Origin of the sequence: Cohnella thailandensis (genome assembly GCF_014212135.1) — a bacterium.
GTDB lineage: Bacteria > Bacillota > Bacilli > Paenibacillales > Paenibacillaceae > Cohnella > Cohnella thailandensis.
On sequence record NZ_JACJVQ010000013.1, the window covers coordinates 227035 to 283846 of the forward strand.

The window sequence follows — 56812 nt, forward strand, 5'->3', positions numbered from 1 at the left end:
CTGCCAATACACGTCGAGCCTGTCCGCGAGATCCTGCTGCTGATCCAACGTCAAGGCGCCCACGAGCACGACTCCGAACACGGTGCCGGACAGCAGGAGCACTCCCATGAAAATGTACATATTGCGATTATCGCGAGCAGACAGGTTCCACAGCCGCAGGTTCACCGGACTTCGCCTCCTCGTCCATCAGCATCCTTTACCCGGTGCCTATGTGTATGATGGACGAGCCGCGATTATGCGTCGGCCGCTCACGGATTCCGGCGAATGCGTCCGTAGGTTCCCCCGCTGCCGGGCACGAGCTCAAGCTTCTCTTCTCTCGCCTCCAGGATGAGGTTCGCCAGCTTTTCTCCCGCGACGGCGGCGATTCGCTCGAACGGCAAGCGATGAAGAATCTCCATCTCCGTCCCGACTTCCGTAAGCAGTCTATGCCTCATTCGCGGTCCCGCTCCCGGGAAAAAGGAAAGAGGGATCTGACGGATATACGGAGGACGCGACTCCATTCCTTCTCCCGGTTCCCGGTCCGCGAGCTCTTCGATCCTGCCCGCTACTCCCCTTACCAGCTTGCGGCTGCCGCAGCCCGGACAAACCGCCGTCTTGCCGCCATCCTCGCGAAACGGCTGCTTGCAGGAGGCGCAGTAGGCGGTATGGTACTTGCCAAGAAGCGGATGAAGCCCCAGATTGGAGACGATCCGCCGCCCCTTCTCCCCCCGAAGCGCCATGATCCACTCTTCGAAGGTAAGCTCCCGCAAGAGCAGCTCGTTGCACTCCCGGCCGATCATTCCGGTCGAATGGGCGTCCGAGTTCGTGACGTACGGGTAGCGATCCAGCTCGGACAGGCGGGATGCCATCCGGGTATCGGCGCTTAGCCCGAGTTCGACGGCGGCGATGCCTTCCGGATCCAGGCGATCGGAGAGTCGATCCGCCGAACAGCCCAGCAAGCCGCGATGCGGCGTAAACGCGTGCGCGGGAATGACGATGCCGCCTCTGGCGATCGCTTCCGCCTGCAGCTCCCTTGCGGTCGCGCGGATTCTCTGGGAGCTCAGCCTCACGTTCTTCATCCTGGGCTCCATCCAGCCCGTCCATCCCTTTATCGCCTCGAGCGTCGGAAAATAGACGAGCAGATGGAACGGCCCGCCGCCTTCCTCCTTGACCTCGACCTCGCAGCCCGGCAGGATGACGGTATTGCGGAAGCGAATGCCTCCTCCGCGAACCTCTTCCATCTCCCCGGACTCCAGGCAATCCTCGATATCCCGCTGGACAGGCGGAGAGTGGCAATCGATCACGCCGACAAGGCCGACGCCTTTGCGCTCGGACGCCTCCTCCGCGATCGAACGGAACGTGAGGGCGTTGCTCGCGCTGATCTTCACCGCTTCGTTGCCGCTCGTGCGGCCGATATGAACGTGGAGATCGGCGAAGATCCTCGCGCCTTCTTCCAAGCCGCTAAGCTCGCGGTCCTTCATTTATTCGTTCCCCGCGAGCTGTCCAAGCCGCCAGTAGGCGACGGCCAGCAGCGTCTTGGCATCGTAAATCCGTCCTTCGCGGATGTAGGCATCCGCCTGCTCCAGCGTGATCGCTTCGCAGGTAAGGAACTCCTCTTCGTCCAAGTTGACTTCTCCCGCTTCGAGATCGTCCGCATAGTAGAGGTGAATGACTTCCTCCGCGAACCCGGGCGACGTGGAGAACGTCTGCAGATGCCGGATCGTCTTCGCGCGGTAGCCCGTCTCCTCCTCCAGCTCCCTAAGCGCCGCTTCCCGAGGGTCCTCTCCCGGCTCCAGCTTGCCCGCCGGAATCTCGACCTGCGCCCGCTCCAGCGCCTTGCGGAATTGCTCGACGACGAGCAGCTTGCCGTCCAGCAGCGCGATGACGGCGACGGCGCCCGGATGGCGCACCAGCTCGCGGGTGGAGGTCTCGCCGTTAGGCAGCCGCACGGTATCCACTTGAACCTTGATTATTCTTCCGTCGTAGATCGGCTTCGACTCTATCGTTTGCTCGTAGAAAGCATGCTTCTTTATATCCGGTTGGCTCATGATTAGGTCCTCCAGTCATGTTTTCGCCCAAGGGGTCATAGGTTCAAGATATAGGCTTGTCCGCGAGAATGCAAGCGGCAACGCCTTTAGAGACCGCGATCTTCGAAGGGGGAAAAGGCCATGTTGAAGCGTTATGCCGACGAGAGCCGGGTGCAGTGGGTGGGCAAGGCTTGGGAGATCCGCAGCGCGATCCGCCGCCTGAAACAAGAACAAGGCGGGAGCGCCCGCCTTGCCGAAGTGTTGAATCCTTCCCCGCGCAACAAGCCCGTTCGCTGAGAGTTATCGTTCCATTACGGTCTCTCGACCAGACGAACGGCGACCGTCTCCGGCGTTGTCGGCGCAAGGCTCCCGCCTTTCGGCTCCAGCGTCAGCGCCAGCGACTCCCAGCCCTCCGGCCATACGTTGCGGGAATACAAATGCGCCAGGTTGTCGTTGAATTGCAGCAGTCCCAGATTGGACGCGCGGCCGTCCGCGAACGCCCAAGCCTGTACGTCCAGATCGCCGGAGGGAACCATTCCTTCCAGAAGAACGAAGATCTCATGGGTTCTTTCGTTGATCCAGACGGTTTCTTTCGCGAGCGGAAGAAGCGAGCCCGCGGGAAGCGGCCCGTTCGCGCCAAGCGAATAGACGACCGTGTCCGGACGGCTCAGAACCAGGGCGGCGTCCGGTTCGTGGCGCTGCGCGTAATCCTGGGGATCGACCGCCTTCGTCTCCGTCCCGATGCTGTCGTAAGCGTATGCGGCCAAGGCGATCGCGACGGCCGCGAGCGTCGTCGCAACCGCCGCTCGGCGTTTGGCGGATACCGACGCATGCCGGCGAGCTCGATTCGCGGCGCCGCGCAGCCTTGCCAGCGCTCTTAGCTTAAGGGGCGCACGAGCCGGCGCCGCGCTCTGCCGCAGATCGGAAGGCGTTACAAGCAGCGACTCCCACTCCCGGCTGGCGGCGGAGCATGCCGCGCACGAGTCGCGATGGCGCGTTAAGGCTGCCGCTTCCGCAGCGGGAAGCTTGCCCAGATGATAATCGACCCAGGCCGTCTCCGGAATGTAGCAGTTCCGATTATCCACGCTCCTCCGCCTCCTCTCCGTTCGCCCAGCCCATTCGCTCCAGCGTCTTTTTCAGATGATTCAGCCCGTACCGCATCCTCGACTTGATCGTGCCGAGCGGCAGCCGCCACTCCTCCGCCAGCTCCCGCTGGCTTCTGGACGAGTAGAAAGCCGCCGCCAGCGTCTGCCGTTGAAGGCCCGGAAGCTCCTCGAGCGCCCGCCGGACCGCCTCGCCCTGCAGCTTGGCCATCACCGTCTCCTCCGGCTGCGGAAGCGATCCCGCCAGCGGCCGTTCCTCCGTCTCCGCCTCCCGCAGGACCAGCTTCTTCCGCTTCCGAAGCCCGTCCAGGCAGCGGCTCTTCGTCTGGATCGCGAGCCACGCCTCGACCGAGCCGCGCGACGGATCGTACCGCCGCGGATTGGAGATCACCGCTAGCAGCACGTCGTGGCAGGCGTCCTCCGCCTCCATTCGATCCCCCAGCAGTTGAACGGCGATCGGAAGCATGAACGGCATCGCCTTCTCGTAGAACCGGTCGAACGCCGAGCCCGAGCCTTCCGCCATGCCGCGCAGCAGCTCCGACAAGCTCTCGTTCCGGTTGTGCGCCGTCGTGCGCATATCGTATCCCCCGCTTTTCCCGTGAATGTGCTTTGTTGCCGACGAATTTATTTAAGTCATAAATAGCAGAAATCGCCCCGGCTGAAAACGGCCTCTTCCGCGTTTTTATCTGTTTTTAAGGTTCTATTAAGCGAATTTTTATCCGCCGATTCGGCCGCGAAGTAAATCCGCTCCCCCTTCTCAAACGTAGGTCACATGAAACCAACTTATTGCCTCGGGAGGGGTCTAACGTCATGTTCAAAACCGTTCGCAACAAAATGGCCGCGCTTGCCCTCGCGCTATGTCTCGGCACTCTGGCCGTCTCGGCTTCGGCTTTCGCCGCCGGCGGAGTCAAGCTGTACACGCCGTACACGAGCCTGTCCGCCGCTCCGGGCGAGACGCTGTCCTACGACGTCGAATTGATCAACGACGGCGATTCGATCCAGACCGCCGATCTTAGCTACGAACCGATCGGAACCAATTGGACGACCGATCTCTCGGCCGGAGGCCATCCGATCCGGCAGGTGTCGGTGAAGCCGGGCGAGTCGCAAAACGTCAATCTGACCATTCAGGTGCCGTATGAAGTGAATAAAGGGGACTATGCGTTCCGGCTGAACGCGGGGACGTTCGGGGCGCTGAACCTCAAGATCAACGTCACCGAGCAAGGGACGTACAAGACGGAGCTCACGGCCGAGCAGCCGAACATGCAAGGGAATTCCGATTCCACCTTCACGTACAACCTGACCTTAAGCAACCGGACCGCGAGCAAGCAGCAATATGCTCTCTCCGCGGATGCTCCCGACGGTTGGACCGCCCAATTCGCCGTGAGCGGCAGCAACGTAACGTCCGTCGATATCGATCCGAACGGTTCGCAAGCGATCACGCTGACGCTCACGCCGTCCGACAAGGCGACGGCCCAAACGTACGATATTCCGATCCAGGCGTCCAACAGCAGCACGAACGCCAAAGCGACGATGCAAGCCGTCATTACCGGCACGTACGGCCTGAACCTGACGACGAGCGACCAGCGGCTTAGCGCCGACGTGACCGCGGGAGGCAAGAAGAACCTGGAGATGGTCGTGCAGAACACGGGCAGCTCGGAGCTGTCGAACGTCAGCCTCACGAGCACGGCTCCGACCGATTGGGAAGTCACGTTCGAGCCGAAGACGATCGCTTCGATCAAGCCGGGAGAATCCGTGCCCGTCACCGCGACGATCCAATCGAGCGGCAAGTCGCTCTCCGGAGATTACGTCGTCGGCATGACCGCGCAATCGTCCGAGAAGTCCGCCGATGCCGCGATTCGCGTCACCGTGAAGACTTCGGTCTTCTGGGGCTGGATCGGCGTCGTGATTATCGCGGCGGTGCTTGCGGGAATTTACGGCCTCTTCCGCAAGTACGGGAGGCGGTAAGCGATGGAAGCGGGAGTTATCGAGCTTAAGCAGCTGACCAAGAAATACGGGGAATTCACGGCGGTCGACCGGCTGGATTTGACCATTCGGCAAGGGGAGATCTTCGGCTTGCTCGGACCGAACGGCGCGGGCAAAACGACGACGATCCTCATGATGCTCGGCTTGACCGAACCGACCTCCGGCAGCGCGACCGTCTGCGGCCTCGACGCGACGCGCCAGCCGATGCTCGTCAAACGCCGGGTCGGCTACATGCCGGACGATATCGGCTTCTACGACGACCGGTCGGGGCTCGACAATCTGGTCTATACCGCAAGGCTGAACGGCGTGCCCGAGAAGGACGCGCGCGAGAGGGCCATGCTGCTTCTGGAGAAGGTCGGCCTAGCGGACGCGGCCCGCAAGAAAACGGGTGCTTACTCGCGCGGGATGCGGCAGAGGCTCGGCCTTGCCGACGTGCTGATCAAGCGGCCGGACGTCATCATTCTCGACGAGCCGACGCTCGGAATCGACCCGGAGGGGGTGCGCGAGCTGCTTGTGCTGATCCGCGAGATGAGCCGGACCGAAGGGCTGACCGTCCTGCTGTCCTCTCACCATCTCCATCAGGTGCAGCAGATTTGCGACCGGGTCGGCCTGTTCGTCAAGGGACGGCTTATCGCCGCGGGCGATCTCGACACGCTGTCGCGCGAGCTGGACGGCGGTCCGACCCACCTTGTCGAGATCGACGTGGGCGGCTGGGACTCCGCTCTCGAAGAGACGCTTCTGTCGCTGGAAGGAGTTCTTGCCGTCAACCGGTGCGAGACGGATGCGCTCTCCGGCAGCGGAGCGGGCGACGCTTCGTCGGACCTCGCGACGATCCGGGTCGCCAGCGGCGTCGACGTGACGGCTTCGCTCGCTTCCGCCGTCGTCTCCTCCGGCGCTTCGCTGCTCGGCCTGAGGCCGACCCGATACGGGCTGGACGATATTTATCACCGTTACTTCGAAGGAGGGGATTCCCATGAGCGGACTTCTTGAGCGGCTGCGCTTGCCGTTGGCGAGGCTGCGGTCCGGCGACGGACCGGCCGCGAGGACAAGCGGCTTCGCGGACAGGGAACGCGGCCCCGGCGGCTCGGCATTCTGGGTCATGGTGCAGAAGGAGTTCGGCGATCACATTCGCAGCTGGCGATTCATTATCCTGCTCGCCATCGTAACGCTCGCCTGCATCGGTTCGATCTACGCGTCGATCACCGCTCTGAAGGACGCGCAGGAGGCGGCGACCGGGAGCGGGACGGAGATCGACTCGTCGTTCCTGTTCCTCAAGATGTTCACGGTGTCCGACGGATCGCTGCCGAACTTCCTGACGTTCCTGTCGTTCCTGGCTCCTCTCATCGGCATCGCCATCGGCTTCGACTCGATCAATTCCGAGCGGAACAAGGGAACGCTCAGCCGAGTCATGTCGCAGCCGGTGTACCGGGACGACTTCCTGAACGCCAAATTCGTCGCCGGCCTGCTGCTGATCGCGGTCGTCGTTTTCTCCCTGGGCTTCCTCGTCATGGGGATGGGCTTGCTCACGATCGGCTATCCGCCGACGCCCGAGGAATTCTGGCGCGTCGTCGTCGCGCTCGTCATCACGACCGTCTACGTCGGTCTATGGCTTAACCTGTCCCTGCTCTTCTCGGTAAGGTTCAAGCAGGCGGCCACTTCGGCGCTAAGCGGCATCGCGGTGTGGATCTTTTTTCTCGTCTTCTACGGGATGATCGTTAACCTCGTCTCGAACGCGACGGCGCCGGGAGATGCCGCAGACGCGGCCGCTTACGTCAGCCAGCAGAACTGGATGATGCTGCTGCAGCGCCTTTCGCCGGCCTACCTGTTCCAGGAGGCGGCGTCCACGCTTCTCTTGCCGGACGTTCGGACGCTGAATCCGTTCGTGACGCAGGACCAGGCGTATCTCGCGCTCAACGCTCCGCTGTCGTTCGGGCAGAGCCTGCTGCTCGTTTGGCCGCAGGTCGTCGCGATCGTCGCGGAGACGGCCGTCTCGTTCGCCGCTTCCTACGTGGCGTTCATGCGGCAGGAGATCCGGTCTCGGTCTTAAGCCGAGCGGCACGGCGAGTCCATGCTAAGACGATGACTTCTAACGGAAGCAGGAGACCTTATTTAGCCGATAATTCGAGTTTTTGAAATCTAACGGAACTAAGCGACGTTAGTTGGATAAAAACTCCGTCATCCATGTTTATTCTCAATAAATAAGGGCTTGTATTTCCGTTAGATCGGAAAAGCGGCGTTTTGAACCTATATAGAGGCTGTCCGTTCCGTTAAAAATGAAGGTAGTCGCTCGGAGCGTATGTATCATAGCGAGTAGTCTTGCGAAGGAGCTGTCCCGACAGTCATGAAATGACTAGGGACAGCTTCTTATTGGGGTTAAACGTGTCTGAAAGTCTCCCCGGACCATACTCGGGCCAGAAGAATCAAAACAAGGCCGCAAATGCACTTCGTACAACTCCGAAAGCCAGAAGCTTCCCCTCCTACGTGCGTAGTATGGTTACCTTCTTTAGACTTCCGGCGTCTCTTCCCCTTCTATTCTGCTTCTCTTCCTCATCAACGTGCGTAGTTAGTTTACCTTCTTTGGATCCGGCGCTCTTTCCCCTCAGTGATGGAGCTAGGCGGACGACCCTACCCCTCGAACATCCCGCCCGCCTCTTTGACCTTGGCGATGGCCTCGGCTCGTCCGGTAACCTGTAGCTTGTTGAAAATATTAGTCAGGTAATTCGAAACCGTCTTCTGGCTCAGCTCCAGGCGCGAGGAGATCTCGGCATTGGAGACGCCGTCCGCGACCATGCCCAGAACCTCCCGTTCCCGATAGGTTAGCTCGGCGAACGCGTCCAGACGATGCATCGGCTTCGTGACGAGGTCGACCATGCGGTCGGCGACGTCGCCGCTGAAGATGGCTTCTCCGGACGCCGTGGCCCAGATCGCCCGAAGGATGTCGTCCTTGTCCGAATCCTTCAGAATGTATCCGCGGGCACCTGCCTTCATGGCCGTAATGACGGAGACGTCGTCCTTGAACATCGTGCAGATCAGAATGCCGATCGCCGGGGCGGCCTCGCGGATTCTCGCGGTCGCTTCGATCCCGTTGAGGCCCGGCATGCGAATGTCCATCAGCACGACATGAGGCTTCAGCTCCAAGGCGAGCCGCACCGCTTCCTCTCCCGTCTTCGCTTCGCCTATGACGGTTAAGCCCTCTGTATTTTCCAAGATGCTTCTCACCCCTTCCCGGAACATCGGGTGGTCGTCGGCAAGCAAAATACGCAGCATGTTTAATCGATTCCTCCTCCGAATAGTTGCGTCCGCAGCGGCAGCGCGGCGGACACTCGCGTTCCACCCGATTCGCCGCTCGTCACCGTGCAGCCGCCTCCCAACTCCTCGGCCCGTTCCTTCAAGGAGAACAGCCCGAGACCGCCGTCCGACGGCTTAGGACCGGAGCCGAGTCCGATCCCGTCGTCGACCACGTCGATTTGCATCTCGCCCGCATCCGGCCGAAGGGCGATTCGGACTCGGCAACGGCTCGCCTTCGCGTGTTTGACGACGTTCAGCAGCGCCTCCGTCACGATCCGGTAAGCGCCGACCTCGACCGCGGCCGGCAGCGGGGGAAGCTGCTCCGGCAGCTCCAAGTCGACCGATAAGCGTACCGCGGTCTCGAAATCCTTCATTTTCTGAAGCTCCAACAGCTGCCCCACCCGCTGCCGGATCGCGCCGCTCAATCCCAGCTCGTCAAGCGCCTGCGGCCTTAAATCGTAAACGATTCCTCTTATTTCGTTAACGGTGTCGCCGATATCCTGCTTGAACTTGTTCATGATGCCGATCGCCCGGTTCGGATCCTTCCGGATCCAATCCTCGACGAGGGAAGCGGTCAAGCGCATGGCCGCCAGCCTCGGAGCGATATCGTCATGAAGATTCTTGCGCATCGATCGGCGTTCCTCCTCCCGGGCAAAGACGAGCTTCTCCCGGGTATCCTGCAGATCGTCCAGCAGCATCCGAATGTCCATCGCCTGCTTCACGGCCTGAACGACGGTGCCCGCTTGCCGCGCCAGCACGCGAAGCAGCTTCCAATCGGCTTCTTGGAAGCTCTCGTCCGGTCCGCGCGTGCTCACGAATAAAGTCCCGAATTCTTCCCCGCCGGCGATCAAAGGCAGCCTCTTCACGTCGCCCCCTTCCTCGTTCCCCGCCGAGGCGACCCGAAGAGCTTCCCCTTGATGAGTCACCTGAATCGCCGCGTAAGGAAGCCGAAGCGAGTCCTTTACCGTCCGAACGACGATGTCGAGCACCTCCTCCGGCGAGCTTGGCTCCTTCAGCCTGGTGCCGAGCTTCTCCAGAACGGAGAAGGGATCGGATTGAACCCCGTAAACGACCCGGTTGATGCCCCGCTGAAGCTTCTCCTTGAGAGGGGCGAACACGACGGCGACGAAGCCTGCTCCGATAATGGAGAAAACCATGTTCGGACCCGAACGGAAGAGAATGGAGAGGTACCACACGGTCAACGAATACAGCGTAATGACGACGGCGCTTAAGCAGCCGTACACAAGCGTTCGGGTAACGATCGGGTCGATATCCCACAGTCGCCTTCTCAGCATCGAGATTCCTAAAGTCGCCGGAATCGGGAGCATGACGAGAAGGACCGCTACGTCCAGCGCGAACATCGCTTCGGGTGACGCCGTATAGTAGAATTGCCGATCGTAGAGCAGCGGCGCGGCCGATAGGGCAAGCAAGCCCGAGACGGACAGAAGAAGGCCGTACACCACCCATTTGGTCTGCTGCTTCTCCGAAACCTCCGCATAGCGCCGATATCGAATAAATTGATTCCAGATGATCGTTCCGTACAGCAGAAGCATCCAGAGCAAGGTCGCCCAGATCGGCCATTGCGCCGCTCCCCACGGCTGCTCGGGAAAATACCAGGCGACGCTTCGGACCAAGCTCAGCGCGACGATGGCCCCGAACATCGGCTTGATGACGACTTTGCCGTTCGGGAACAAGGTCAGAAACAGCACGAAGATCAGCGACGACAAATCGCTCATGAGATCGGCCAGCCAGCCCAGCCGGGTCCATTGAACGACTATGAAGCTGGAACTATGGAAGGAAACGAGCGCGGAGGCGGCTAGCCAAGAGATCGGTTCCCTCGGTCTCTTGAACAGGATGATGGCAGCCGTCGCGAAGTAAACGGCGAAGTCGGCCAGACTGATTCCCGTATACAAACCCGCGAACCCTCCGGGCGACAGCCCCATTCTTGCCGCGGTTTCCGCCGGAAGCGGAGTCAATACGCTGAGTTCGCAAGAGCCCTGCAGGCACTGTTCTCTTAGATACACATAATAAGCCGGGATTCTCCACAGAAAAAGCCCGGCGTAAGCCGCGCAGACCAGGAACGCGCTCCAACGCAGGAGAGACCGCCACCCTCGAGGGTAGCGGCCGTCAAGCGGATTGCTCGGCTTCCATTCGGCATTCGTCATCGGATTATTTTCCCGCCTTACAGGATTGGCGTTCATGAAGGAACGGATTCAAGGGCCTTCCAAGAAGATTCGGACGACAGCTGCTGCAGCACGAGCGCGCCGTAGACGAGGCCGTAGACGATCGCCGCCGTCCCTCCGAGGACTCCCCAACTGCCCGGATAGTGTGGCAGCGTAATCGAAGCGAGCCCCATGTAAATATAAGCAAGGCTTTGAAGAATTCCGAGCGTTCGGGCGCCCGGACGCGAGGTTGCGGTCAAGTAGCCGGAATAGGCAAGCGTCAAGCCAAGCGCGGCCCCTTCGCCCCATCGGAACTGCATGTCGCCGTCGTCGATCTGTCCCGTGATCCCTCGAATAATAAAGGGAAGCAGCCCCAAAAACGCGATTCCGGACATGATCAGCAGCGGCCGGTTGAGGACTCTCGATTGCTGAGGGCGAAGCATCTCGCGCCGCTTCGAATAAACGGCGAACAAGACGCAGAGCACGACCGCGAACAGAATAAAGACGAAGAACGATTGCTTGGCGAGCGCCGGATCGGTCAGCAGCAGAGTGCCGAGGAAGATCAGATGGCCGATAAAATAAAAGTGAAGCAGCATCGGCTTGTCGAGAGGCTTCCGCAGCATCGCCAGCAAGCTGAAGCTGAACAGAATGCCGATCAGCGCCCCGTGGGAAGCGGCATGGAACCGGATGTCTTCCTCGAGAGGAGTAGATGCCAGGAAGGAACGGACCCACGGCTCCAGCCCTTCGGATAATCCCTGAAGCATGAAGAGCCCCGCCGCCGCGAAAACGATGGCAAAAAACCGAAAAACAATTCCCGAAATTTTTCCTTTACCGCTTGATTCTGTACTCATTTTACGCCTCCTCCAAAATTTTGAATAGCTTTTATTTGTTCTCAGCGTAACAGAATCGATTTCCCGGTTTGTAGAGAGGAATTCCCGAATCCTTGGGAAAAGCGTTCGGGAAAAGGGACGAGAACGGGCATTGAGACGGAGGTTGAGACGGGGATTGAGACGGGGGTTGAGAACGGAACCGCGCGCGAAAAAAAACGCTCCCGGACGGAGTCGAAGGCATCGTTGCCTTCCCTCTTCCGGGAGCGATTGCTTCCTTCTTTATTTGACCGTTTCGCGAACGATCGCGAGGACAAGCTCGGCCGCCTTGACGAGGTCGTCGGCCTTGATCCGCTCCTTCGTCGTGTGGATATCCTTGTAGCCGACGGCCAGGTTAACGGTAGGCACGCCCTTGCCGTTAAAGACGTTCGCGTCGCTTCCGCCTCCGGAGACGAACGGGCGTGGCGTCAGGCCAAGGCTCCCGATCGCGGCCTTCGCGATCCGGACGACCTCGTCGTCCTCCCCGAAGCCGAACGAAGGATACGCGATCCGGCTGTCGAATTCCGCTCGGGCTCCAAATTCGCCGGCCGCTTGTTCGAGCGCTTCCTTCATCGCCGCGAGCTGGCGGTCCAGCTTCTCTTGAACGATGCTCCGCGCTTCCGCTTCGAGCGTGACGAGATCGCAAACGACGTTCGTCGGGCCTCCGCCTTCTATGCGGCCGATGTTGGCGGTCGTTTCCTTGTCGATCCGTCCGAGCGGCATGCGGGCGATCGCCTTGGAGGCGACCTCGATGGCGCTGATGCCGTCTTCCGGATTGACGCCGGCGTGCGCCGAGCGGCCGTGGATCTTCATCGTGATCTTCGCTTGGGTCGGCGCCGCGATCGCGATGTCTCCGATGCTGCCGTTGGAATCGAGCGCGAAGCCGATCTTGCCCCGAAGCCTCGACGCATCCATCGCGAGCGCTCCGAGCAATCCGGACTCTTCGCCCACCGTGATGACGAATTGGATCGGGCCGTGCTCGATGCCGTGCTCGCGGATCTGGCGAATCGCCTCCAGCATCGCCGCGAGTCCCGCCTTGTCGTCGCTGCCGAGAATCGTCGTTCCGTCGCTTCTTATGTAGCCGTCGTCATCCAGACGAGGCTTGATTCCCTTGCCGGGAGTCACGGTGTCCATATGGGACGTGAAAAGCAGCGCCGCCGCGTTCTCCCGTCCCGGCGTCGCCGGCAGCCAAGCGAACAGATTGCCCGCCCCGTGTCCCGTCTTCTCCGCCGCGTCGTCCTCCGTCACCTCGAGTCCCAGGTCCGCGAATTTCTTTTTTAACGCCGCGCTGATCTCCTGCTCGAACCTGGTCTCGCTGTCGATCTGAACCAGCTCCATGAATTCGGCCAGCAGCCGTTCTCTTTGAATCATGGGTTTTCCTCCTCCGTTCGGATACGGTACAATAGGGTATGGCAGTCGCTCTCATTCTCAAGGAGAAAGGATCGAAATCATGAACAACAGACGTTGGTTTAAAGTCGTCGTCTACCTGATGCTCTTCGCCATTATCGCTTCTGCGGTGCTAGGCGCGATCGGATCTCTGATGTAACCGCCGAATCGTAGCCGAAGACACGGACAACATGCGGCAGCAGCTGCTGCCCGATCCGTTCCACCTCCAGAGTCCGGCCCGTCAGCGATTCCAGCGAAGTGACTCCGTACTCGGAGATGCCGCACGGAATAATGCCTTGGAAGCCTTCCTGCTCCACTTCTTTCTTCACGTTAAAGGCGAAGCCGTGGCTCGTGACGAACCCGCGGCTGTTCCGGGCCCGGTTGAATTTGACTCCGATCGCGGCGATCTTCCGGTCTCCTACCCAGACGCCGGTATACTCCGGCTTTCTTCCTCCTTCGATCCCGTACTCCGCCAGCAGGCCGATAATCGCCTCTTCCAATGTTCGCAAATAAGCGTGCAGGTCGAGCCCTTCCGCGGCCAGGTAGATAAGAGGATAGCCGACCAATTGACCCGGCCCGTGATAGGTAATGTCTCCTCCGCGGTCGATCTGGTAAACCTGAATTCCTCTTCGCTTCAGCTCTTCTTCTCCGTAAAGCAAATGTTCCGGATGCTTATCCGTTCCGATCGTATAGGTAGGCGGATGCTCAAGCATCAGCAAGGTATCCCCTTGGCTGCCTTGATCGATCGCGGCCACGATGCCCTTCTGCAGCTCCCACGCTTCTTGATAATCGATGCGGGATAAATACTCCGTCGTCAGTTCACGGCTCATGCGTCTGCCTCCTCTGTTCCATGCCATTCCAAGACTCTTCTTATTCTAGCGCATCCGGTTCCCCGTCTCAACGAGGCGGAGCGGCGGGGCCGCAACGGACAAGGACCGTCCCCTCCGAGACGAATCGGCGGAACGGCCCTTGCTGCGAGGCTTAATAGACCTTCGTATCCATGTTGTAGCTTTCCAGGTTCTCCTTCACTCTCTGAAGGAAGCGACCGCAGATGACGCCGTCGAGAATGCGGTGGTCGAGCGACAGGCAGATGTTGACCATGGAGCGGACGCCGATCATGTCGTTGATGACGACCGGCTTCTTCACGATCGATTCGAACGTCATGATCGCCGCCTGCGGGTAGTTGATGATCGGCTGGGACAGGATGGAGCCGAAGGCGCCCGTGTTGTTCACGGTAAACGTTCCGCCCTGCAGGTCGTTCAGCTTGATCTTGCCGTCCCGCGTTCTTCTCGCCAGATCGTTGATCTCGTGCGCGAGACCGGCGATGTTCTTCTGATCCGCGTTCCGGATGACCGGCGTAATGACGGAGTCTTCCGTCCCTACGGCCAGCGACAGATTGATATCGCGCTTCACGATGATCTTGTCCGTCGCCCAGACGGAATTCATGATCGGGTAATCCTTGATAGCGTTGACCGTCGCCTTGCACAGGAACGGCATGTAGGTCAGGTTGATGCCTTCGCGCTTCTTGAATTCGTCCTTCAGGCTGTTGCGAAGAAGCACGAGGTTGGTCACGTCCACCTCGATCATCATCCAGCCGTGGGGAATCTCGCTGACGCTCTGGCGCATCTTCGTCGCGATCGAATTGCGAACCGGGGTGACGTCGATAAAGTATTCTCCGCGGCCTGGCAATTCGTGCCCTTCCACCTCGATGGTCGGAATCCGCGGCTCCTCGGTCAGATGCAGCCCCGTCGAACGGACCGGAACCCGCGGATCCATCGGCGACTTCGGCGCTTCTTTCTTCGGAGCTTCGGGCGCGGGAGCCGAGACGGCGGCGGCGAAGCCCGCCGTTCCGTTCTGCGCGGCGTCGAGCACGTCCTTGCGGGTGATGCGGCCGCCCATCCCGGTGCCGACGACGCGGCTCAGGTCGATGCTGTGCTCGGCGGCGAGCTTCTGCACGGCCGGGGAATACCGGTGGCGCATCGGCGCGTTCGGGTCGAACGCGGCCGGCAGCAGGGGCGCCGCGGGACGCGCATCGCCCGCTCGGCTCTCGGTGCCGCTACCGGCCGCCGCAGCCGCCAAAGGCTTGTCGGCCGGTTCGTTTGCCGCGCTTGCGCCGGCAGCCGCCTCCGTCTCGATCAAGCACACCGGAGTGCCGACATCGACCGTCTCCCCCGGTCCCACGAGAATTTTGACCAGGACGCCTTTGGCCGTCGACGGCAGCTCCGCGTTCACTTTATCGGTAATGAGATCGCATAAGGGCTCGTACATGTCCACTTCTTCGCCGACTTGCTTCAGCCAACGATCTATCGTTGCGGAGACGAGAGACTCCGCCAATTGCGGCATTATGATCTCAACGACTTGCTTGGGCATCGAACACAATCTCCTTCCGAAGGACCTGGCCGGTTATTCCGGCCGTCCCGAACCCATCGGTTCTGCTCTATTCGCTTGGCCGGCTCGCTTGCTTAGAAGCGGGCCAGATCCAGCATGGCTGCTTTCAACTTGTCCTTGTTCAGCAGGTAGTGCTTCTCTCCGGGCGGGTTGATCGGCATCGCCGGCACGTCCGGACCGCAGAGACGGCGAATCGGAGCATCCAAGTCGTAAAGCAGCTCTTCCGAGATGATCGCCGCGACCTCCGCGCCGACTCCTCCCGTCTTGTTGTCTTCATGGACGATGAGCACTTTGCCGGTGCGGGAGACGGCTTCCAGGATGCCTTCCCTGTCGAGCGGCTGAATCGTTCTAAGGTCTAGAATATGAGCCTCGATGCCCTCCTCGCGCGACAGCTCCTCCGCCGCCTGCATCGCGAAGTGCAGCGGCATGCTGTATCCGATGACGGTAATGTCGTCGCCTTCGCGCATCACCTTGGACTTGCCGATCGGCACGGTATAGTCGCCTTCCGGCACTTCGTCGCTGATCAGGCGGTAGCACTTCTTGTTCTCGAAGAAAAGGACCGGGTCCGGATCGCGGATCGCCGACAGCAGAAGTCCCTTGGCGTCATAGGCCGTGGACGGAGCGACGATCTTGAGCCCCGGGGTGCCGAAGAACACCGATTCCGGGCATTGGGAATGGTACAGCCCGCCGAAGATCCCTCCGCCGATCGGGGCGCGAATGACGACCGGGCAGTCCCAATCGTTGTTGGAGCGATAGCGGATCTTGGCCGCCTCGCTGATGATCTGGTTCGTGGCGGGGAACATGAAGTCCGAATACTGCATCTCGGCGATCGGGCGCATGCCCGCCATCGCCGCTCCGATGGCGACGCCCGCGATCGCGGATTCCGCCAGCGGCGTATCCAGAGAGCGAAGCTCCCCGAACTGCTGCTGCAGCCCCTTCGTCGTGCCGAACACGCCGCCCTTCAGACCGACGTCCTCGCCCATCACGAACACCCGGCTGTCCCGTTCCATCTCGTCCTTCATCGCCGTGCGGATCGCTTCGATGTATTCCATGACCGGCATCTTATTGTTCCTTCCCTTCTGCCGTGTTCTCCGCATAAACGTAGCGGAAGGCGTCTTCTATCGATTGGAACGGAGCGTTCTCTCCGTATTGGGTCGCCTCGTCGATCTCCTTGCGGATCCGCGCCTGCAGCTCTTGCTCTTGCTCGTCCGACCACAATCCCAGATCGGTCAGATATTGGCGGAAGGCCGGAATCGCGTCCAGCGCCTTGAAGTGGTCGACCTCTTCCTTCGTCCGGTAAACCAGATCGTTGTCGGAGGTGGAGTGCGGCGTGACGCGGTACGTCATAATCTCGATGAGCGTAGGGCCTTCTCCGGCCAGAGCGCGCTCATGCGCCTCGCGGAATACGCGGTATACCTCGAGCGGGTCGTTGCCGTCTACCCGAATGCCCGGGAAGCCGTAGCCGATCGCGCGGTCGGCGATGCGGCCGGCCGATTGCTTCGAGAACGGAACGGAGATCGCGTAGCCGTTGTTCTGGCAGACGAAGATGACGGGCAGCTTCATGACTCCGGCGAAGTTGCAGCCTTCATGGAAGTCGCCTTGGTTGCTGGAGCCTTCGCCGAAGGAGACGATGGATACCGATTGTTCTCCTCGCATCTTGGCTGCCAGGGCGAAGCCGACCGCATGCGGGACTTGCGTGGTGACGGGACTCGAGCCGGTCACGATGCGCAGGCGCTTGCTGCCGAAGTGGCCCGGCATCTGGCGCCCCGCGCTGTTCGGATCCTCGCCCTTCGCGAAGATGGAGAGCATCAGCTCCTTGACCGTCATTCCGACGGACAGCACGAATGCGTAGTCGCGGTAGTAGGGAAGGAACCAATCCTTCTCGAGGTCCATCGCGAACGCCATGGCGACCTGGGAAGGCTCCTGCGTAATTCCGGAGATGTGGAAGTTGACTTTGCCTGCACGCTGCAGCAGCTGTCCCCGTTCGTCGAACTTGCGGGCCAGCTGCATTGTTTCGTACATGAGAACGGCTTTCTCGTCCGACAGGCCGAGCGAGGCGTGTCTGGACGCGTTCTTGACGGAACCGGTATGGGTCAAGGTGCGTACCTCCTGCTATGGGGTAGTATTATAACCTGGTCTTAATACTTGAGCTTAGTCCTTATTATACTCCGGTCTTCGCCAAAAAGAAACGTCCGAACCGAGACGATCTTTCCGTACCCGGTTTGGACGTATGTTTTGGCAGTTTTCAAGGCAGGCGCTCAGCCGTGCGAAGCCCCGCCGTCAAGTGCGGCCATGACTTCTTGCAGCGCTTCCGACAGCGTCGGATGGGGGTGAATCGCCGACGCGATCTCCCAAGGCACGGCGTCCAGAAGCTTGGCCAGCGACGCTTCCGCGATCAGGTCGGTTGCGTGCGCGCCCACCAGATGGACGCCGAGCAGGTCCCCCGTTCGCTTGTCGGCTATTACTTTCGCGAAGCCTTCCGCTTCCCCGTATACAAGCGCTTTGCCGAGAATCCGGAGCGGGATCTTCGCCGTCTTCGTCTCGATGCCCTGCGAAGCCGCTTCTTCCTCCGACCATCCGATCGCCGCCGCTTCCGGCCTGGAATAGATGCATCTCGGAATGTCGCGGTCCGCCGATCTCGACGCCGCTTGCGCGCGTCCGAGCAGATGATCGACGGCCACGGCCGCCTCGTGCATGGCCGCATGCGCCAATTGAATGCCGCCGATGCAATCCCCGATCGCGTAAATATGCGGTTCACCGGTCTGAAGCGTCTTCGGGTTCACCTTCACGAAGCCTTTCTCGGTCTTCACGTCCGTGTTCTCGAACCCTTGGTTCTCGACGTTGCCTTGGCGTCCGACCGAGACCAGCATGCGCTCCGCGCTTAGCGGGACGACGCCGCCGGCTTTCTCGATATCGACTTTCACTTGATTGCCCTCCGCTTGGCAGGAGGATGGGAGCAGCTTCACTCCGGTATGGATCTCCACTCCGCGTTTCTTGAGAGACTTGGCCAGCTCCGCCGAGATCTCCTTATCCTCCGACGGAACGAGGCGGTCGGCCGTCTCGACGAGGATCACCTTCGCGCCGAAATCGCTCAGCAAGGAAGCCCATTCCACCCCGATGACTCCGCCGCCTACGATAATGACCGAGGACGGCAACGTCGGCCATTCCAGCGCCTCGTCGCTCGTTACGACGTTGACTTCGTCGTACGGCAGTCCTTCCAATCTCCGCGGGCGGGAACCCGTCGCGATAATGACGTTGCGCGGCACGACCGTCTCCGATTCCCCGTCCGGCAGCTCGACCGCGATGGCTCCACTGCGCGGGGAGAAGATGGAAGGCCCGATAATCCGGCCCGAGCCGTGCACGACCTGAATGCGATGCTGCTTCATCAGCGCTTGCAGCCCCCGATGGAGCTGGTCGACGATCGCCCCCTTGCGCGACATGACCCCGTCCCAAGCGACGGACACTCCTTCTTCCGGAACCGAAACGCCGTAAGACGCGGCATTTCTAACCGTGGAGTATACTTCCGCGCTTCTAAGCAAGGACTTCGAAGGGATACACCCCCTATGCAGGCAGGTTCCGCCCAGCTTGTCCTTCTCTATGATGACGACGCTGCGGCCGGCCTGCGCGGCGCGAATCGCCGCGGTATAGCCTCCGGGTCCGCCGCCCAATACGGCAACATCAACCTCAATTGGCATGGTAAGAATCCTCCGATCGTCATTTCCACGGGCCCATTGAACCCACACTCTCCTATTCTACCTTCTTTTGGGGCCGGGAACAAAGGCTAACCGCGCAAAACTCTGGAGATACCGGATCGAACGCCGTACCCACGCCCCCGGAAAGCCATCGAACCTCGTTCGAATGATGGACAAATGTAAAAAAACTCGTTATGATAAAAGGAATGGAAGGAGGGCCGATACGTGAAGCTCGTCATATCCCGCCTGATCGCCATTCTTATGTTAGTGATTCCTGGGCTTGCGGCAGCATATGGCTTCCTTCTCATGAAAGACGCCCTGTTCGACTACTTCGCGCAGCTCGGCGACGTCGAGCTGAATACGCCTCATTTCGAGTGGCTGCCTTTCGTACTCGGTTTTATTTTATTTTTATTGGGCGTCGGGTTTATCGGAGGATGGATCTTCTTCCGGGACCGCAAGCACAATTACGTCGCTTCCCGCTTTAGACCGAAGCGTCCGCGTCCGCCAGCTTCAAGAGGCAGCAACGGAAGCCAAGCCGAATAGCCGGCAATCAGGCCATTATCGCGAAGCCCCTTTCCGACGTCAGTCGGGGAGGGGCTTCGCCATTGTTGTATAGGAAATTACTTTCGGGGAATTTGTTGTCCGCGTCAGGTACCGCCGCCGTGCCTCCTCCGATAATCCGAAGGGCTGCAATGGTATAACGCCTTAAACATTTTGCTAAAATAGCTGAAGTTGTCGAAGCCCGATTCCAAAGCGACCTCGCCCACGGTCAGATCCGATTCGCCGAGCCGGAGCGCCGCGTGCCGGAGCCGATAGTGGTTGATGTACTCGACCGGGGTTTTGCGCATGAATTCCTTAAAGACGCGGCTGAAGTGGCCTTCGCTCATGCCCGCGATCTCGGCGAGCTCCCCGACGGGCAGCCTGCGGTTGAAATGGAGCTCGATATGCGCCATCGCTCCTTTCATTCTCTCGATCGTCTTCGCGTCCTGGGAGTCCGCGCGGCTTCTCGCCTTCCATTCGCCCGACGTCCAGAATTCGGCGAGGAGAAGGTAGAGCAAGCCCTTCACTCTCATCTCCTTGGCGGGGTCTTCGGAGACCTCCATGTCGGTTATCGCCCGAAGGGATTCCAGAACGCGTCTCCCCCACTCGGAGGCAGAACCGAATGGGGTCGCGAGCGCGATGCGCCCGCGGCTGAGAGGCTGCAGAAACCTCGAGGAGATGCCGTCCTTCGGGTCGATAAGCCAATTCAAATCGAAGACGACCGCGCGGTAGGAGCATCCGGAACCGTTCAGGGGAAAAGCTCCGTGCAGCTCGCCGCCGTCGATGAACACCGCGTCGCCTGCCGCCAGCTCGTATTCGTCATAGCCGATTCGGAAAGTCGCTTGTCCATCCTCGACGAACAGGAACTCGGCCTCTTCGTGCCAGTGATTTTCCAGGATGGGTTGGCCGGCCTCTTGCCGCATTTCATAGATCCCTACCGGAAATCCGGGGGTTCCGTGGCTCCTCGTTTCACGCAAATGTCTTAAATCCATCCTCCGGCTCCCCGATATAGCAGAATTGTGTTAGTAAATCACGATTTTATGCAAGATAATCATTCTAGGTGTCATTATAATGTTAATGAGGGCAAACGACAACGTTTATTCAGGAAAGGACGATTAACCGATATGAAGTTCAGCAACGGCTATTGGATGACCCGCGAAGGGTACGAGGTATTGAGTCCTTATGAGATTCACGATGTGAGGGTCAGCGGCAACTCGATTACGGTATTCGCGACCCATCGCCATCTGGAGCATCGCGGCAACACCTTGAACGAGCCGCTGATGACGATGGAGTTCTCTTCCCCGATGAAGGATATTATCCGCGCAAGATTCTATCATCATAAAGGCCGCAGAAGAGCGGCTCCGGATTCGTTCGATCTGCTGGCGAACGGCAACGCTCCCGTCGTCATCGACAACAACGACGAGTTCGTCAGCCTGACCAGCGGAGACACGACGGTCAAGATCACGAAAGCGCATCCGGTCGTCATCACCTATACCCATAAGGGCCGAGTCCTGACGGGCAGCGGCACGCGTCAAACGGCGTTCGTTCGCGCCCAGGACGGCAAGCACCACTTCCGCGAGCAGCTGAACCTTGCCGTCGGCGAGACGGTTTACGGCTTGGGCGAACGCTTCTCCGCCTTCGTCAAGAACGGACAGGTCGTCGATATCTGGAACGAGGACGGCGGCACCGCTTCGGAGCAGGCTTACAAGAACGTTCCTTTCTACGTGACGAACCGCGGCTACGGCGTCTTCGTCAACCATCCGGAGCTCGTCTCGTTCGAGGTCGCTTCCGAGAAGGTGTCGAAGAACCAATTCAGCGTGGCCGGGGAGCAGCTGGAATATTACCTGATCGGCGGCGATTCGCTGAAGGACGTGCTCGGAGGCTATACCAGCCTTACCGGCAAGCCCGCCCTCCCGCCCGCCTGGACGTTCGGCCTGTGGCTGACGACTTCGTTCACGACCAATTACGATGAAGAGACGGTCAACAGCTTCATCGACGGGATGGCGGAACGCGATCTTCCGCTCGCCGTGTTCCACTTCGACTGCTTCTGGATGAAGGAATACCAGTGGTGCGACTTCGAATGGGACGAGCGCGTCTTCCCGGATCCGAAGGGCATGCTGGAGCGTCTCAAAGCGAAGGGGCTCAAGATCTGCGTCTGGATTAACCCGTACATCGCTCAGCGTTCTCCGCTCTTCGACGAAGGGATGGAGAACGGTTATCTGCTTAAGCGTCCGGATGGAAGCGTCTGGCAGTGGGACATGTGGCAATACGGCATGGGCATCGTCGACTTCACGAATCCGGCCGCCTGCAAGTGGTTCGGCGACAAGCTCCGCGCGCTCGTGGACATGGGCGTGGATTCGTTCAAGACCGACTTCGGCGAGAGAATCCCGACCGACGTCGTGTACTTCGACGGATCGGATCCGATGCAGATGCACAACTACTACACCCAGCTTTACAACAAGGTCGTCTTCGAGGTGCTCGAGGAGAAGCTCGGCCAAGGACAAGCCGCTCTCTTCGCCCGTTCCGCGACCGCCGGCGGCCAGCAATTCCCGGTACACTGGGGCGGCGACTGCGAAGCGACGTTCGAATCGATGGCCGAGAGCCTTCGCGGCGGCCTGTCTCTAGGCTTGTCCGGCTTCGGCTTCTGGAGCCACGACATCGGCGGCTTCGAGCAAAGCGCGACGCCGGACCTCTACAAGCGTTGGGTCGCGTTTGGCCTGCTCTCCAGCCATAGCCGGCTGCACGGCAGCACTTCCTATCGCGTGCCATGGCTCTTCGACGAAGAAGCGGTCCACGTTCTCCGCCGCTTCACGAAGCTGAAGCTCAGCCTGATGCCTTATCTGTTCGGCCAAGCGGTTCAGTCTTCCCGTCTCGGCCTTCCGATGATGCGCGCGATGCTGCTGGAGTTTCCGGGCGATCGTACGGCCGATTATCTGGACCGTCAATACATGCTCGGCGACAGCCTTCTCGTCGCCCCGATCTTCAACGAACAAGGCCAATCCGCCTATTACTTGCCGCAAGGACAATGGACTCACTTCCTCACCGGCGAGAAGGCGCAGGGCGGAACGTGGCGCGACGAGACGTACGACTACTTCGGCTTGCCGCTCTTCGTCAAGGAGAATTCGATCATTCCGGTCGGAGCGACGAACGATCGCCCGGAATACGATTATTCGGAAGGCGTCGCCTTCCACGTCTTCGAGCTTCAAGACGGCGCTTCCGCTTCCGTTCGGCTGCCGGATCTTCAAGGCGCGGATAAGCTCCAAGCCTCCGCTTCCCGCAGCGGCGGCACGATCGCCTTCGAGGCGAGCGATTCCACGGGCTGGAGCGTCGTGCTTCGCGGCGTCTCGTCCGTTGCCGGCGTGACGGGCGGTACGTTCGAAACCTCCGAGCAGGGAGTCGTCGTTCGACCGGAGAGCGGAGCAACGAAGCTGTCCATCCAGCTATAAGATAATTAGCAAAGCCGACAGGGTTCCTGCGAACCTTGTCGGCTTTTTTCGTGCAGCGTCGGCATATTTGCGTAGAATTATTAAGCAGCGGCGGCGAATCGGGGAGCTTAACTCTTCTTCATCCTAGCCATTAAATATAAGAAATACGGAGCGCCGATGATGGCCACGACAATTCCGGCGGGGACCGAGGTCGGCTGAAGCGCGATGCGTCCGATCGTATCCGCGGTAATGAGAAGCAGCGCACCGGTTATCGCCGATGCCGGAATGAGCACTTGATGCTTGGAGCCGACCAGCTGGCGCGCCACGTGCGGACCGATCAACCCGACGAAGCTGATGCCTCCGCCGAAGGCGACGCTTACGCCCGCGAGGGCAACGGCCGCTGCGACCAACAGCAGGCGGTCGAGATTCGTGCGCGCTCCGAGACCCGTCGCCAGCTGCTCTCCTAAGTTAAGCACGTTCAGCGTCCGGGCTTTATACAGCACGTACGGAATAAGCACCGCGAACCAAGGCAGAACGGACTTCACATCGCTCCAAGTGGAGCCGTTGATGCTTCCGGCGAGCCACGTTTGAACGAACTGATATTGCTCGGGCGCAATCCTTACCGATACCGCCAGCATGGCCGACGCGATGCCCGAGCTGACGGCGATCCCCACAAGCACAAGGCGGGATGGCGATAAGCCTTCCCCTTTCTTATAGGAAAGGACGACCAGAAGGACAGCCGTCGCGATAGCTCCGATAAACGCCATAAGAGGCAGGAGATAGACCGGCGCGGCGGCTTTGTTCGGATAAAAAGCAACGAACAGCACGACCATGAAGCCCGCCCCGGAATTGATGCCGAGAATGCCCGGGTCGGCGAGAGGATTGCGGGTTATCCCTTGAAGAAGGCAGCCGGACAAAGCCAAGCCGGCTCCGATCAGAATCGAGAGAATGATCCGGGGCAGCCGGAATTCGAACAGCACCAGGTTCTGCCGGTCGGTTCCGAGTCCGAAGAAGCTCTTGATCACGTCAACCGGCGCGAGATGGATGACCCCGGTATTCATGCTGACGAAAAAGACGACGACGACGAGAACCGCCAGCAGGACGACGATCGTCCAGGCTCTGGCATCGCGACTCTTGGATGAACGTGAGGATGATGCCGGCATCAGGCGACCTCCTTCTTCGCGCGTCTGATCAGGTAGATGAAGAACGGCACGCCGATGATCGAGATAATGACCGATACCGAAGTTTCGAACGGTCTATTGATGATTCTGGCGATAATGTCCGCCACGACAAGCAGCAGGCTGCCTAGAATCGCGGAGCAGGGAATGATCCAGCGGTAATGGACGCCGACGAGAGACCGTGCGATATGGGGCACGACCAACCCGATGAACGTAATCGAGCCGGCGGCCGCCACCGAGGTTCCGGCCAGCAAGAGAACGAGCAGCATACCGATTCCCTTGAACAGCCCCGTCCGTACGCCCAGCCCCGCCGCTACTTCGTCGCCAAGGCTGAGCATCGTAATCTGGGAAGAGATCGCTATCGCCCCGATCAGACCGATCGCCACCCACGGCCACATGTACTGCAGCTGATCCCATTTGGCGCCGGCTACGCCGCCGTTATACCAGGCCGCGATATTCTGGCCGACTTTGAACTGCAAGGAGATCCATTCGCTAAGCGAGCTTAGCAGCGCGGCAACGGCCGAACCGGCAAGCGCCAGCCGCACCGGAGACATGCCGCCTCGGAATGCCGCTCCGATTCCGAAGACGAGAAGCGCTCCCGCGGCCGCGCCCAGAAACGATATCAAGATGATCGTGTTAAAGGAAAGACCCGGATAAAGCGCGAAACAGATCGTCAAGGCGAAGCCGGCGCCCGCATTGATGCCGAGCAGTCCGGGATCCGCCAGAGGATTCCGGGTTAAGCCCTGCATGATCGAGCCCGATGCGGCGAAAGCGGCTCCCACCAATCCTCCCATAAGGACTCGGGGAAGCCTGATCTCGCGAATGATCTGATGCGAAGTTTCATCCGCGTTAAATCGAAATATCGCTTCCCACACCGTTAGGAACTTGATGTTGGCGGCTCCTAACGAGATCGATACGATAAAGGACAGGGCAAGAACGATCAAACCTCCGACGATAATGATACCCGCCACTTTGGGACGCGTTTGCAGCTTTGGGACCGACGATGGAGCCGGATTCGGATTCAAGGATTCACCCATGGCGCTTCATACCTTCTTCTCTCTGCCGTCTCATTGAGAATCGTTATCAAACAATACTAAAGTAGGATAACTTATCCGTAAGGTTCATGTCAAACCTTATTTCGGCAGGACGCCCTCTCCTGCCGGCTCCCGTTAAAGCGAAGAAGGTTGAACAGAGGATTCCTGTCCAACCTTCCCGTTACCCGTTAATGTGCGCCGAATTGAGCTTGATGAAGCCTGCTGTAGACTCCGCCTTGGCCGACCAGCTCTTCGTGCCTTCCTTGCTCGGTAATGCCCTCTTCCGTCACGACGACGATGCGGTCGGCATTCTTGATGGTCGCCAGGCGATGAGCGATCACGAGCGTCGTCCTTCCTTCGGACAGCTCCGCCAGAGACTGCTGAATCGCCGCCTCGGTCTCGGTATCGAGAGCGGAGGTCGCTTCGTCGAGAATGAGGATCGGCGGGTTCTTCAGGAACATCCGCGCGATCGCGAGGCGCTGCTTCTGTCCTCCGGACAGCTTCACGCCGCGCTCCCCGATGACCGTGTCCATTCCTTCCGGCTGGGAGCGGATGAATTCCTCCAAGCGGGCCCGGCGCGCCGCATCCCAGATTTCTTCTTCGGTTGCCCCGAGCTTCCCGTAGGCGATATTCTCCCGGACCGTTCCCGAGAACAGGAAGACGTCCTGCTGCACGATGCCGATCTGACGGCGTAGCGATTCGAGCTTGATGCCGCGAATGTCCATTCCGTCGATCGTGATGCTGCCTTCGATCACTTCGTAGAATCGGGGGAGAAGGCTGCAGAGCGTCGTCTTGCCGGCTCCGGAAGGTCCGACGAAGGCGACCGTCTCTCCCGCCGCGATGCCGAGATTGATATTCCGAAGGGCCAGGCTCTCCTCCTCGTATCCGAAGGAGACGTTCTTATAGCGAATATCCCCCTTGAGATAATTCACTTCCACGGCATCCTTCGCGTCCTGAATATCGGGATCGGTCTCGAGCAGCGTGATGTATCGCTTGAAGCCGGCAATCCCTTTCGGATAGCTCTCGACGATGGCGTTGATCTTCTCGATCGGCCGGAACAGCACGTTGACCAGCAGCAGGTAGGCCACGAACTCGCCGTATTTAAGCTCCCCGTCGATGACGTACCACGCGCCGCAGATCATGACGAGCAGGGACACGAGTCTCATCAGCAGGTAGCTGATCGACAAGCTTTTGCCCATAATCTTGTAGGCGACGAGCTTCGCGAACCGGTACCTTTGATTGTTCTCCGCGAACAGCTTCTTCTCGTGCTCTTCGTTGGCGAAGGCTTGGACGACGCGAATGCCGCCGACGTTGTCTTCGACTCTCGCGTTGAAGTCCGCCATATCCGAGAACATGCGATGGATCGCTTTGGTCATGCGGCCGTTGAAAATAATAGCAAGCACGATGAGTACGGGAACGGTGGCGAACGTGATGAGGGCAAGCTCCAGATGAATATTCGCCATGAGCACGAAGGCGCCCGCCAGCGTCATGACGGCGATAAATAGATCCTCCGGGCCGTGGTGGGCGACCTCCCCGATCTCGTTCAAGTCGTTCGTCATCCGGGATATGAGGTGTCCGGTCTTGTTGTTGTCGAAAAACCGGAAGCTAAGCTTCTGCACGTGATCGAACAGCTTCCGGCGCATGTCCGTCTCGATGTTGATCCCCAGCATGTGCCCCCAATAATTGACCACGAACTGCATGAACGTATTGATCACATATACCGCCAGCAGGCCAAGGCAAGCCCAGACGATAATGTTCCAGTCCCGCTCCGGCAGCAGATCGTCGACCACCTTGTTGACCGCGATCGGGAACCCGAGCTCCAGAAGCGCGACGAACACCGCACAGAGAAAATCGAGGAGAAACAATCCTCTATAAGGACGATAATAAGAAAAGAAACGACGAATCAAAGGGTACGTTGCACCTCCGCTAGTTCTATTTAGAAACAAGTGCCGATTGTACCGGCAAGGAATCGAGAATGATTATCAATTAGCACAACCCTTAGCCATTGTACCTAATCTCGAGACGAGCGGCAACAGATTTTGGCTATTCTATATAGAGAAAAAGCCATCCTCCTCCCGAATCGGGACAAGAATGGCTCTGAATGCTAGCTGACTTCGCAGGCGAATCGCAGGATTGCCTTATTCCGAAGCGGACGCGGATGCCGACGCCGAGGCTTCCGGAGATGCCGATGCGGATGCCGACGGTTCTTCGCTCGCTTCGGGGGATGCCGCCGCGGCGTCTTCGTCCGTCAGGAAGTTCTTGTAGCCGTTGGACTTCTTCGCTCCCTCGTACCAGTCGCTGAAGCCGTCGTTAATCTTCGAATCCAGGTACTGGTTCTTCACTTCCGCTTTCACTTCTTCGTATGCAGGGGTGACCGCGTCCTTATGATCGGCTACCTTGATGATATGATAGCCGTTCGGAGACTCGACGACGTCGCTGAGCTCGCCGACCTTCAGCGCGAAGGCGGCCGTCTCGAACTCTTCGTTCATTTGTCCTTTGCCGAAGTAATCCAGATCGCCTCCGTTCTCCGCGGAGACGGTGTCGATCGATTTCTCCTTCGCCAACGTAGCGAAGTCGGCGCCTTCCTTCAATTGCTTCAAGACCGCTTCCGCTTCTTCCTTCGTGCTCAGAAGAATATGGGAGGCGCGAACTTGCTCGGGGGTACCGAAGCTGTCCTTGTTCTCTTCGTAATAAGCCTTCAATTCGTCTTCCGTAGGAGCTTGCTTATTCTCGAAAATAAGGCGAAGCTTGAGCTGGGGAAGCACGTTCTCGCGGAAGCTTTCGACCGTCATGCCGCTCGAAGCCAGAACGGATTCGAATTGCTCGTCCGACGTAATGCCGTTTTGTTCGCGAATGTTTTTGATGTAAGCATCGACATCCGCATCGTTGACTTTCTTGCCCGTCTTCTCGTACTCGGCATCGATCACCTCGTACATCATGACTTGATCCAGCTGGGAGCCGATCGTCGCTTCGCCGGATTGCTTGATCAGCTCGTCCATCAGCTCGGCCTTCGTAATCTTCTTTCCGTTAAGCTCGCCGACGGCTTCGCCGCCTGCTCCTCCGGTATCTCTCACAAGGACAACGATAAGGGCAATGACCGCGATGACAGCTATGGCAATCCAAGGCCATGGAGCCTTGGCGACGGGGGCAGCCGCAGGTTTCGCTTCCTTTTCTTGCTCGGTTGCTTCATTCTCGTCGTAATCGGCGTTCGATTCCGTTGCGGAGTCGTCGAAGCGCGCGGCCGGAGTCAGCTCCTCCGCGGGCTTGTCCGCGTCCAATTTCTCGTCCGCCGGATTTAATTCGTCTGGTTCTTTGCGAAACTCGCTCATTCTTGTAAGACCCTCCTCTAGTTTTAAAAGCACTATTGTTCCACTATATCAAACTTTCCTCATAATACATTAAGCTAAACTTAAAAAACATAAAAAAACGGGCTGACGCCCGCAATTTTAATGTCCGTTTAAGCTTTGGGATCAAAGAACGGGATTGCTTAAAGGGGACAATCCCGTGATTCGGCACTCGACTTTGTCTCCGGACGCGATGCGAACCGAACCCGGAGTGCCGGTCATGATCACGTCTCCGGGAAGCAATCTCATTACCTTGGACACGAAGGAAACGATATGCCACGGATTGTACCGCATCATCGAGACCGTATTGCGGTATGCCGCAGAGCCGTTGTGAACGGTCTCGACGACGAGCCGGTCCCGTTCCGGAAGCTCATCCGGCGTCGCGAGCTCCGAGCCTAAGCTAAAGAAGGTGTCGAACGATTTGGCCCGGAACATGTATTTCGCATTCTGAGCCAGAAGATCGGCGGCGGTCATATCGAGCGAGGCGGCATAGCCCGCAACGGCTAACGGCGCCTCGTTCTCGCCGATATCCTTACACTCCCGTCCGATAACGATCGCGAGCTCGGCTTCGGCCGTTACCCGCCGGGATTGGGAAGGAAGCACGATCGGCTCTCCGTCTCCGATAAGGCTCGTATCCGGCTTCGCGAAGAGCACCGGCGCATCGTCGGCGCTGCCCTGCAGCTCGATCAGCTTCTCCATGTAGTTCATTCCGAGGCCCAGGATTTTACCCGGCCGCCTTAAAATCGGAACCAACTCCGCTTCGTCGACGGGTACGGCCGGCAGCTTGCCAAACCCTGCTCGCCCCTCCTCTTGATACCAGCGATGCAGCTGCTCCCATCGTCCGGATTCCAGCAACTCCCTTATGGTCAAGGGCCAGACTGAGTTCGATGCTTCATTGATCGTTTCTATCGGAACGTACCCGTGCGCCGCCCGGATTGCCGCCGTCTCCCGCCCTTCGCGCCGCAGCATGACCACTCTCATCGGTCCGCCGCCCCTTCCCTCGAATTCTCGTACAGCCATTCGAGCAGCGCCAAGTCCTGCCCTCTGCCCGCGATAAAAGAAAGTCCGATCGGGTTGCCGCAAGACGAAGCGAAAGGCACCGTTACCTGGGCGATTCCCGCCAGTCCCGCGATGCAGGTCAGCTTCATCGTAGCCGTTCTTTGGAGCTCGGCTTGCTCCCCGGTCATACGCAATACAGGGGCTACCCCCGTTACCGTCGGGATGGCGATCAGCGAGCTCTGCCCCAGCAGCGAGTCCATCCGATTCTCCAACTCTCTCTTCTTCGCCATAAGACCCGGCAGGGCTTCCGGCGGCAGCGTGCTCGCCCATTCGAAGCGATCGGAGACGCCGGGACCGAACGCCGGCGCTTCCCGGCGAATCCATTCGCCGTGCTCCTGCCAGATCTCGGTTCCCTGAATGGTCCGGAACGTGTCGGCCCATTCCTTCAGATCGTTTCCGGGCAAGCGTACCCATTCGGAGTCCAGGCCGTTCTTCATGAACGCTTGAAGCTCGTTCAACAACAGGTCCCGGACATCCTCCTGGGCCTGGGACCAGGCCTCTTCGGGCAGCAGCAGCTTGCGGAAGCCCGGATGCTTTGCGCCGCCCTTATTCAGCAGCACCCGTCCAACGTCCAGCAGCGTCTTCGGGCGGCGGCTCATCCATCCCACCGTATCGAAGCTCTTCGCGAGCGGAATGACTCCGTTCATCGATACGGCGCCGAACGAAGGGCGGAAGCCGTAGATCCCGCAATAAGAGGACGGAACTCGCACGGAGCCGCCCGTATCCGTTCCGAGCGCGAAGTCGACGAGCCCGGCTGCTACCGCGACGGCCGATCCGCTCGAAGAGCCTCCCGGGACTCTTCCCTCCGCTTTCGGGTTAACGGGCGTTCCGTAATGAACGTTTTCCCCGAGAAGGCTGTACATCAGCTCGTCCGTAACGGTCGTTCCTCTTAACCGGGCTCCGTGATGAAGCAGCTTCTCGATCGTTTGCGCATGGCGGTCCGCGGGACCATGCGTGCGAAGCCAATCCGGATTGCCGGCGCTGTTCGTGTAATTCGCAATGGCAAATACGTCTTTAACGGCAAAAGCAAGCCCGCTCAGGCTGCCTTCGCTTACCGGCTCCAGAGCCAGATCCGATCGGATGTAGGCGTTCCATTCGTCCATGGTCTCCTCTCCCTTCTTTCTCTCTGCTATTAGCGTACTTTCTTTCGTCACCAGCCGATCGCCGCGCCGTCGCAGCGCGGATCGGTGCCCCCCGAACGGATTCCGTTCTCCTCGATCCGGATGGCATGGGCATGGCCGACAATTCCGTCATACTCGCCGACGATTCGCACCGCGTGCCCGGCATTCCTCAGCGCAGAGGCGACTTGTTCGTCCACTCGCGCTTCCAGCTTCAGCTCCTGCGTCTGCTCTCCCCACGTCCTTCCCCATACCCAACGCGGAGCCGATACGGCCTCCTGGGGATCCATTCCGTAATCCACCACTCTCGTGAGGAGCGCCGTCTGCGTCTGCGGCTGTCCTTCTCCGCCTTGCGTACCGTAGAGCAGATAAGGCTTGTCGTCCCTCATCGCCATAGCCGGCATCAACGTATGGAACGTTCTTTTGCCCGGCTCGAGCCGATTGACATGGGACGGATCAAGCGAGAAGAAGGACCCTCTGTTCTGCAGAAGAATGCCGGTCTCTCCGGCGGTAACCGCCGACCCGAATTCGAAATACAAGCTCTGGATAAAAGAGACCGCGTTGCCGTCCCCGTCCACAACCGCCGCGTAGGCCGTATCGCTTCCGACCGGGCTGGTCGATACCGAAGAAGTCCTCTTGCGGTCGATAAGTCCGGCGAGCTCCGCCGCATATTCCTTCGAGAGCAGCTTGGCGAGCGGAACGTCGGCGTATTCGGGGTCCGTCAGATAACGATCCCGGTCGCGGAAGCTGAGCTTCAGCGATTCGATCAGCAAATGGTAATAATCGTACGATCCGTGAGGGATATTCTTAAGGTCGAAATTTTCCAGTATCTGGGCCGCCATAATCCCGGCGAAGCCTTGCGAATTCGGCGGAACCTGGTAAAGGTCATAGCCCCGATAAGAGCCGGTTACCGGTTCGGCCCAATGGCCCGCATGCGCCGCGAAATCCTCGAGCGTCAGCAGGCCGCCGCTCTCCCCGAGAAAGCGGGCGATTTCTTGGGCGATCTCTCCGCGATAAAAGGCGTCTTTTCCTTGACGCGCGATTAACTCCAGCGAGATCCCCAGATTCCGTTGATAAAATCGGCTGCCCGCTTGCGGAACCCGACCTCCCGGAAGATAGATCTCCGAGGTGATGGGCTGCTCCCGCAGAACTTCGAACTTCGCCATGCTGTTCTCGTGCTGATCCGGAGAGAGCGGGAACCCGTTCTTCGCATAGTCGATGGCGGGCTCCAGCACGTCCGCGAACGTCAATTTGCCGTAACGCTTCAGAACGGCGTCCCAACCGTCCGCCATTCCGGGAACGGTGACCGCGCTGGCAGGGCCGCGTTTCGGAATCTCAGGCTCCTTGAACCAGTCTCTCGCAGCCAGCCTTCCCGCTCTTCCGCTCGCGTTATAGGCGGAGACGCCTTCGCTTGCATGATGCATAAGCCAGAAGGAATCTCCTCCCAGGCCCGTCATATGAGGGTAGACAACGGCTAAGCAAGCGCTGACCGCCACGGCCGCGTCGAAGGCATTCCCGCCTTTTAGAAGAATGCGCGCCCCCGCCGCGGTGGCAAGATGATGCGGGCTGACCACCATCGTCTTCGTTCCTGTAATCTGCTTAGACAAGCGCCGTCGACTCCCTTCCTGAAGAAACGTCTTTTTCTAATCCGGGTTGAATTGCGCAAAAAAGGTATCCTAAATTTAATCAAGTTCGCAGACAGGGTCAATTCAATTAATCGGTATTTGACACCATCACAACTGAAAGCGCATTCATGTATGGCAAAAAACAAAAACGGACGAAAGGAGTCCGTTTTGCGCATAGGCTTATTAACTTGCTCTACCTGCCGAAACGATGAGGAACATCGGCCTCCGGGCTTCGTCGGCCATCTCGGGCTGCGCCGCCAGCATGGCCTCGGACGGCATCGGCTCTGCCACCGCTTGGACGAGGAATCCCGCGGAGATTAATCCATTCAAGTAAGTCGAGAGAGTACGGTGATACTTGATGACGTTCTCCGCAAGAAACGAAGTCGTGCGAATCCCTTCCGATTGATAACGGTCCACCGGCCAGAATACCCGATTGCCTTCCCGATCGACGTGCCATTCCTGCTCTTCGCGGGAGGTAAAGACCGGGTGCTCCACCGAGAACAAAAACGTTCCTCCAGGCTTTAGAAGCCGATAGATATTAGAGATAACGTTCTGGTACGACTCGATATAGTGCAAAGCCAAGGAGCTGAGAACGAAATCGAACCGCTCCTCCGGGAAGGAGATCTCTTCTATCGGCAGCCGAATGTATTCAATGGCCGTATCGTTCGTCATGGCGCGAGCCTTGTTTAGCATGTTCTCGGATAGATCCACTCCGATAACGGAGCTTGCCCCCCGCTCCCTGGCATACCGGCAATGCCAGCCGAAGCCGCATCCGAGGTCCAATACGCTCTTGCCTTTGAGGTCCGGCATCAACGATTCAAGAACATGCCACTCTCCCGCCGCTTTCAACCCGTGAACGGAACGAGCCATTTGTTCGTATTGAGCAAAAAAAGCCGGATCGTCGTATTTGTTCTGTTTCATGGTTTTCCCCCCTGGCGGCCTATATCGCGCGAACAATCCCCACCCGAACCTCGGATGGGGATTGGATAGTCAGCTTACCTTATGCTCGATCCGCAATTTGTCCGCCACCATGGCGATGAACTCGGAGTTCGTCGGCTTCGACTTGGCGATGTTGATCGTGTAGCCGAACAGGTGGCTGATGGAATCGATGTTGCCGCGCGTCCAAGCGACTTCGATCGCATGGCGGATAGCGCGTTCGACGCGGGATGGCGTCGTCTTGAATTTCTCGGCGATCGCCGGGTACAGCGTCTTCGTGATGGCTCCGAGAATCTCGATGTTATTGTAGACCATCGTGATCGCCTCGCGAAGGTATTGATATCCCTTGATATGGGCAGGAACGCCAATCTCGTGGATGATGCTCGTAATATTCGCGTCCAGATTCTTCGGCTTGCCGATCGGAACGATCGTCGCGGAGCGCGTGATCGTCGACGAGGAGGAAGCGCTGATGGCCGGGGTGCTGACCGCGGCTCCGGCAAGCTGGCGGATGCGGTTCGCGAGAACGTCCATATCGAACGGTTTCAGTATGTAATAAGATGCTCCAAGCTGTACCGCTCTTTGCGTGATCGTCTCTTGGCCGAATGCCGTCAGCATAATGATCTTCGGCATCGGGGACAGATTCAGCTCCCGCAGTTTCTCCAATACGCCAAGGCCGTCCAGGTGAGGCATGATGATATCGAGGATCATCACGTCCGGAACGATCCGGTTCTCTTCTAACTGGCGGATGACTTCTTCTCCGTTGTAAGCTACGCCTATGACCGTCATGTCATCCTGCTCTTCAATATACTCAGACAACAAGTTAGTGAATTCTCGGTTGTCATCAGCAAGGAATACTTCTATCCGCTGCAAGGTCTGGTCCTCCCTTTCTGTACAGATAAAATTGAGGTCAAGAAACGTTCTATCCGTTTCCTCTGGAATACGAAATTCGACACTTCAGCTTCAATTCCTTCTTAACCGAAAATCTTTTCTTTATTTTTTTGGCAAGATGGAATATAATAAATAATTTTGCTATTTGGCGTGTTTTTCCGCTGAAATTCGACAAAACATCTAAGGCGTTAAATCGCCTTAGATGTTGTCTGAAGAGGCTCGAGCATAATGCCGGCATCCTGAAGCATCCATTCGATGAAGCAGCCGTAACCGGATGTCGGGTCGTTCACGAATACATGGGTTACCGCGCCGATCAGCTTGCCGTCCTGAATAATGGGGCTTCCGCTCATCCCTTGCACGATTCCTCCCGTGCGTTCCAGCAGCTTGGGATCGGTAATCCGGATCACCATTCCTTTGGTAGCGGGGCTGGTCTGCTTGGAGACATGAACAATCTGGATCGAGAACTTCTCTACCTTCTGCCCGTTGACGACCGTAAGGATCTCCGCAGGCCCTTCCTTGACCTCCTCCGCGAACGCGACGGGAATCGGCTCGGAATGCATGGCGTGTTCCGGAAGCTGATCCATCTTGCCGAAGATGCCGAACGGCGTATTGCGTTCTACGTTGCCGAGCGTCTTGCCTTCCTTGACGATCGATGCTCTTTTCTCCCCGGGCTCCCCGTTTTGGCTCTTGGAGATCGACAGGACGTTCGACTGCAGGATTTGTCCGCTTCCTACGACGATCGGCGTCTGCGTATCCATATCGGTTATGACGTGTCCTAAGGCGCCGTAAACGCCTTGGTCCGGAGCGTAGAACGTCAGCGTTCCGACGCCGGCGGCCGAGTCGCGGATATAAAGCCCGAGTCTCCATGCCCGATCCTCTTGGTCGAAGGCCGGCGTCAAGTTCGTCGTAAACTGCTGCTTGCCCCGTCTCACCTCCAACTTAAGAGGAGAACCGGTGCGCCCGGATTCTTCGGCCAATGACGCCACTTTGGTCACATCGTTAAGCGGCTGGCCGTTAATCGCCACGATCAAATCGCCAAGCTTCAGCTTCGCGTCCTCTCCCGGCGAAGACCGCTTGTTCGGACCCGTCTGGACAAGATGATGGCCGACGACCATGATGCCCGCGGCTTTCACCTTCACCCCGATCGTCTGGCCGCCGGGGACGACGCGAAGATCGGGAACGACCTGCAGCTTAACCGTCTTGAACGGAATTCTTCCGAATAGCTTAAGCTTTAGCTCCGTGACGCCGCTTTGCTTCGGAACGATCGATAAGGGCCGATTCAGATTCACCGGAAAGGAAGGGGCTTCTTTGCCGTTTACGACGGCCACGCCGTTATCCAAAGTTCCTCTGGCATGAACCGGCATCGAGTAATCCAGGTGCCTCGCTTGTCCTTGAAAAAGCCGTAATTCATTGGGAAAAGCGGCATAATGACGAATCGGGGCCGAGGTAACGGTCAACCCTAAGATAAAGACCAGTAGCATTCCGAAGCTGCGTCGTATTGAGGGCCAACGGTTCAAAGTCTCACGCTCCCTTACAGTCTCTCCAGTCCGTGTGACGAACCGGCATCGTAACTATAAGGTAACCGTGGCCTCCTTGTTTTATGTTCCCAAAAAGCTTCCTTGAAACGCGAATTCAGGCGTCCTTACGCGTTTTTTTGGCGATTCGCCAGCACCAGCATTTCCTGAGCGTGATGGCGGGTTTTTTCCGTGACTTCCACGCCGCCAAGCATCCGCGCGAGCTCTTCCACCCGATCCTTCTCCGCGAGCTCGCGAACCGAGGTGGACGTACGCCCGTCCGGCGTGACCTGCTTGCGGATCTCGTATTGCCGGTCCGCCATGCAGGCGACCTGAGGCAGGTGGGTTATCGCGAACACCTGGCACTGCCCCGCGAGGCGCGACATCTTCTCCGCGATGGCTTGCGCCGCGCGACCGCTGACGCCCGTGTCGACCTCGTCGAAGACCAGGACGGGGATCTGATCGATTCGGGCGAAGATCGCCTTGAGGGCGAGCATGACGCGCGACATTTCGCCGCCGGAAGCGATCTTCGAGAGCGCCTTCGGAGGCTCACCCGGATTCGGGGAGAGCAGGAATTCGGCCGTGTCCGCCCCGTTCGGTCCGAGGTCTCCGGATTCGAGGCTTACCTCGAACACGGTTCGTTCCATCTGCAGCTCCTTCAGCTCCGTCTCGATCGCGCGCGAGAGAACCTTGGCGGCATCCTTGCGAACGGCCGATAAAGCGGCCGCTTGCTCGGCAAGCTCCGAACGAAGCTTCCGTTCCTGGGTTTCCAACTCCTTCAGCTTTTCTTCCCGGTTGTCGAGCTTCTCGGTCTCCGCCTGAATTTTGTTCTTATAGGCAATAATATCTCCGACGGTCTCGCCGTATTTGCGCTTAAGGCCGTGAAGAAGATCCAGGCGCAGCTCGATCCGCGCCAGCCGGTCGGGATTGAATTCGATGCTGTCCCGGTAATCGCGCAGCTGGAAGGCGGCATCCTCGGCGTTGTAATAAGCCGACTGAAGCTGGTCCACGATCGGCTGAATCGTCGCCGTGTCGTACTTGACGATGTCCTGCAGCCGCGTAATCGCGCGGGACAGCGCGGCCAAGCCCTTGGAGCCGTAAACAAGCTCGTAGGCCTCCGACGCGGATTCCGCCAGCTTCTCGGCGTAGGCGAGCTTGCTTCTCTCTTCCTGAAGCGTTTCGTCCTCGCCCGGCTTCAGCTTGGCGGCCGCGATCTCTTCCAGCTGATAACGGTACATGTCCAACATCTGCATCTGCTGCCTCGACGTATCCTCCAGCTCCTTGCGTTCCCGCACCAGTTGCTGATAACGCTCGTACTTCTCTCGGTAAGCCTCCTTTATGGCGTTAAGGCTGTCTCCCGCGTATTGGTCCAGCCATTCCAGGTGCCTCTCCGAACGAAGCAGGGACTGAGGCTCATGCTGACCGTGTATGTTCACGAGATGCTCGCCGACTTCCCGCAGCATCGTCAGAGTGACGCTCTGCCCGTTGATTCTCGCGTGCGATTTGCCATGCAGCAGCAGCTCCCTGCGAATCAGCAGTCCTTCTTCGCGATTCGCTTGTACCCCCAACTGCGCAAGCGTATTCCAAACGGGATGGTCGTAGGGAAGATCGAACACGGCTTCGACGTCCGCGCGGTCGCAGCCGTGCCGAACCATGTCCGTAGAACCGCGATTGCCGGCCACGAGTCCCAGCGCGTCGATGACGATCGATTTGCCCGCGCCCGTCTCGCCCGTAAGAACATGGAACCCGTTATAGAAGCGCACCGTGATCTGCTCGATTACGGCCAAGTTATGGATCGACAGCTCTTGAAGCATTCTTTTCTCCTCCTGTTCCGCATCGTCAAAGCCCGGGGTTAGCGCACCATCTGTTGGATGCGATCGACGAGAATAGGGCCTTGATCCTTGGATCGGCAGATGAGAAGCATCGTATCGTCCCCGCTGATCGTCCCCATGATCTCCGACCAGTCCATTCCGTCAATAAGGGAAGCGATCGCGTTCGCCGTTCCCGTCATGCACTTGACGACGACCAGATTCTCGGCCGCTTCCGCTTGAACGAAGTGATCCTCCAGCGCGCGCTTCAGCTTCATCGCCGGATTAAAGCGTTGATCCAAGGGCATGGAATACTTGTAGCGTCCGTCGTCCAACGGCACCTTGATCAGCTGCATCTCCTTGATATCCCGGGAGACGGTCGCTTGGGTGACGTTGACTCCTTCCGCCCGCAGCGCCTCGACGAGCTCCTCCTGGGTCTCGATTTCCTTCATTCCGATCATCTCTCGAATTTTCCTCTGCCTCTGGCCTTTCATCCGTCTTCATCCTCCACTTTGAATCGCACCGTATGTATCGATTGTCCTTTGGGATCGGCAATGATGATGCCTTCGCACTCCGGGAACAGCAAGGCGTAGGCGAGCAATCTCTCGCGCAGTCCCGATGCCGTCCACTCGATCGGCTTGCGGGCGCGGTCCATCTTGACCAAGTAATAAAGCTCTTCCTTCTGAACCAAATAATCGAAATACAACCTAGTGGCTTGCATGGGACCTTCGTCGACGGCTACCCCAAGCGGAATGCGATGCTTGCCGGAGAGCACTTCGTAGCCGCACGCTTCCAGCCATTCCACCTGCTCGTCCCGCTCGACCGATCCGTCCTGCATGAGCCTTCTTAACCGCAAGCTCGGCGGCGCGTGCAGCCAGCGAGCGAATTGAAACCAAAGCCACCATAATAGCAATAGAATAACCACCAGAAAAACGAACCAATCTCCGATTTGGCTCACCGGGACGATCCCCTCTCCCTAAGCAGAAGGCCTATCGGCCATTGTAACCTAGTTCGAGGACTTCCCTCCGTTCTCCTCTCGCGAAGAACAAAAAACCGGAGCTGGACGGGGAGAAGCGGTACCGTTATGGACGGGCCGTTCTTCGGCAGCTCCGGGATTGGTTACCCAAGCAAAAACACCTTCGGCGTCTTGGGACGTCGATGCAGCTCAGTAAATCGCGACTTTATGCGTTCTTTAACGCCGAGAAGCTCTTCATTGACGCGAATGGAATAGTTTAGCTTCCGCCTTTGCGGAAGGTAGCCGCGGCTTCTTGAGCCGTACGCTTGGCCAGCTGGGCAAGCTCCTCCTCAACCGGATGGGCGGCTAGCTCGCCCCCCGCGGCAAACCGCCGCCAGTAAGCGAGAAACTCAATGTTGCCTTCCCCGCCCGTAATCGGCGAGTAAGTCAAGCCCTGAAGCTCGAAGCCCAGCTGGCTCGCGAACGTCAGAATCTCCTTGATCACCGCTTCGTGAACGGAGGAATCCCTCACCACTCCCGACTTGCCGACCTGCTCCCTGCCCGCCTCGAATTGGGGCTTGATCAGAGCGACGGTTCCGCCGCCATCCGCGAGAATAGGCGCCAGTGCGGGAAGGATCAGCTTCAAGGAAATAAAGCTGACGTCGATCGTCGCGAAGGTAGGGACGGGGCCCTCCAATTGCTCGGCGGTCACGTTGCGGAAGTTCGTTCTCTCCATAACGCGAACCTTCTCGTTCTGCCTAAGCGACCAGTCGAGCTGGTTGTAGCCGACATCGATCGCATAGACAAGCGAAGCTCCGTTCTGGAGCGCGCAGTCGGTGAAGCCGCCCGTCGAGGCCCCGATATCGAGCATGACCGCGCCGTTCAAGTCGATGGAGAAGTGCCGGATCGCCTTCTCCAGCTTCAGCCCTCCGCGGCTCACATAGGGATGAGGGGCTCCCTTCACCGTCAAAGCCGAGTCGCGCGGGATCTTGGTCCCGGCCTTATCGACCTTCTCGGAGCCGACGAGCACCAATCCCGCCATGATGGCGGCTTTGGCCTTCTCTCGGCTCTCGAAGTATCCCATCTCCACGAGGAGAACGTCCAATCGTTCCTTAAGCGTCGCCGTCATCGCCTAAGTCGCCTTCTGACGCACGCGCAACGCCTTGGAGCGCAGCTCCCCGGCGACATGCTCCGCCGTCAGGCCGGCTTCGACGCGCTGCTCCTTGATGCTGGCGTGCTCGATGAAGAGATCAGGAATCCCGATGAGAGACACGGACACGTTATGGAGATGCTGAAGGGCGTAGAATTCGAGAACGGCGGAGCCGAGACCGCCCGCCACCGCCGTCTCTTCCAGCACGAGCAGCGGGATATGCTCCTGCGCCAGCTCCTGAAGCATCTCTTCGTCGAGCGGCTTGATAAACCGGGCGTTGATGACCCGCACGTTAAGGCCTTCCCTCTTCAGAAGGTCCGCCGCTTCCTCGGCGACCTGCACCATCGGACCGATGGCGAGCACCGCCGCGAAGTCTCCTTCGCGAGTCTTCTCCCACTTCCCGATCGGAAGCGGCAGCGGATTCTCATCCATCGGGACGCCCAGTCCGTTCACGCGAGGATATCGGACGGCGATCGGACCGTCGTCGTAATCGACCGCCGTCTTCATCATCCGGCGCAGCTCGTTCTCGTCCTTCGGCATCATCAGCACCATATTCGGGATATGTCGCAGGAACGCGATGTCGTAGACGCCTTGATGCGTCTCTCCGTCCGGTCCGACGAAGCCGGCTCGGTCGATGGCGAAGATGACGTTGGCGTTATGCCGGCAAATATCGTGAACGACTTGGTCATAGGCCCGCTGAAGGAAGGTCGAATAGACGGCGAACACCGGCTTCATCCCTTCCAAGGCCATTGCGGCGGATAGGGTAGCCGCATGCTGTTCGGCGATGCCGACGTCGAACATCCGGTCCGGGAACCGCTTCGCGAAGCCGAGAAGACCCGAGCCTCCCGGCATGGCCGGCGTAATGGCGACGATCCGCTCGTCCTTCTCCGCAAGCTCGATAAGCGCGTTGCCGAACACCTCGGTATACATAGGCGGTCCGACCGGCTTCACGACCTGGCCCGACTCGATCTTGTACGGCGTAATTCCGTGCCACTTGTGGGAATCCGCTTCCGCCGGGGAGTAGCCTTTGCCCTTCACCGTCAGCACGTGGACGAGAACGGGTCCGTCTACCTTGTCCGCTTGGCGGAGAGTTTCGATGAGCTTCTCCGTATCGTGGCCGTCTACCGGTCCTAAGTACTTCAGGCCGAATTCCTCGAACAGCATTCCCGGCACGACCAAGTACTTGATTCCGTCCTTGAAGCGCTCGGCCGTCTTGGCAAGCTTCCCTCCGACGGCCGGTATCTTGCGCAGGAACGCTTCGAACTCTTCCTTCGCCTTACGGTAAGTCTTATCCGAACGAACCTTGCCCAAATAATTGTGCAGCGCGCCGACGTTCGGAGCGATCGACATCTCGTTGTCGTTCAGAATGACGGTCAGCTTGCGCTTCTCATGGCCGATATGGTTAAGGGCTTCCAGAGCCATGCCGCCCGTGAGGGCGCCGTCGCCGATGACGGCAACGACCCGGTTCTTATCGCCTTTGAGGTCCCGCGCGAGAGCCATGCCCGCGGCGGCCGACAAGGAAGTGCTGCTATGGCCGGCTTCCCATACGTCGTGCTCGCTCTCGGAGCGCTTGACGAAGCCGCACAGCCCGTTCTTCTGACGGAGGGTATCGAAGCGATCCATCCGTCCCGTCAAGATCTTATGAACGTAGGCCTGGTGACCGACATCGAAGATGAACTTGTCTCTTGGGCTGTCGTACAAGTAATGCATGGCGATCGTAAGCTCGACGACACCGAGATTCGGAGCCAAATGGCCTCCGGTTGCCGAAAGCTTCTCAATGAGAAAATGTCTGATTTCTTGAGCCAACTGCGAAAGCTCCGGCATGGAGAGTTTCTTCAGATCAGTTGGACTGTCGATATGATCGAGCAGCAAGTAAGTTCCCCGCTTTCCCCGAATTTGACAAAAGCACACCGTATCCAATATCTCTAAATGAATAAGCGTAGCGGCTCAAGCCAACTTCTTGTGTGCATGCGTTCAACAGAATAATACGCCCATTATATCATAACCGGAAATCAAACCCCAAGCTTAACCCGAAGGAATGGTTCCTTTTTCGACGAAAAGCGATCGTCTTGATCAGGCCATAATGCCTACTTTTCGGCCGCTTCTCGTAAAAACAACGCCTTTCCCGCGAGGCACTCCCGACGGAAACGGCGTTGCGAAGGGGATGCCGAGCGGCTCGCCCGGCAATAAACGACTCAGTGATCTCGCCTCATCATGACGTCCGCAATGTCGGTCAGCAGGTCCGTTCGTTGCAGGCCCGCTTGCCGAATCGCCCTTACGGCTTCGTTCGTCAGCGATCGCACGCGTTCTCGGCTCTCTTCAAGTCCGATGAGGTAAGGATAGGTGACCTTGCCTTGTTTCTCGTCGCTATTCAGCGGCTTGCCCAGCTTCGTCTCGTCGCCGATCAAGTCCAGAATGTCGTCTTGAATCTGGAAGGCAAGGCCGATGTTGCGCCCGAACAGCTCCAGCGCGGCGAGCTGATCCGGCGTCGCTTCCGCCGCATGCCCTCCTGCCCGAAGCGAGCATGCGATCAGATCGCTGGTCTTGTGAAGATGAATGTTCTCCAGTTCTTCCATGGAAGTGATTCCTTGCTCGCCTAGCATATCGTCGGCCTGCCCGCCTACCATTCCAGGCAGCCCGGCAAAGCGGGACAGCTCGGACACGACCGCCAGCACCCGCTCCGCGGGCACTCCCTTCCCCGCCGCCAGGGACGCGACATAGAAGGCGTGGGTGAGCAAGCCGTCTCCCGCCAGGATCGCCATCGCTTCCCCGAACACCTTATGGTTGGTCGGACGGCCCCTGCGGTAATCGTCGTTATCCATTGCCGGCAAGTCGTCGTGGATCAGGGAATACGTATGAATCATCTCGATGGCCGCGGCGAACGGAAGCGCCCGTTGACGCGCTTCTTCCTCGCCGGACACGCTCTCAGCGGCGGCAAGCGCGAGAATCGGCCTGAGCCTCTTCCCTCCCGCGTCCAGCGAATATCGAATCGCCTCGTTCAGGCGAGAGGGCACTCGCCAATGGACGGGAACGATGTCCCGCAGAGCCGATTCCGTCAGATCTCTTAAGCCGTTCATGTAGGTATGAATATCGATCTTCTGAGCCAATCCCGTACCTCTCCTTTATTCCGCTCCCGATTCCTCGCGCCCCGGAGCGAAGGGCTTGCGCTGAAGCCCGTTCTCGTCTTCGACGAGCATCTCGATTCGTCGTTCTACCTGTTCGAGCTTCATGCCGCATAAGCGCGAGAGCGCGATGCCCTCCTGATAAAGCTCGATAGCCGTCTCGAGAGGCACGTCGGTGCTCTCGAGCTGGGAGACGATTCTCTCCAGCCGGTCCATCGCTTCCTCGAAGGTCAGAGCGATGTCTCCGTCTCCCGTCTTGGCCTTCTCCTCCGCTTCCGGCCGTTCGTTAGGGTTGGCCATTCGCGATCTCCTCCTCCTGCAGCGCCCAAACCTGGCAATCCATTCGCCCGTCCCCCAATCGGACTTTGACGATATCGCCGGGCTGAACTTCTTTAATCGTACGGATGAGCGACTTCTCCGTTTCGTCGTATACCAAACTGTAGCCTCTGGACATGATCTTCAGGGGGCTAAGCGCATCCAACTGGCGCACCGCCAATCCGAAGCGTCCTTGCTTATCCCGAAGCGCGTTCTTCATCGCGAGAGTCAACCCTCTCGCGGCCGCGTCCGCGCGTTTTCGGGCATAGGCCGCCTGTTCCGCCGGACTGGCCGCGGCGAGACGCCCTTCCAGCTGGGACAGGCGCTGCCTCGCCCTGGCCGCATGTCCCTCCGCTCGGTACCTTAAGCGTTCTCTCAGCCGGTCAAGCTGCTCCGCTCTCGCGAGCAGCGCTCGCCTCGGCTGAGTGAAGAAAGGAGAACGCGCGGCATGCCGCCAGCGCTCGCGAGACTTCGCGACCGTCAGCTTAAGAGACTTCGCCATTCTCGTCTCCAGCGATTGGAGCTGCTGCCTCAGCTCGGCCGCGTGAGGCACCGCGAGCTCCGCCGCCGCGGTCGGCGTGGCCGCTCGCAGGTCCGCCGCGAAGTCCGCGATCGTGAAGTCCGTCTCGTGGCCGACCGCCGAGATGATCGGGATCGCGGACTTGCGGATCGCCCTCGCGACGGCCTCCTCGTTAAACGCCCACAGCTCCTCCAACGAGCCGCCCCCGCGTCCGACGATCAAGATGTCGGTTTCCGCCAGCCGATTCATCGCGGCGATCGCCTTCACGATGGAAGGAGCCGCGGCCGTTCCTTGTACGGAAACCGGATAAAGGATGACGGGAACGGAGGGATGTCTGCGCTGAAGCGTAATAAGAATATCCCGAACCGCCGCTCCGGTCGGGGAAGTGATGACGCCGATGGCGCGAGGGAACCGGGGAATCGGTCTCTTGAGCCGTTCCGAGAAGAGCCCTTCCTCCTCCAGCTTGCGTTTAAGCTGTTCAAAGGCGAGGTATAAGCTGCCGATCCCGTCCGGCTGCATCGCCGTCACGTAGAATTGATACTGCCCGTCGCGCTCGTAAACCGAGACTCCGCCTCTCGCAAGAACCTTCATGCCATCCTTCGGCACGAAAGGCAGACGCTGGTTATGGGAAGAGAACATGATGCTCTTGAGCCGCCCGCTCTCATCCTTAAGCGTGAAATACATATGTCCGCTGGAATGCCGCGTGAAGTTCGAGATCTCTCCGCGCAGCCAGACGTCTTGAAGCTGGCGGTCTCCCTCCAGCTTCATCTTGATGTATCTATTGACGTCGCGGATGCTAAGCACTCGTGATGGTTCCATCTCTTCGCCTCCGCTCCGCGATATTCGTTGCCGTTAGCTCAAGCCGTGCGTCTTCTTGGCGGCTTTAAGCGTATTGGACATAAGCATGGTGATGGTCATCGGGCCGACGCCGCGGGGAACCGGAGTGATCCAGCCCGCCGTGTCCAGAACGTCCTCGTAATCGACGTCGCCGCACAGCTTGCCGTCCGGCAGCCGGTTGATGCCCACGTCGATGACGACGGCTCCCGGCTTCACCCAGTCGCGCTTGACGAGCTTCGGCACGCCGACGGCGGCCACGAGAATATCGGCTCCTCTCGCCACTTCCGCTAGATTAGGAGTGCGCGAATGGCAGACCGTGACCGTCGCGTTCTCTCTCAGCAGCAGCAGCGATACCGGCTTGCCGACGATATTGCTGCGGCCGATGACGACGGCATGCTTGCCCGCGGGAGCGTTGCCCGTTCTCTTCAGCAGCTCGATGCACCCCGCCGGAGTGCAAGGGAGCAAGGAGTCGTCCCCGATCATCAGGTTCCCGACGTTGATCGGGTGGAACCCGTCGACGTCCTTCTCTACCGAAATGGCGTCGATGACCGGCTTCTCCTCCAGATGCTTCGGCAGAGGCAGCTGAACCAGGATGCCATGGATAGAAGCTTGTTCGTTCAATCGGTCGATCAGAGCGAGAAGCTCCGCTTGGGTCGTCTCGGCGGACAGGCGGTGGACCTCCGAATAGAAGCCGAGATCCTCGCAAGCCTTCGCTTTGTTCCGAACGTATACCTGAGAGGCTGGGTCCTCCCCGACGAGGACGACAGCCAGCCCCGGCCGAATTCCCCGCTCCAGAAGCGATTCGACTTCCGCCTTGATCTCTTCGCGAATCGTATCCGAGATCTTCTTGCCGTCGATTACATGTGCGCTCATGCTTGTTCCCCTTCCTCCGCATTGCTCGCGGCCGGCGAAGCCGGCTCGTCGTTCTTCGACTGCTTCTCCCGAATCATTCGGCCGAGAACGCCGTTCACGAATTTGCCGGACTCGTCGGTCCCGAAGTGCTTGGCCAGCTCGATAGCTTCGTTCACGACGACCTTGGCAGGCACTTCCGTCCGGTACTCGAGCTCATAAGCCGCAAGCCGCAAAATCTGGCGATCTACTCTAGACAAGCGGTCGACCTGCCATCCCGTCAAGAAAGCGGCCAATCGGCTATCCAATCGTTCGCGCTTCTCGGATACTCCGCGGACGAGCTCGCGCGTAAAGGCGTCGACGGCGATTACGCCCTCGACGTCCGCTTCGAGCTCATTGTCCTGACGGATCTCTTCCATCACGGTATCGACGGCCGCTTCGGCCCCTACGCCGTTCATTTCCATTTGGTACAAACATTGCACCGTAATTTCTCTTGCCAATCTTCGCTTCATGAATCCTCCGATCGAGTTCCGAGAACTTTGCTTCCATCCCTTATTTCCTATCCCCGTTTGGAGCTAGCTTCATACCCATCCTTATGCCCTTGGCTCTTGGACGCCCGGATTTGCTCGCGGCGCACCCTTCCTTACCCGTTAGGGCCGGGCTGAAGTTCGAACTATCGAGTCCAAGGCCAGCGATCGTTCATCCATTCCGTCAGCCGTTCCCAACGCACGAGCGGCCCTCGCTTCAAGTCCTTGTTCTTGCCTATGGCGTACCCCACGCCCAAGAGGAGAGCGAAGAAGAGCATGTCCCAAAATCCGCTGATCAAATAGATGATTCCAAGCAGAAATCCCGCCGCTATTCCGACCGAGCGTCCGCCGTAGGTGTCCCACCAGTCTTTCCACATCGGTGGCGTTCCCTCCCTCTATTCCACGCGGCTCTTGTAGGTGGTAGGCGCTTGAGTCACGTTGGCTATGTAGACGGAGACCTCCGATACCGGAATGCCCGTTGTCTCCTGAACGAGCTCGGATACCGTCTTCTGCATCTCTTCCGACAGCGCGGGGATCGGAGTATCTCCGTCCACGAAAGCGCGGATCATGATTTGCAGGCCGGAGTCCGCCGCGCGAACGCGGGCCTTCAGATCCTTCACACCGCGTGTGCGGGAAGCGGCTTTAAGGGCGAGATTCTCCACCGTGTCGACCGAGATGCGAATATCGCCGTGTTCGGTCCGTTGATTGATCGAAGGCGCTTGGCCTCCCGAACGCTTGAACGAGACGATAAAGATCCGAAGGCTCAAGAGAAGCAGGACGACGCCTATCGCGATAACCAACGTTTGAACGAGGGCGTCTTCCCCGATAATATCGTCCACGGCATTTTTGAGCCAATCGGCATCGAAGCCTCCCGCGGCCATCACGATCGCGAATACGGATGCCGCTCCGACCGCCAAGCTGTACACGAACAAGAGCAGCCTGTCCATTACTTTGATCAACTTGAGTCTCCTCCAGTCCTGGCCAGCACGAAACTCTGGCTTCCTATCAACCCTGCATGATGGAGAAAAAGCGCCTAACAGCCGACCCTCGCGAGGAATCGGCCGTCACGCGCCGGCAGTCGCAAGCCGAAATGGGCGTCCGCCTTGAATGTCTCCTAAGCGGATGCTTTATCGAACACGCGCATGCGTCTCTTCTTCTTCTATCTTCTCGGCAGCCTTGAAGTGCACGTCGTGAATCTGCACGTTCACTTCCACGACGTTAAGACCCGTCATGACCTCGATCGAGCGCTTCACGTTGCGTTGAATTTCCGAAGCGATCTCCGGGATTCTTCTGCCGTATTCTACGATAATGTTGACGTCGACGGCCGCTTCGCGTTGGCCGACTTCCACCTTCACGCCCTTGGACAGATTCTTGCGTCCGAGAAGCTCCGCGATGCCGGAAGAGATGCCGCCGCTCATTCCCGCTACGCCTTCGATCTCGACTGTCGCCAAGCCCGCGATAACTTCAATGACTTCCGGAGCGATCTGAATGGTTCCCATCTCGGTCCTTTCGTAATCGGGTACCAATGTTTCCATTCTTCAATCCACCTCCTTGATTCCGATAGAGCCGCGCCAGAGCGGCTAATCCGATTCTAATTCATACTATAGCATTGCCGCAGATTTATGACAAACTCCTTCGGACTTGCTTACTCTTCTTCCGAGATATAAGGAGAATTGATGTCATGCTCTTCCAAGAACTTGATATCGAAGGTCCCCTTGTGGAAAATCGGATGCTCGAGCAGCTTCAGATGGAACGGAATCGTCGTCTTGACGCCTTCGATCACGAATTCGCTCAGCGCGCGGCGTCCGCGAGCGATCGCCTCCTCGCGGGTCGGAGCCCACACGATCAGCTTCGCCACCATGGAATCGTAGTGAGGCGAGATCATGTATTGAGGGTAAGCGCCGCTGTCGACCCGTACTCCGGGTCCGCCGGGAGGAAGATAGAAGCCTATTCTTCCGGGCGAAGGCATGAAATTGCGGTCCGGATCTTCCGCGTTGATTCGGAATTCGATTGCCGCTCCTTCGAACTTCACCTGTTCCTGCGTAAAGGACAACGGATTGCCTTCCGCGATGGAGATCATTTCTTTGATCAGGTCGATATTCGTAACCATTTCGGTGACCGGGTGCTCGACTTGAATCCGGGTGTTCATCTCCATGAAGTAGAATTGGCCGTCCGGACCGAGCAGGAACTCGATCGTGCCGGCGCCGGAATAGTTCACGGCTTTGGCCGCGCGGACCGCGGCTTGGCCCATCCGCTCGCGCAGCGCCGGCGTCATGACCGGGCAAGGAGCTTCCTCGACGAGCTTCTGGCGGCGGCGCTGCACGGAGCAGTCGCGTTCGCCAAGATGGCACACGTTGCCGTGCTTGTCGGCGATGACTTGGATCTCGACGTGCTTCATCCCGGTCAGGTACTTCTCGAGGTAGACGCCGGCGTTGCCGAACGCCTTCTCCGCTTCCTGCTGGGCCGTCGTGATCTCGCGCACGAGCATCTCTTCGTCGTCGGCCAGCCGGATTCCCCGGCCTCCTCCGCCCGCCGTCGCCTTGATGATGACGGGATATCCGATCTCCCTGGCGATTCGCACGGCTTCGTCGATGTCCTCGATCAGCCCGTCCGAGCCGGGAATGACCGGAACGTCGGCTTCCTTCATCGTCTGCTTCGCGACCGATTTGTCGCCCATGCGGGAGATCGCCTCGGCGGACGGCCCGATGAAGGCGATGTTGCAGCTCTCGCTGATCTCCGCGAAGTCCGCGTTCTCGGACAGGAAGCCGTAGCCCGGATGGATGGCGTCGCATTCCGTCAAGGTCGCGACGCTCATGATGTTCGTAAGGTTCAGATAGCTGTCTTTGGAGGCTGTGGGACCGATGCAATAGGCTTCATCGGCCAAGCGTACGTGCAGCGATTCGCGATCGGCTTCGGAATAGACGGCAACCGCCTGAATTCCCAGCTCGCGGCAGGCGCGAATGATGCGAACCGCGATCTCTCCGCGATTGGCCACCAAGATTTTGTTGATTTTCAAGAGCTGAAATCCTCCTTTGTTGGAACCGGCGCATGCAATGGCCCAGTGCGTTTGGCTATTATTCCGGTTTAACGAGGAACAACGGCTGGCCGTATTCGACGAGCTGGCCGTTCTCGGCCAGGATCTCGACGATCTCGCCCTTGACTTCCGCTTCGAGCGGATTCATCAGCTTCATGGCTTCCAGAATGCACACGACGGTCTTCTCGGTGACGCGGTCTCCCGTGTTGATGAATGGAGGCGCGTCCGGAGAAGGAGCGCGGTAGAACGTACCGACCATCGGGGAGACGATCGAATGCAGGCCTGCGCGGCTGTTCGCTTCGCTCTTCGATTCCGCTTCGGGCGCCGGAGAGGCCGGGGCGGCGGCGATCGCTTGAGGAGGCGCTTGCACGTATGTATGCGCGACAGGCGCGGATTGCACGTTCACGACTTCCGTCTTGCCCGGCTTGCGAATCGCAAGGCGCGCGCCTTCGTTCTCGATCTCTAGCTCATGTACGGAAGTTTGATCCACTAATTTAATCAATTCTTTAATCTCGCTTAACTTAAACATATGTTCGGACACTCCTTGGTTTCGGGGGTTCCCCGTCTTCGGCATCTACTATCGTTCCGATAACGGAACTATTATATCATAATCGAAAGAAATGGAAAGAGCCCGGCCGGAGGCCGAGCTCGCCCTTGGCTCGCTCTTACGGATTCGGAATGTACTGAACCGTCAGCTGGTTCGGCGTGACCTCAAGCTCCTTCGCCGCCAGATCGAGGATCGCGACCGCTTGGGCCTTATCCAACTTGTCGGCCTGGACGACCACCTTGAAGTTGCTGTTTTCTTCTTCCACGACCGCATTCTCGTAGTCGGTGGTCAGCTTCTCCTCCAGGCTAGTAATCTTCTGTTCGACGGCATCCAGCCGGCTGAGATCCTCGACCGCCGCGGACGTCTCTTCCGCGCTGTAGTTCTTGTTGTCCGCGATGATCGCGTTAAGCCGCTCTTCTTCCTTGTCGTAGAACTCCATCCGGCGAAGCTGCGCGTCGTCGAAGTATTCGCGTCCCGTCAGAGAGGTCATGCCCTGAATGACTTCCTCGTCCGACTTCGTTCCGGATTCCGCCGGGTCGGCCGTCGCGGATTCGTCTTCGTTGTCCGCGCCCGCGACCGCATCCTCTTCCTTCGTCGCCGCTCCGTCCGTCGTCGGTTCGTCCGTCGCCGTTCCGTCCGTCGCCGTTCCGTCCGTCGTCGTTCCTTCCTTGCCGGGAGCCGTCTCGATCTGCGTGATGGTCACGCCCGACGATTCCCCCGCCGCCTGTTCCTCCGTCTGCGCCTCCTGATGGACCGGCTGTCCCGCCGGGTGCACGTCTTCGGTGAACAAGTAGTAGGCGGACAGAATGACCATCAAGCTCAGCATCGATACCAGCCAGATCGTTTGTCTTCTGTTATTCATAGTTCTTAGCCTCCCATTTCGTTATCGATCGTTGTTTATTGCTTGCGGGGGACGACCGAAATCCGGTGCAGCGGAACGTCCAGTCCCCGGGCTACCGCTTCGGCGACGATGCGATGGACGGTCGCGTTCTCCGCCCCTTTGGCGACGATCAGGACTCCCCTGATCTTCGGCTTGAGAATCTTGACCACGATCGGCGTTTCGCCGCCCGACACTTCGTACAGGACGACCTGTCCTTGGCGATCGACCTCCGTGATATGCCTCTTGGCGCCGTTCCGGTCCTCTTCGTTCGTGATGCGCGACTGATAATTCTCGTTCTGCTCCACGACTTTCTCCTCGGTCGAATCGACCGTGATCAAGACGTCGACCGTGCCCACGCCGACGACGTTCTCGAGCATGCTCTTGATTCGGCCCTCGAGCGTTTGTTCGATATCGAGAAAAGGGTCCTTATCGCTCTGGTCGCCGCCGATAAACGCTTCCTGCTGCGGAACCTCCTCCGCGTCGCCCGGCGGCGAGAGCCCGGGGTCCCGGGACGGATCGAGCGTCTTGACGTTCAAGTACGAGGCGGCGAGCAGCAAGGCTGCGCCGACGAGGCCGATGAGCACCAGCCAGCGGAACGCCTTGATCCGCTTCGGGCCGCCCGGCCCCCCTCCGATGAACGTCTCGAGCTGCTGCAGCCACTTGGCCATCCGCTTCGCCTCCTCGCGTCAGGATTTCGTTTGCTCCGTTCCGCCGTTCTCGAGCTCGACGTCGATCTGTTCCGTTCCCATTCCGTATCTTGCCGATACAAGAGAAGCGATTCGCCGCTTCAATTGCTTCTCTTCTTCCGTCTCTTCCTCCGACATGGCGGGCAGCTCCTTCTCTTGCGAATCGTCTTCCTTGCCTATGGAATCGAGGTCGATGACGACCGGCTCCACTTCTCGAATCGGGGCCGTTTCTTCGCGATCAGACTCCGAATCCGATTTGTCGCCGGCCGCGTCCCGGAGCACGATGCTGACCGCCTGCACCCTCGCGACTCCTTCCGCGTCCGTCTCCGTTTGCACCTGAACGTCCCGCACGCCGGCTCCCGCTTCCTTCTCCACCGTCTCCTTGATCTGGGCAGCCAGCCCGGCCGACGCCAGGCTAGCCGCCTGCTCTTCCCTCGACATCCGCAGCTTCGACGCGTCCTCCTCGATCTGGGCCAACTGCTCGGCGGCGTTCTCCGGGCGCTGCCTGACCGCTTCGAGATCGGCGGCCAGCTTCGTTCCGAAGTCCGACTTGATCCACGACAGCATGGGGCCGACCAAGGCGAGAAGGATGAAGAGCCCCGCGATCAGGCGAATGTACCTCTGCATCGTTTGATTCGGCAGCAGCAGGTCGACCAGGGAAGCCAGCAAAATGACGGCGATTATCTGCTTGAGCCATTCGGTTAAAGCCGCCATCATGGCGGACGCCTCCTTCCTACGCTATCGGATCATGATGGAGGCGCTGCCCGCGGTCAGGATGATGGTCACCGCCAGGAAGAACATCAAGCCCACCGCGGCCAAAGCCGCGAAGACGAACACGAGCGTTTTGCCGATGACTTGCAGGCTGTGCACGATCGGCGTGTCGCCGAGGGGCTGGAGCACGGCCGCCGACAGGTTGTAGATGAGCGACAGCGTCAGGATTTTGATGGCCGGGAAGGCGCATAGGAAAAGCAGGATGACGACCCCGGCCAATCCGACGGCGTTCTTGACGAGAAGGCTCGCCGAGAGCACGGTGTCCGCGGCGTCCGAGAACATTTTCCCGACGACGGGCACGAAGTTGGAGGTGACGAATTTGGTCGTTTTGAGCGCGATTCCGTCCGCCACCGCCCCCGTCGCCCCTTGGATGGACAGCACGCCCAGGAACATGGTCAGCAGCACTCCGAGCAGACCGACGCCGACGGTTCGAAGCAAATTCGCGAGTTGCGTCACCTTGTAGCGATCGCTGATCGTGCTGACGAGATGAAGCACGGCCGAGAAGAAAAGCAGCGGGAACACGAACAGATGGATCAGCGTTCCGATCATATGAATCATGAACACGATGAGCGGATGAAGCACCGCGACCGTCGCGAAGCTTCCCGAGCTCGCCAGCAGCGTGAGCAGGAGCGGCACTGTAGCCAGCATGAACTGAACCATGGTGGAGATGGCGTCCGCCGCGTACTTCGTCGCGCTGTGAAAGCTGTTCACGGCGATGATAAGCAGAACCAGGTAGGCGATCGCATAGGCGACGCGGCTTACCGTGTTGCGTTCGAAGGCGTTCTGCATCGTCTCGAGGATCATGGTGAACACGGCGAGCATCACGATGGTCACGATCAGCTTTCCGCTGTAGAGCAGCTCATGCAGGAAAAACTTCGCGAGACCGAGCAGGACCGTCTCCACGCTGAACCCTTCGCCTTCCGGGAACATCAGCTGCTTCAGCTCCGGCACCTTGCCGTCCGGAAAATAACCGCCGTAATCGTCCTTCAATTGCTTCCAATATTGCTCGATCTTGCTGAAATCCACGTCTGCCGCCTGCTGCTCGGCCAATTCTCCCGCGAGATCTCCGCCGTTCTGCGCCGGCTCCGTCCCGATTGCCGTCTCCGAATGAGAAGGCGTCTCCGACACCGCATGGGCGAAAGGCAACGGGAACCAGGAGAGCAGGAACGCGGACAGGAGAAGCACGAGGGACAGGAAGCCCGGCCGCCGGGTCGCGATTAGGATGGGTGGTGGTGGCACGAGACTTCTCTCCCTTCCGGACCAACCGCGGCGCCATCGGCGCCCTTGTACGCCTATACAGCCTATGCGGGCAGCAGGTTGAGCACCGTTTCGATGATGACGCTGATAATCGGAACCGCCATCACGAGGATCAGCATTTTGCCGGCGAATTCCACCTTGGAAGCGACGCTCTCCATCCCCGCGTCCCGAATGATCTGGGCGCCGAACTCGGCGATGTAGGCGATTCCGATGATTTTGAGCATCGTCTTCAGGTAAACCGACGGAATGCCGGACCGGTCGGCGAGCTGCTCCAGCACGGTGACGACGCTGCTGATCTTGCCGATCATCGCCAGGAAGATTCCGATGCCGACGAAGGCGGACAGCAGGAAGGCGAACATCGGCTTCTGCTCCCGGATGACGAGGATGAGAATGGTGGCGAGCAGCGCGACGCCGACGATCTGCAGAATCTCCAAGGCTTTCACCCGCCTGTCCGTCGCTACTGAAACAGGAAAATCGACTTGATCTCCTGGAACAATTCATTGAGCAAGCGCACGACCATGAACAGCACCACGACGAAGCCGATGACGGTTACCCAATGCGCCATGTCCTCCTTGCCCATCTGCTTGAGAACGGTATGAATCATGGCGATAATGATGCCGATTCCGGCAATTTGAAAGATCGTGCTGACATCGATGTTCATCGAATCGGCCCCCTACTTACATCATCAGGATGACGACCAGGGCCGCTCCCAGAACACCCAGGCTTCGGCTCAGCCTCTCGTACTTCATCTGATCTTCCCGCGCGGACGTCTCCTCGGCTTGCAATTGAAGAACGGCCAGGCGGACATGCTTGAGCTGATCGTCTCTTCCGCTGCCGCCCAGGGAGGAGCCGAGCCGAAGCATGGCTTCCTTCTCTCCCGCCTTCATGGCGGTCGTCGGCCACCCCTCGCTTAAGATTCGCTCCCAGGCGTTCTTCACCGTCTCCCCCGAGGAGGAGCGAAGCTCGTCTGCGATGCGCCGGAACAGAACTGCTAACGTCTCGGGAAGAACGCCCGCCATTCGCGCGAGAGCTTCCGGCAGCGGAGTCTGTCCGTAACCGATCTCCGTCTCCAATCGCTGCAGCGCGTGCAGCAGGTGGCGAATCTGCTTCGGCCGCTCCGCAAACCTGGCCGCCTGAAGGAAGCCGAGCATCGTTCCGGCGAACAGCACCAGCGCCGCGCCGACCAGCTTGATCACGGCGCTTCCCCTCCCTCGCGGGATGCCGGGGAGCGAATGAGCGGGAGCGCCCTTGCCTTGATCGCGAGTCCCGGCGTCCCTTCGGGCCTGTCGGCGCCCGGATCGCGATCCCCTGGAGTCGAACGAAGCTCCGACCGGGGCGCGTCCCTGGGCACGCCGTTCCAGCTTCCCCTGCGGCGGCGAAGCCCTTCCTCCTCCGCCTCGCGCGACCCGATCACCCGATGCCGGACTTCGCTTCCGGAGCGCGAGAGAAGAACGTACGCTCCGAACATTCCTTCTCTGGCCAGGGAAGACAGGACCGGCCGCTCGAACACGTCCGCAAGATCGGAAGCGTGGGCCGTCGCCAGCACCCGCACCCCGGCGTGAAGCGCCTCGCGCAGCGCCTCCGCATCCTCCGGACGGCCGATCTCGTCCACCGCGACAACCTCCGGAGACATCGACCGAACGAGCATCATCATTCCCTCCGCCTTCGGGCAAGCGTCGAGAACGTCGGTTCGCGGACCTAGATCGAACGTAGGGACGCCGCGCTCGCACGCGGCGATCTCCGATCTCTCGTCGACGATGCCGACCTTCCTCCCTCTCCAGCCTCGCGCCGAGGGGTGATTCCATTCTCCGGCGCTGATCGCGCGAGCCAAATCTCTGAGAAGCGTCGTCTTGCCTTGCTGGGGCGGAGAGACCAGAAGCGTATGGCGGATCGTTCGGGCGATCGGATCGAGCAGCTCGGGAAGAACGGAAGCGGCGCTGCCGATTCTCGCCCTGGCGATCCGCACGTTGAAGGCCGCCACGTCCCTTAGATGCCGGACATGGCCCCCGTCCAGCACGGTTCGGCCGGCCAGTCCGACTCGATGCCCGCCCGCGACGGTGACGTACCCCCGTCTCAGCTCCTCTTCTACCGCATATAAAGAATGGTCGGTCAGCTTTTCCAGGAAAGCCCGGCAATCCTCGCGATTCGGCCGAAAGCCCGCCTCGTGCTCGTCCGTCAGCGAGCCGTCCGGCGTCAAGAAGGCGAACCGGCCTCCGTAAGAGATCTCGAGCGGTCTCGCTTCGCGGATTCGCACTTCCTCGAGCGATTCGATCACGCTGACGGGCAGCTTGTTCAACGGCGTTCGCAAGGACGGCGGAAAAATCGCAAGCCACGCGGGAAGCATATGGAGACCCCCTTTCCCGTGTTTCAAGTCTATTACTGATTCATGTGTATGCTTGGACGAACCTTTTATTCCTGCTTGGCCTATCGTGAACGGGCTTGTCACTTCTTCAGGATGCCGACGAGCAGGCAGCCGACCCCTACGGTCACCCACACGAAACGCATCGGAGAAAGCTTGTCCGCCAGCCCGACAAGCCCGATCGTCGTCGTGGTAAGCAGGACAAGCGGCCCAACCATCGCCAGCATGGAATTGACCGCAAGCGCCTTCTGCACGTCGTTCAGCTTCAGCATCACGATCGCGGCCGTAAGCTCGATGCTCCCCGAGAAAATCCGGAGTATCGCCATGCTAAACACAGTCTTGTCCACTCGGTATCCCTCCTTCTATCAATTGGTGCCATATCCTACTCTATGCGGCTGTCTCGGACAACTTGCTAGGTTTGCCATTTTAATATTCGGTTTCCGTCTCCCCGCGCTCGGGCACCCGCCCACATCCCGCTGCATATATTGATCAGGCATGAACGAATCCCACTCAACCTTTACATGAGGAGAGCTGTCTATGGAAATCAAAACCGGCCCCGTCTGGCCATGCTCGTTGGAGGACCCCACCGACCGGAGAAGCGGCAAGCCTCGCCAATCGGGGCTGTCCATGGTCATCGACAAGGGGCTAGGGCCTGCGGCCTTCAGCGACCTGCTCCTGACCGCAGGCGAATACATCGATCTTCTGAAGTTCGGCTTCGGAACGTCTCCGCTCTATAAAGACGAAATTCTGCGCGGCAAGATCGCCATGGCCAAACAGCATAAAGTCGCGACATTTCCGGGAGGAACGCTGCTGGAGGCCGCCGTCCGGCTGGAGGTGGTAAGCGAGTTTTTCGACATGGTAGGGGATCTCGGCTTCGACGGGGTCGAGGTATCGGACGGCACGATCGAGCTGAGCCGGCGCCAGAGGGATAGCTTGATCACGGAAGCGACTCAACGAGGGCTGAGAGTATTTACCGAGTACGGCAAAAAACAGTCGGGATCGAGAATCGTTCTGGAGGATTTGCGGAGAACCGTGGAATTGGATAAAGGAAGAGGAGCGGAGCTTGTCACCGTCGAAGCCCGGGAATCGGGTGTAGGCGTCGGATTGTTCGACGATAGCGGCAATTGCCGCGAGGATGAGCTGCGTCGGCTTCGCCAAAGCCTGCCGGAGCTGGACATCTTGTTGTGGGAGGCGCCGAGAAAGGACCAGCAGGCCGCCCTTCTCCGCATTCTTGGAACGGAGGTCAACCTGGGCAACGTCGCGCCGTCCGACGTCATGTCCCTGGAGACGCTGCGCAGGGGCCTGCGCTCCGATACGTTCGCGCTTCATCGGCTGGTTTCGGATTATATGATTTAAAACGCCCGGAGAAAGGAACAGGTCCTCCCGCTATCGTTCTAAGCGGAAGGACCTCTCCATAAACATATAGTAGCGGTATGCCCGTCCGACCGCGTTCTCCTCTGGAAGGCGTGAGAGAATCATGAACGGCGAAATCGTGCTAGTCGGCTTGATCGTGATCGGCTTGATCGGCCGATCCCCTATCATAACAACCGCAGCCTGCCTTCTCCTGATCGTCAAGCTGGTTCACCTGCAGCGGTACCTTCCGTCCATCGAACGAAGAGGGCTCGAGATCGGGCTGCTGTTCCTCACCCTGGCGGTACTC

At 59.2% G+C, this 56812-nt stretch carries 58 protein-coding genes (2 of these 58 running past the window's edge); 9 read left to right on the top strand and 49 right to left on the bottom strand.

Features of this window, described 5'->3' with window-relative positions:
- From spoIIM to H7B67_RS15300, 3 genes are all read right to left on the bottom strand, one after another.
- On the bottom strand, positions 1 to 165 hold the 5' end (the start) of the coding sequence (gene spoIIM / locus H7B67_RS15290) for a stage II sporulation protein M (RefSeq protein ID WP_185120707.1). The gene continues 492 nt to the left of window position 1, outside the view; only the first 165 of its 657 coding nucleotides appear in the window; its start codon is at positions 163 to 165; its stop codon lies beyond the left edge, outside the window.
- An 83-nt stretch (positions 166 to 248) separates the two neighbouring features.
- Positions 249 to 1460 carry an endonuclease Q family protein gene (locus H7B67_RS15295; protein WP_185120708.1) on the bottom strand — a complete coding sequence of 404 codons (1212 nt, stop codon included), beginning with the start codon at positions 1458 to 1460 and terminating at the stop codon, positions 249 to 251.
- Positions 1461 to 2027 carry an NUDIX domain-containing protein gene (locus tag H7B67_RS15300; protein ID WP_185120709.1) on the bottom strand — a complete coding sequence of 189 codons (567 nt, stop codon included), beginning with the start codon at positions 2025 to 2027 and terminating at the stop codon, positions 1461 to 1463.
- Positions 2028 to 2147: 120 nt separating this feature from the next.
- Here H7B67_RS15300 and H7B67_RS15305 point away from each other — a divergent pair, with 120 nt between their 5' ends.
- A complete protein-coding gene (locus H7B67_RS15305; protein WP_185120710.1) occupies positions 2148 to 2303 on the top strand; it encodes a Z-ring formation inhibitor MciZ in 156 nt (51 codons plus the stop codon).
- A 14-nt stretch (positions 2304 to 2317) separates the two neighbouring features.
- Here H7B67_RS15305 and H7B67_RS15310 read toward each other — a convergent pair whose 3' ends face one another.
- Together H7B67_RS15310 and H7B67_RS15315 are read right to left on the bottom strand one after the other, a co-directional pair.
- Positions 2318 to 3091, bottom strand: a complete 774-nt coding sequence (locus H7B67_RS15310) for an anti-sigma factor domain-containing protein (protein WP_185120711.1) — start codon at positions 3089 to 3091, stop codon at positions 2318 to 2320.
- On the bottom strand, positions 3084 to 3686 hold the full coding sequence (locus H7B67_RS15315; RefSeq protein ID WP_185120712.1) for an RNA polymerase sigma factor: 603 nt from the start codon (positions 3684 to 3686) through the stop codon (positions 3084 to 3086). The genes H7B67_RS15310 and H7B67_RS15315 overlap by 8 nt, the downstream gene beginning before the upstream one ends.
- A gap of 233 nt (positions 3687 to 3919) precedes the next feature.
- On the opposite strand from H7B67_RS15315, the gene H7B67_RS15320 reads away from it, so the two are divergent.
- The 3 genes from H7B67_RS15320 to H7B67_RS15330 are packed head-to-tail and all read left to right on the top strand — an operon-like array spanning position 3920 to position 7139.
- Positions 3920 to 5074 (top strand): COG1470 family protein, encoded by a 1155-nt coding sequence (locus H7B67_RS15320; protein WP_185120713.1) that lies wholly within the window; start codon positions 3920 to 3922, stop codon positions 5072 to 5074.
- A gap of 3 nt (positions 5075 to 5077) precedes the next feature.
- On the top strand, positions 5078 to 6082 hold the full coding sequence (locus H7B67_RS15325) for an ABC transporter ATP-binding protein (RefSeq protein ID WP_185120714.1): 1005 nt from the start codon (positions 5078 to 5080) through the stop codon (positions 6080 to 6082).
- Positions 6066 to 7139, top strand: coding sequence for an ABC transporter permease (locus H7B67_RS15330; protein ID WP_185120715.1), 1074 nt, complete (start codon positions 6066 to 6068; stop codon positions 7137 to 7139). The genes H7B67_RS15325 and H7B67_RS15330 overlap by 17 nt, the downstream gene beginning before the upstream one ends.
- A 578-nt stretch (positions 7140 to 7717) precedes the next feature.
- Here H7B67_RS15330 and H7B67_RS15335 read toward each other — a convergent pair.
- From H7B67_RS15335 to H7B67_RS15350, 4 genes are all read right to left on the bottom strand, one after another.
- On the bottom strand, positions 7718 to 8359 hold the full coding sequence (locus H7B67_RS15335; protein WP_185120716.1) for a response regulator transcription factor: 642 nt from the start codon (positions 8357 to 8359) through the stop codon (positions 7718 to 7720).
- Between the two features lie 2 nt (positions 8360 to 8361).
- Positions 8362 to 10545 carry a sensor histidine kinase gene (locus H7B67_RS15340; RefSeq protein ID WP_185120717.1) on the bottom strand — a complete coding sequence of 728 codons (2184 nt, stop codon included), beginning with the start codon at positions 10543 to 10545 and terminating at the stop codon, positions 8362 to 8364.
- A gap of 32 nt (positions 10546 to 10577) precedes the next feature.
- The gene (locus H7B67_RS15345; protein WP_185120718.1) at positions 10578 to 11306 is read right to left on the bottom strand and encodes a hypothetical protein; all 729 of its coding nucleotides are present in this window, start codon (positions 11304 to 11306) and stop codon (positions 10578 to 10580) included.
- A 345-nt stretch (positions 11307 to 11651) separates the two neighbouring features.
- Entirely contained in the window at positions 11652 to 12779 is a 1128-nt protein-coding gene (locus H7B67_RS15350) for a M20/M25/M40 family metallo-hydrolase (protein WP_185120719.1), read from the bottom strand.
- 79 nt (positions 12780 to 12858) lie between these two features.
- Between H7B67_RS15350 and prli42 the strand changes: the two genes are divergently transcribed.
- Entirely contained in the window at positions 12859 to 12954 is a 96-nt protein-coding gene (gene prli42 / locus H7B67_RS31295; protein ID WP_185120720.1) for a stressosome-associated protein Prli42, read from the top strand.
- On the opposite strand, the gene lipB is transcribed toward prli42, so the two are convergent.
- The 5 genes from lipB to lpdA all read right to left on the bottom strand — a co-directional run bounded on the left by lipB (position 12911) and on the right by lpdA (position 18877).
- Positions 12911 to 13624: a lipoyl(octanoyl) transferase LipB gene (lipB, locus tag H7B67_RS15360; protein ID WP_185120721.1), complete on the bottom strand. Its 714-nt coding sequence runs from the start codon at positions 13622 to 13624 to the stop codon at positions 12911 to 12913. The genes prli42 and lipB overlap by 44 nt on opposite strands.
- A gap of 151 nt (positions 13625 to 13775) precedes the next feature.
- Positions 13776 to 15164: a dihydrolipoamide acetyltransferase family protein gene (locus tag H7B67_RS15365; RefSeq protein WP_185120722.1), complete on the bottom strand. Its 1389-nt coding sequence runs from the start codon at positions 15162 to 15164 to the stop codon at positions 13776 to 13778.
- Positions 15165 to 15256: 92 nt separating this feature from the next.
- Positions 15257 to 16243 carry an alpha-ketoacid dehydrogenase subunit beta gene (locus H7B67_RS15370; RefSeq protein ID WP_185120723.1) on the bottom strand — a complete coding sequence of 329 codons (987 nt, stop codon included), beginning with the start codon at positions 16241 to 16243 and terminating at the stop codon, positions 15257 to 15259.
- Between the two features lies 1 nt (position 16244).
- Positions 16245 to 17279 carry a thiamine pyrophosphate-dependent dehydrogenase E1 component subunit alpha gene (locus tag H7B67_RS15375; protein WP_281067846.1) on the bottom strand — a complete coding sequence of 345 codons (1035 nt, stop codon included), beginning with the start codon at positions 17277 to 17279 and terminating at the stop codon, positions 16245 to 16247.
- Between the two features lie 161 nt (positions 17280 to 17440).
- On the bottom strand, positions 17441 to 18877 hold the full coding sequence (lpdA, locus tag H7B67_RS15380) for a dihydrolipoyl dehydrogenase (protein ID WP_185120724.1): 1437 nt from the start codon (positions 18875 to 18877) through the stop codon (positions 17441 to 17443).
- Positions 18878 to 19099: 222 nt separating this feature from the next.
- Here lpdA and H7B67_RS15385 point away from each other — a divergent pair, with 222 nt between their 5' ends.
- On the top strand, positions 19100 to 19417 hold the full coding sequence (locus H7B67_RS15385) for a DUF2627 family protein (protein WP_185120725.1): 318 nt from the start codon (positions 19100 to 19102) through the stop codon (positions 19415 to 19417).
- A gap of 104 nt (positions 19418 to 19521) precedes the next feature.
- Here H7B67_RS15385 and H7B67_RS15390 read toward each other — a convergent pair whose 3' ends face one another.
- Positions 19522 to 20391 (bottom strand): AraC family transcriptional regulator, encoded by an 870-nt coding sequence (locus H7B67_RS15390; protein WP_185120726.1) that lies wholly within the window; start codon positions 20389 to 20391, stop codon positions 19522 to 19524.
- Between the two features lie 147 nt (positions 20392 to 20538).
- On the opposite strand from H7B67_RS15390, the gene yicI reads away from it, so the two are divergent.
- On the top strand, positions 20539 to 22860 hold the full coding sequence (gene yicI, locus H7B67_RS15395; protein WP_185120727.1) for an alpha-xylosidase: 2322 nt from the start codon (positions 20539 to 20541) through the stop codon (positions 22858 to 22860).
- Between the two features lie 107 nt (positions 22861 to 22967).
- Here the strand turns inward: yicI and H7B67_RS15400 are convergent, their stop codons facing one another.
- From H7B67_RS15400 to H7B67_RS15565, 34 genes are all read right to left on the bottom strand, one after another.
- Positions 22968 to 24002: a FecCD family ABC transporter permease gene (locus H7B67_RS15400; RefSeq protein ID WP_185120728.1), complete on the bottom strand. Its 1035-nt coding sequence runs from the start codon at positions 24000 to 24002 to the stop codon at positions 22968 to 22970.
- Positions 24002 to 25054 (bottom strand): FecCD family ABC transporter permease, encoded by a 1053-nt coding sequence (locus H7B67_RS15405; RefSeq protein ID WP_185120729.1) that lies wholly within the window; start codon positions 25052 to 25054, stop codon positions 24002 to 24004. The genes H7B67_RS15400 and H7B67_RS15405 overlap by 1 nt, the downstream gene beginning before the upstream one ends.
- A 185-nt stretch (positions 25055 to 25239) precedes the next feature.
- Positions 25240 to 26958, bottom strand: coding sequence for an ABC transporter ATP-binding protein (locus tag H7B67_RS15410; RefSeq protein WP_185120730.1), 1719 nt, complete (start codon positions 26956 to 26958; stop codon positions 25240 to 25242).
- A 231-nt stretch (positions 26959 to 27189) separates the two neighbouring features.
- Positions 27190 to 28380 carry a peptidylprolyl isomerase gene (locus H7B67_RS15415; RefSeq protein WP_185120731.1) on the bottom strand — a complete coding sequence of 397 codons (1191 nt, stop codon included), beginning with the start codon at positions 28378 to 28380 and terminating at the stop codon, positions 27190 to 27192.
- Between the two features lie 141 nt (positions 28381 to 28521).
- Complete coding sequence (locus tag H7B67_RS15420) at positions 28522 to 29376, bottom strand: fumarylacetoacetate hydrolase family protein (RefSeq protein WP_185120732.1); 855 nt, start codon at positions 29374 to 29376, stop codon at positions 28522 to 28524.
- A complete protein-coding gene (locus H7B67_RS15425; RefSeq protein ID WP_185120733.1) occupies positions 29373 to 30557 on the bottom strand; it encodes an amidase in 1185 nt (394 codons plus the stop codon). The genes H7B67_RS15420 and H7B67_RS15425 overlap by 4 nt, the downstream gene beginning before the upstream one ends.
- 47 nt (positions 30558 to 30604) lie before the next feature.
- On the bottom strand, positions 30605 to 32149 hold the full coding sequence (gene ggt / locus H7B67_RS15430; RefSeq protein ID WP_185120867.1) for a gamma-glutamyltransferase: 1545 nt from the start codon (positions 32147 to 32149) through the stop codon (positions 30605 to 30607).
- A gap of 231 nt (positions 32150 to 32380) precedes the next feature.
- Positions 32381 to 33118 carry a class I SAM-dependent methyltransferase gene (locus H7B67_RS15435; RefSeq protein WP_185120734.1) on the bottom strand — a complete coding sequence of 246 codons (738 nt, stop codon included), beginning with the start codon at positions 33116 to 33118 and terminating at the stop codon, positions 32381 to 32383.
- 69 nt (positions 33119 to 33187) lie between these two features.
- Positions 33188 to 34003: a sporulation transcription factor Spo0A gene (spo0A, locus tag H7B67_RS15440; RefSeq protein WP_185120735.1), complete on the bottom strand. Its 816-nt coding sequence runs from the start codon at positions 34001 to 34003 to the stop codon at positions 33188 to 33190.
- Between the two features lie 206 nt (positions 34004 to 34209).
- Positions 34210 to 35538 carry a SpoIVB peptidase gene (gene spoIVB / locus H7B67_RS15445; protein WP_185120736.1) on the bottom strand — a complete coding sequence of 443 codons (1329 nt, stop codon included), beginning with the start codon at positions 35536 to 35538 and terminating at the stop codon, positions 34210 to 34212.
- A 125-nt stretch (positions 35539 to 35663) separates the two neighbouring features.
- On the bottom strand, positions 35664 to 37349 hold the full coding sequence (gene recN, locus H7B67_RS15450) for a DNA repair protein RecN (protein ID WP_185120737.1): 1686 nt from the start codon (positions 37347 to 37349) through the stop codon (positions 35664 to 35666).
- Between the two features lie 38 nt (positions 37350 to 37387).
- Entirely contained in the window at positions 37388 to 37837 is a 450-nt protein-coding gene (gene ahrC / locus H7B67_RS15455; protein ID WP_185120738.1) for a transcriptional regulator AhrC/ArgR, read from the bottom strand.
- Positions 37834 to 38301 (bottom strand): hypothetical protein, encoded by a 468-nt coding sequence (locus H7B67_RS15460; RefSeq protein WP_185120739.1) that lies wholly within the window; start codon positions 38299 to 38301, stop codon positions 37834 to 37836. Before H7B67_RS15460 ends, ahrC begins: the two co-directional genes overlap by 4 nt.
- Before the next feature lie 274 nt (positions 38302 to 38575).
- The gene (locus tag H7B67_RS15465) at positions 38576 to 39427 is read right to left on the bottom strand and encodes a TlyA family RNA methyltransferase (protein ID WP_185120740.1); all 852 of its coding nucleotides are present in this window, start codon (positions 39425 to 39427) and stop codon (positions 38576 to 38578) included.
- A gap of 3 nt (positions 39428 to 39430) precedes the next feature.
- A complete protein-coding gene (dxs, locus tag H7B67_RS15470; RefSeq protein ID WP_185120741.1) occupies positions 39431 to 41320 on the bottom strand; it encodes a 1-deoxy-D-xylulose-5-phosphate synthase in 1890 nt (629 codons plus the stop codon).
- Between the two features lie 323 nt (positions 41321 to 41643).
- Positions 41644 to 42555: a polyprenyl synthetase family protein gene (locus H7B67_RS15475; protein ID WP_425353899.1), complete on the bottom strand. Its 912-nt coding sequence runs from the start codon at positions 42553 to 42555 to the stop codon at positions 41644 to 41646.
- Positions 42556 to 42570: 15 nt separating this feature from the next.
- Positions 42571 to 42870 (bottom strand): exodeoxyribonuclease VII small subunit, encoded by a 300-nt coding sequence (gene xseB, locus H7B67_RS15480; RefSeq protein WP_185120742.1) that lies wholly within the window; start codon positions 42868 to 42870, stop codon positions 42571 to 42573.
- Positions 42857 to 44224, bottom strand: a complete 1368-nt coding sequence (gene xseA, locus H7B67_RS15485; RefSeq protein ID WP_185120743.1) for an exodeoxyribonuclease VII large subunit — start codon at positions 44222 to 44224, stop codon at positions 42857 to 42859. The genes xseB and xseA overlap by 14 nt, the downstream gene beginning before the upstream one ends.
- A gap of 33 nt (positions 44225 to 44257) precedes the next feature.
- Positions 44258 to 45115 carry a bifunctional methylenetetrahydrofolate dehydrogenase/methenyltetrahydrofolate cyclohydrolase FolD gene (folD, locus tag H7B67_RS15490; RefSeq protein WP_185120744.1) on the bottom strand — a complete coding sequence of 286 codons (858 nt, stop codon included), beginning with the start codon at positions 45113 to 45115 and terminating at the stop codon, positions 44258 to 44260.
- On the bottom strand, positions 45112 to 45603 hold the full coding sequence (gene nusB, locus H7B67_RS15495; RefSeq protein ID WP_185120745.1) for a transcription antitermination factor NusB: 492 nt from the start codon (positions 45601 to 45603) through the stop codon (positions 45112 to 45114). Before nusB ends, folD begins: the two co-directional genes overlap by 4 nt.
- A 161-nt stretch (positions 45604 to 45764) precedes the next feature.
- A complete protein-coding gene (locus H7B67_RS15500; protein WP_185120746.1) occupies positions 45765 to 45995 on the bottom strand; it encodes a DUF2273 domain-containing protein in 231 nt (76 codons plus the stop codon).
- An 18-nt stretch (positions 45996 to 46013) separates the two neighbouring features.
- Entirely contained in the window at positions 46014 to 46577 is a 564-nt protein-coding gene (gene amaP / locus H7B67_RS15505; protein ID WP_185120747.1) for an alkaline shock response membrane anchor protein AmaP, read from the bottom strand.
- 168 nt (positions 46578 to 46745) lie between these two features.
- On the bottom strand, positions 46746 to 47153 hold the full coding sequence (locus H7B67_RS15510) for an Asp23/Gls24 family envelope stress response protein (protein ID WP_185120748.1): 408 nt from the start codon (positions 47151 to 47153) through the stop codon (positions 46746 to 46748).
- Positions 47154 to 47263: 110 nt separating this feature from the next.
- Positions 47264 to 48634, bottom strand: a complete 1371-nt coding sequence (gene accC, locus H7B67_RS15515; protein ID WP_185120749.1) for an acetyl-CoA carboxylase biotin carboxylase subunit — start codon at positions 48632 to 48634, stop codon at positions 47264 to 47266.
- 58 nt (positions 48635 to 48692) lie between these two features.
- Entirely contained in the window at positions 48693 to 49181 is a 489-nt protein-coding gene (accB, locus tag H7B67_RS15520; protein WP_185120750.1) for an acetyl-CoA carboxylase biotin carboxyl carrier protein, read from the bottom strand.
- A gap of 136 nt (positions 49182 to 49317) precedes the next feature.
- Positions 49318 to 50061, bottom strand: a complete 744-nt coding sequence (locus H7B67_RS15525; protein WP_185120751.1) for a SpoIIIAH-like family protein — start codon at positions 50059 to 50061, stop codon at positions 49318 to 49320.
- A 35-nt stretch (positions 50062 to 50096) separates the two neighbouring features.
- Positions 50097 to 50747: a stage III sporulation protein AG gene (gene spoIIIAG, locus H7B67_RS15530; RefSeq protein WP_185120752.1), complete on the bottom strand. Its 651-nt coding sequence runs from the start codon at positions 50745 to 50747 to the stop codon at positions 50097 to 50099.
- Positions 50748 to 50765: 18 nt separating this feature from the next.
- Positions 50766 to 51482 (bottom strand): stage III sporulation protein AF, encoded by a 717-nt coding sequence (gene spoIIIAF, locus H7B67_RS15535; protein ID WP_185120753.1) that lies wholly within the window; start codon positions 51480 to 51482, stop codon positions 50766 to 50768.
- A gap of 21 nt (positions 51483 to 51503) precedes the next feature.
- Positions 51504 to 52775 carry a stage III sporulation protein AE gene (gene spoIIIAE / locus H7B67_RS15540; protein WP_342592521.1) on the bottom strand — a complete coding sequence of 424 codons (1272 nt, stop codon included), beginning with the start codon at positions 52773 to 52775 and terminating at the stop codon, positions 51504 to 51506.
- Positions 52776 to 52837: 62 nt separating this feature from the next.
- The gene (gene spoIIIAD, locus H7B67_RS15545; RefSeq protein ID WP_185120754.1) at positions 52838 to 53227 is read right to left on the bottom strand and encodes a stage III sporulation protein AD; all 390 of its coding nucleotides are present in this window, start codon (positions 53225 to 53227) and stop codon (positions 52838 to 52840) included.
- 23 nt (positions 53228 to 53250) lie between these two features.
- Positions 53251 to 53454: a stage III sporulation protein AC gene (gene spoIIIAC, locus H7B67_RS15550; protein ID WP_136371715.1), complete on the bottom strand. Its 204-nt coding sequence runs from the start codon at positions 53452 to 53454 to the stop codon at positions 53251 to 53253.
- A gap of 16 nt (positions 53455 to 53470) precedes the next feature.
- Entirely contained in the window at positions 53471 to 53989 is a 519-nt protein-coding gene (gene spoIIIAB, locus H7B67_RS15555) for a stage III sporulation protein SpoIIIAB (RefSeq protein WP_185120755.1), read from the bottom strand.
- Positions 53986 to 55137 (bottom strand): stage III sporulation protein AA, encoded by a 1152-nt coding sequence (spoIIIAA, locus tag H7B67_RS15560; protein ID WP_185120756.1) that lies wholly within the window; start codon positions 55135 to 55137, stop codon positions 53986 to 53988. The genes spoIIIAB and spoIIIAA overlap by 4 nt, the downstream gene beginning before the upstream one ends.
- Positions 55138 to 55235: 98 nt before the next feature.
- Positions 55236 to 55499: a YqhV family protein gene (locus tag H7B67_RS15565; protein ID WP_425353900.1), complete on the bottom strand. Its 264-nt coding sequence runs from the start codon at positions 55497 to 55499 to the stop codon at positions 55236 to 55238.
- A gap of 190 nt (positions 55500 to 55689) precedes the next feature.
- Between H7B67_RS15565 and comA the strand changes: the two genes are divergently transcribed.
- Positions 55690 to 56508, top strand: a complete 819-nt coding sequence (gene comA, locus H7B67_RS15570; RefSeq protein ID WP_185120757.1) for a phosphosulfolactate synthase — start codon at positions 55690 to 55692, stop codon at positions 56506 to 56508.
- A 121-nt stretch (positions 56509 to 56629) separates the two neighbouring features.
- Positions 56630 to 56812: the 5' portion of a DUF441 domain-containing protein gene (locus H7B67_RS15575; RefSeq protein WP_185120758.1), read on the top strand. Its footprint extends 276 nt past the window's final position; the window shows 183 of its 459 coding nt (coding positions 1-183); it begins with the start codon at positions 56630 to 56632; its stop codon lies off the right edge, out of view.

What these genes read in the sequence shown, in the direction of transcription:
- prli42 (WP_185120720.1), top strand. Translation starts at nt 12,859, where the DNA reads ATGAACAACAGACGTTGGTTTAAAGTCGTCGTCTACCTGATGCTCTTC.
- xseA (WP_185120743.1), bottom strand. Translation starts at nt 44,224, where the DNA reads ATGGAACCATCACGAGTGCTTAGCATCCGCGACGTCAATAGATACATC.
- H7B67_RS15435 (WP_185120734.1), bottom strand. Translation starts at nt 33,118, where the DNA reads ATGAAACAGAACAAATACGACGATCCGGCTTTTTTTGCTCAATACGAA.
- H7B67_RS15425 (WP_185120733.1), bottom strand. Translation starts at nt 30,557, where the DNA reads ATGGACGAATGGAACGCCTACATCCGATCGGATCTGGCTCTGGAGCCG.
- yicI (WP_185120727.1), top strand. Translation starts at nt 20,539, where the DNA reads ATGAAGTTCAGCAACGGCTATTGGATGACCCGCGAAGGGTACGAGGTA.
- H7B67_RS15370 (WP_185120723.1), bottom strand. Translation starts at nt 16,243, where the DNA reads ATGCCGGTCATGGAATACATCGAAGCGATCCGCACGGCGATGAAGGAC.
- xseB (WP_185120742.1), bottom strand. Translation starts at nt 42,870, where the DNA reads ATGGCCAACCCTAACGAACGGCCGGAAGCGGAGGAGAAGGCCAAGACG.
- H7B67_RS15415 (WP_185120731.1), bottom strand. Translation starts at nt 28,380, where the DNA reads ATGAGCGAGTTTCGCAAAGAACCAGACGAATTAAATCCGGCGGACGAG.
- H7B67_RS15295 (WP_185120708.1), bottom strand. Translation starts at nt 1,460, where the DNA reads ATGAAGGACCGCGAGCTTAGCGGCTTGGAAGAAGGCGCGAGGATCTTC.
- spoIIIAG (WP_185120752.1), bottom strand. Translation starts at nt 50,747, where the DNA reads ATGGCCAAGTGGCTGCAGCAGCTCGAGACGTTCATCGGAGGGGGGCCG.
- H7B67_RS15345 (WP_185120718.1), bottom strand. Translation starts at nt 11,306, where the DNA reads ATGCTTCAGGGATTATCCGAAGGGCTGGAGCCGTGGGTCCGTTCCTTC.
- nusB (WP_185120745.1), bottom strand. Translation starts at nt 45,603, where the DNA reads ATGAAGCGAAGATTGGCAAGAGAAATTACGGTGCAATGTTTGTACCAA.
- spoIIIAF (WP_185120753.1), bottom strand. Translation starts at nt 51,482, where the DNA reads ATGATGGCGGCTTTAACCGAATGGCTCAAGCAGATAATCGCCGTCATT.
- H7B67_RS15500 (WP_185120746.1), bottom strand. Translation starts at nt 45,995, where the DNA reads ATGTGGAAAGACTGGTGGGACACCTACGGCGGACGCTCGGTCGGAATA.
- H7B67_RS15525 (WP_185120751.1), bottom strand. Translation starts at nt 50,061, where the DNA reads ATGAATAACAGAAGACAAACGATCTGGCTGGTATCGATGCTGAGCTTG.
- H7B67_RS15335 (WP_185120716.1), bottom strand. Translation starts at nt 8,359, where the DNA reads ATGCTGCGTATTTTGCTTGCCGACGACCACCCGATGTTCCGGGAAGGG.
- spoIIIAC (WP_136371715.1), bottom strand. Translation starts at nt 53,454, where the DNA reads ATGAACATCGATGTCAGCACGATCTTTCAAATTGCCGGAATCGGCATC.
- ggt (WP_185120867.1), bottom strand. Translation starts at nt 32,149, where the DNA reads ATGGTGGTCAGCCCGCATCATCTTGCCACCGCGGCGGGGGCGCGCATT.
- H7B67_RS15400 (WP_185120728.1), bottom strand. Translation starts at nt 24,002, where the DNA reads ATGCCGGCATCATCCTCACGTTCATCCAAGAGTCGCGATGCCAGAGCC.
- comA (WP_185120757.1), top strand. Translation starts at nt 55,690, where the DNA reads ATGGAAATCAAAACCGGCCCCGTCTGGCCATGCTCGTTGGAGGACCCC.
- H7B67_RS15420 (WP_185120732.1), bottom strand. Translation starts at nt 29,376, where the DNA reads ATGAGAGTGGTCATGCTGCGGCGCGAAGGGCGGGAGACGGCGGCAATC.
- lipB (WP_185120721.1), bottom strand. Translation starts at nt 13,624, where the DNA reads ATGAGCCGTGAACTGACGACGGAGTATTTATCCCGCATCGATTATCAA.
- recN (WP_185120737.1), bottom strand. Translation starts at nt 37,349, where the DNA reads ATGCTTCAAGAGCTGTCGATCCATAACTTGGCCGTAATCGAGCAGATC.
- ahrC (WP_185120738.1), bottom strand. Translation starts at nt 37,837, where the DNA reads ATGAAAGGCCAGAGGCAGAGGAAAATTCGAGAGATGATCGGAATGAAG.
- H7B67_RS15305 (WP_185120710.1), top strand. Translation starts at nt 2,148, where the DNA reads ATGTTGAAGCGTTATGCCGACGAGAGCCGGGTGCAGTGGGTGGGCAAG.
- spoIIIAA (WP_185120756.1), bottom strand. Translation starts at nt 55,137, where the DNA reads ATGCTTCCCGCGTGGCTTGCGATTTTTCCGCCGTCCTTGCGAACGCCG.
- H7B67_RS15510 (WP_185120748.1), bottom strand. Translation starts at nt 47,153, where the DNA reads ATGGAAACATTGGTACCCGATTACGAAAGGACCGAGATGGGAACCATT.
- folD (WP_185120744.1), bottom strand. Translation starts at nt 45,115, where the DNA reads ATGAGCGCACATGTAATCGACGGCAAGAAGATCTCGGATACGATTCGC.
- H7B67_RS15405 (WP_185120729.1), bottom strand. Translation starts at nt 25,054, where the DNA reads ATGGGTGAATCCTTGAATCCGAATCCGGCTCCATCGTCGGTCCCAAAG.
- accB (WP_185120750.1), bottom strand. Translation starts at nt 49,181, where the DNA reads ATGTTTAAGTTAAGCGAGATTAAAGAATTGATTAAATTAGTGGATCAA.
- H7B67_RS15350 (WP_185120719.1), bottom strand. Translation starts at nt 12,779, where the DNA reads ATGATTCAAAGAGAACGGCTGCTGGCCGAATTCATGGAGCTGGTTCAG.
- H7B67_RS15330 (WP_185120715.1), top strand. Translation starts at nt 6,066, where the DNA reads ATGAGCGGACTTCTTGAGCGGCTGCGCTTGCCGTTGGCGAGGCTGCGG.
- H7B67_RS15300 (WP_185120709.1), bottom strand. Translation starts at nt 2,027, where the DNA reads ATGAGCCAACCGGATATAAAGAAGCATGCTTTCTACGAGCAAACGATA.
- H7B67_RS15365 (WP_185120722.1), bottom strand. Translation starts at nt 15,164, where the DNA reads ATGCCCAAGCAAGTCGTTGAGATCATAATGCCGCAATTGGCGGAGTCT.
- H7B67_RS15465 (WP_185120740.1), bottom strand. Translation starts at nt 39,427, where the DNA reads ATGACGGCGACGCTTAAGGAACGATTGGACGTTCTCCTCGTGGAGATG.
- H7B67_RS15320 (WP_185120713.1), top strand. Translation starts at nt 3,920, where the DNA reads ATGTTCAAAACCGTTCGCAACAAAATGGCCGCGCTTGCCCTCGCGCTA.
- lpdA (WP_185120724.1), bottom strand. Translation starts at nt 18,877, where the DNA reads ATGCCAATTGAGGTTGATGTTGCCGTATTGGGCGGCGGACCCGGAGGC.
- H7B67_RS15340 (WP_185120717.1), bottom strand. Translation starts at nt 10,545, where the DNA reads ATGACGAATGCCGAATGGAAGCCGAGCAATCCGCTTGACGGCCGCTAC.
- H7B67_RS15315 (WP_185120712.1), bottom strand. Translation starts at nt 3,686, where the DNA reads ATGCGCACGACGGCGCACAACCGGAACGAGAGCTTGTCGGAGCTGCTG.
- H7B67_RS15325 (WP_185120714.1), top strand. Translation starts at nt 5,078, where the DNA reads ATGGAAGCGGGAGTTATCGAGCTTAAGCAGCTGACCAAGAAATACGGG.